The organism is Herminiimonas contaminans (genome assembly GCF_015645465.1).
Lineage (GTDB): Bacteria > Pseudomonadota > Gammaproteobacteria > Burkholderiales > Burkholderiaceae_D > Oxalicibacterium > Oxalicibacterium contaminans.
Genome location: NZ_JADOEL010000001.1, coordinates 461252 through 517726, shown reverse-complemented (window position 1 = coordinate 517726; position 56475 = coordinate 461252). Strand labels below are relative to the sequence as shown.

58 protein-coding genes and 1 tRNA gene (2 of these 59 only partly in view) are annotated in these 56475 nt (G+C 54.6%); 36 read left to right on the top strand and 23 right to left on the bottom strand.

What is annotated here, in order from left to right:
- On the top strand, positions 1-552 hold the 3' portion of the coding sequence (locus IXC47_RS02350; RefSeq protein WP_175624850.1) for a cytochrome c oxidase subunit 3. 309 nt of this gene lie to the left of the window's left edge; 552 of the gene's 861 nt are visible here — the last part of the coding sequence; its start codon lies off the left edge, out of view; the stop codon is at positions 550-552.
- A 114-nt stretch (positions 553-666) separates the two neighbouring features.
- Here the strand turns inward: IXC47_RS02350 and IXC47_RS02345 are convergent, their stop codons facing one another.
- Positions 667-867 (bottom strand): twin transmembrane helix small protein, encoded by a 201-nt coding sequence (locus IXC47_RS02345; protein WP_175624851.1) that lies wholly within the window; start codon positions 865-867, stop codon positions 667-669.
- A 77-nt stretch (positions 868-944) separates the two neighbouring features.
- On the opposite strand from IXC47_RS02345, the gene IXC47_RS02340 reads away from it, so the two are divergent.
- Genes IXC47_RS02340 through IXC47_RS02320 form a run of 5 tightly spaced genes read left to right on the top strand, consistent with a single transcriptional unit; the run spans position 945 to position 4875 of the window.
- Positions 945-1667: an SURF1 family protein gene (locus IXC47_RS02340; protein ID WP_175624852.1), complete on the top strand. Its 723-nt coding sequence runs from the start codon at positions 945-947 to the stop codon at positions 1665-1667.
- On the top strand, positions 1654-2238 hold the full coding sequence (locus IXC47_RS02335; RefSeq protein ID WP_175624853.1) for an SCO family protein: 585 nt from the start codon (positions 1654-1656) through the stop codon (positions 2236-2238). The genes IXC47_RS02340 and IXC47_RS02335 overlap by 14 nt, the downstream gene beginning before the upstream one ends.
- The gene (locus IXC47_RS02330) at positions 2231-3364 is read left to right on the top strand and encodes a COX15/CtaA family protein (protein ID WP_175624854.1); all 1134 of its coding nucleotides are present in this window, start codon (positions 2231-2233) and stop codon (positions 3362-3364) included. Before IXC47_RS02335 ends, IXC47_RS02330 begins: the two co-directional genes overlap by 8 nt.
- Before the next feature lie 28 nt (positions 3365-3392).
- Positions 3393-4277, top strand: a complete 885-nt coding sequence (gene cyoE / locus IXC47_RS02325) for a heme o synthase (RefSeq protein WP_175624855.1) — start codon at positions 3393-3395, stop codon at positions 4275-4277.
- Between the two features lie 4 nt (positions 4278-4281).
- Complete coding sequence (locus IXC47_RS02320) at positions 4282-4875, top strand: SCO family protein (RefSeq protein ID WP_175624856.1); 594 nt, start codon at positions 4282-4284, stop codon at positions 4873-4875.
- 61 nt (positions 4876-4936) lie between these two features.
- Here the strand turns inward: IXC47_RS02320 and rpoH are convergent, their stop codons facing one another.
- The 4 genes from rpoH to ftsY all read right to left on the bottom strand — a co-directional run bounded on the left by rpoH (position 4937) and on the right by ftsY (position 8841).
- On the bottom strand, positions 4937-5833 hold the full coding sequence (gene rpoH, locus IXC47_RS02315; protein ID WP_175624857.1) for an RNA polymerase sigma factor RpoH: 897 nt from the start codon (positions 5831-5833) through the stop codon (positions 4937-4939).
- A 328-nt stretch (positions 5834-6161) separates the two neighbouring features.
- Positions 6162-7088 carry a permease-like cell division protein FtsX gene (ftsX, locus tag IXC47_RS02310; RefSeq protein ID WP_175624858.1) on the bottom strand — a complete coding sequence of 309 codons (927 nt, stop codon included), beginning with the start codon at positions 7086-7088 and terminating at the stop codon, positions 6162-6164.
- Positions 7085-7768 (bottom strand): cell division ATP-binding protein FtsE, encoded by a 684-nt coding sequence (locus IXC47_RS02305; RefSeq protein WP_175624859.1) that lies wholly within the window; start codon positions 7766-7768, stop codon positions 7085-7087. The genes ftsX and IXC47_RS02305 overlap by 4 nt, the downstream gene beginning before the upstream one ends.
- An 8-nt stretch (positions 7769-7776) precedes the next feature.
- Positions 7777-8841, bottom strand: coding sequence for a signal recognition particle-docking protein FtsY (gene ftsY / locus IXC47_RS02300; protein ID WP_175624860.1), 1065 nt, complete (start codon positions 8839-8841; stop codon positions 7777-7779).
- A 91-nt stretch (positions 8842-8932) separates the two neighbouring features.
- Here ftsY and IXC47_RS02295 point away from each other — a divergent pair, with 91 nt between their 5' ends.
- The 5 genes from IXC47_RS02295 (at position 8933) to IXC47_RS02275 (ending at position 13464) form a co-directional block, all read left to right on the top strand.
- Entirely contained in the window at positions 8933-10303 is a 1371-nt protein-coding gene (locus IXC47_RS02295; RefSeq protein WP_175624861.1) for a M16 family metallopeptidase, read from the top strand.
- 38 nt (positions 10304-10341) lie between these two features.
- Entirely contained in the window at positions 10342-11655 is a 1314-nt protein-coding gene (locus IXC47_RS02290) for a M16 family metallopeptidase (RefSeq protein WP_175624862.1), read from the top strand.
- Between the two features lie 99 nt (positions 11656-11754).
- Positions 11755-12414, top strand: a complete 660-nt coding sequence (gene rsmD, locus IXC47_RS02285; protein WP_175624863.1) for a 16S rRNA (guanine(966)-N(2))-methyltransferase RsmD — start codon at positions 11755-11757, stop codon at positions 12412-12414.
- A gap of 145 nt (positions 12415-12559) precedes the next feature.
- Positions 12560-13045 carry a pantetheine-phosphate adenylyltransferase gene (gene coaD / locus IXC47_RS02280; protein WP_175624864.1) on the top strand — a complete coding sequence of 162 codons (486 nt, stop codon included), beginning with the start codon at positions 12560-12562 and terminating at the stop codon, positions 13043-13045.
- Between the two features lie 155 nt (positions 13046-13200).
- Positions 13201-13464, top strand: a complete 264-nt coding sequence (locus IXC47_RS02275; protein ID WP_195874563.1) for a YfhL family 4Fe-4S dicluster ferredoxin — start codon at positions 13201-13203, stop codon at positions 13462-13464.
- Positions 13465-13508: 44 nt separating this feature from the next.
- Here IXC47_RS02275 and IXC47_RS02270 read toward each other — a convergent pair whose 3' ends face one another.
- The 10 genes from IXC47_RS02270 to IXC47_RS02225 form a co-directional block, all read right to left on the bottom strand.
- On the bottom strand, positions 13509-14600 hold the full coding sequence (locus tag IXC47_RS02270) for a DUF484 family protein (RefSeq protein ID WP_195874562.1): 1092 nt from the start codon (positions 14598-14600) through the stop codon (positions 13509-13511).
- 102 nt (positions 14601-14702) lie between these two features.
- Complete coding sequence (locus IXC47_RS02265; protein WP_195874561.1) at positions 14703-15554, bottom strand: MOSC domain-containing protein; 852 nt, start codon at positions 15552-15554, stop codon at positions 14703-14705.
- 73 nt (positions 15555-15627) lie between these two features.
- Positions 15628-16719 (bottom strand): redox-regulated ATPase YchF, encoded by a 1092-nt coding sequence (gene ychF, locus IXC47_RS02260; protein WP_124574442.1) that lies wholly within the window; start codon positions 16717-16719, stop codon positions 15628-15630.
- A gap of 101 nt (positions 16720-16820) precedes the next feature.
- On the bottom strand, positions 16821-17408 hold the full coding sequence (gene pth, locus IXC47_RS02255; RefSeq protein WP_175624868.1) for an aminoacyl-tRNA hydrolase: 588 nt from the start codon (positions 17406-17408) through the stop codon (positions 16821-16823).
- A 151-nt stretch (positions 17409-17559) separates the two neighbouring features.
- On the bottom strand, positions 17560-18189 hold the full coding sequence (locus IXC47_RS02250; RefSeq protein ID WP_175624869.1) for a 50S ribosomal protein L25/general stress protein Ctc: 630 nt from the start codon (positions 18187-18189) through the stop codon (positions 17560-17562).
- 162 nt (positions 18190-18351) lie between these two features.
- The gene (locus IXC47_RS02245; protein WP_124574445.1) at positions 18352-19302 is read right to left on the bottom strand and encodes a ribose-phosphate pyrophosphokinase; all 951 of its coding nucleotides are present in this window, start codon (positions 19300-19302) and stop codon (positions 18352-18354) included.
- A gap of 105 nt (positions 19303-19407) precedes the next feature.
- Positions 19408-19484, bottom strand: a tRNA-Gln gene (locus IXC47_RS02240).
- 70 nt (positions 19485-19554) lie between these two features.
- Positions 19555-20424, bottom strand: a complete 870-nt coding sequence (ispE, locus tag IXC47_RS02235) for a 4-(cytidine 5'-diphospho)-2-C-methyl-D-erythritol kinase (RefSeq protein WP_195874560.1) — start codon at positions 20422-20424, stop codon at positions 19555-19557.
- Positions 20425-20445: 21 nt separating this feature from the next.
- Positions 20446-21066, bottom strand: a complete 621-nt coding sequence (gene lolB / locus IXC47_RS02230) for a lipoprotein insertase outer membrane protein LolB (RefSeq protein WP_195874559.1) — start codon at positions 21064-21066, stop codon at positions 20446-20448.
- A 202-nt stretch (positions 21067-21268) separates the two neighbouring features.
- Positions 21269-23062 carry a tetratricopeptide repeat protein gene (locus tag IXC47_RS02225; RefSeq protein ID WP_195874558.1) on the bottom strand — a complete coding sequence of 598 codons (1794 nt, stop codon included), beginning with the start codon at positions 23060-23062 and terminating at the stop codon, positions 21269-21271.
- 104 nt (positions 23063-23166) lie between these two features.
- Between IXC47_RS02225 and mutM the strand changes: the two genes are divergently transcribed.
- From mutM to mutY, 3 genes are read left to right on the top strand one after another with little or no spacing between them, the layout of a single operon-like run.
- Positions 23167-23988, top strand: coding sequence for a bifunctional DNA-formamidopyrimidine glycosylase/DNA-(apurinic or apyrimidinic site) lyase (gene mutM, locus IXC47_RS02220; RefSeq protein ID WP_195874557.1), 822 nt, complete (start codon positions 23167-23169; stop codon positions 23986-23988).
- A gap of 58 nt (positions 23989-24046) precedes the next feature.
- Complete coding sequence (locus IXC47_RS02215; protein ID WP_195874556.1) at positions 24047-25987, top strand: dynamin family protein; 1941 nt, start codon at positions 24047-24049, stop codon at positions 25985-25987.
- A gap of 6 nt (positions 25988-25993) precedes the next feature.
- Positions 25994-27148 (top strand): A/G-specific adenine glycosylase, encoded by a 1155-nt coding sequence (gene mutY, locus IXC47_RS02210; RefSeq protein ID WP_195874555.1) that lies wholly within the window; start codon positions 25994-25996, stop codon positions 27146-27148.
- A gap of 12 nt (positions 27149-27160) precedes the next feature.
- Here mutY and IXC47_RS02205 read toward each other — a convergent pair whose 3' ends face one another.
- From IXC47_RS02205 to ilvA, 6 genes are all read right to left on the bottom strand, one after another.
- Positions 27161-27787, bottom strand: coding sequence for an LON peptidase substrate-binding domain-containing protein (locus IXC47_RS02205; RefSeq protein WP_175624876.1), 627 nt, complete (start codon positions 27785-27787; stop codon positions 27161-27163).
- Between the two features lie 51 nt (positions 27788-27838).
- Positions 27839-28702, bottom strand: coding sequence for an RNase adapter RapZ (gene rapZ, locus IXC47_RS02200; RefSeq protein WP_175624877.1), 864 nt, complete (start codon positions 28700-28702; stop codon positions 27839-27841).
- A 69-nt stretch (positions 28703-28771) separates the two neighbouring features.
- Positions 28772-29713 carry an HPr(Ser) kinase/phosphatase gene (gene hprK, locus IXC47_RS02195; RefSeq protein WP_175624878.1) on the bottom strand — a complete coding sequence of 314 codons (942 nt, stop codon included), beginning with the start codon at positions 29711-29713 and terminating at the stop codon, positions 28772-28774.
- 50 nt (positions 29714-29763) lie between these two features.
- Positions 29764-30237, bottom strand: a complete 474-nt coding sequence (locus IXC47_RS02190; RefSeq protein WP_012080961.1) for a PTS sugar transporter subunit IIA — start codon at positions 30235-30237, stop codon at positions 29764-29766.
- Between the two features lie 241 nt (positions 30238-30478).
- On the bottom strand, positions 30479-31318 hold the full coding sequence (gene queF / locus IXC47_RS02185; protein WP_175624879.1) for an NADPH-dependent 7-cyano-7-deazaguanine reductase QueF: 840 nt from the start codon (positions 31316-31318) through the stop codon (positions 30479-30481).
- A 12-nt stretch (positions 31319-31330) separates the two neighbouring features.
- Positions 31331-32854 carry a threonine ammonia-lyase, biosynthetic gene (gene ilvA, locus IXC47_RS02180; RefSeq protein ID WP_175625208.1) on the bottom strand — a complete coding sequence of 508 codons (1524 nt, stop codon included), beginning with the start codon at positions 32852-32854 and terminating at the stop codon, positions 31331-31333.
- Positions 32855-33069: 215 nt separating this feature from the next.
- On the opposite strand from ilvA, the gene IXC47_RS02175 reads away from it, so the two are divergent.
- The 21 genes from IXC47_RS02175 to IXC47_RS02075 all read left to right on the top strand — a co-directional run bounded on the left by IXC47_RS02175 (position 33070) and on the right by IXC47_RS02075 (position 54840).
- Complete coding sequence (locus IXC47_RS02175) at positions 33070-33558, top strand: YqaA family protein (protein ID WP_195874554.1); 489 nt, start codon at positions 33070-33072, stop codon at positions 33556-33558.
- Between the two features lie 141 nt (positions 33559-33699).
- Entirely contained in the window at positions 33700-37698 is a 3999-nt protein-coding gene (locus IXC47_RS02170; protein ID WP_195874553.1) for a DUF3683 domain-containing protein, read from the top strand.
- A 2-nt stretch (positions 37699-37700) separates the two neighbouring features.
- Positions 37701-38129 (top strand): HIT family protein, encoded by a 429-nt coding sequence (locus tag IXC47_RS02165; RefSeq protein ID WP_195874552.1) that lies wholly within the window; start codon positions 37701-37703, stop codon positions 38127-38129.
- Positions 38130-38206: 77 nt separating this feature from the next.
- Positions 38207-38644 carry a gamma-butyrobetaine hydroxylase-like domain-containing protein gene (locus IXC47_RS02160; protein WP_175624883.1) on the top strand — a complete coding sequence of 146 codons (438 nt, stop codon included), beginning with the start codon at positions 38207-38209 and terminating at the stop codon, positions 38642-38644.
- Positions 38645-38763: 119 nt separating this feature from the next.
- Positions 38764-39498, top strand: coding sequence for a bifunctional demethylmenaquinone methyltransferase/2-methoxy-6-polyprenyl-1,4-benzoquinol methylase UbiE (gene ubiE, locus IXC47_RS02155; RefSeq protein WP_175624884.1), 735 nt, complete (start codon positions 38764-38766; stop codon positions 39496-39498).
- Between the two features lie 12 nt (positions 39499-39510).
- Entirely contained in the window at positions 39511-40434 is a 924-nt protein-coding gene (locus IXC47_RS02150; protein WP_195874551.1) for a Tim44 domain-containing protein, read from the top strand.
- 145 nt (positions 40435-40579) lie between these two features.
- Positions 40580-41170, top strand: coding sequence for a ubiquinone biosynthesis accessory factor UbiJ (locus tag IXC47_RS02145; RefSeq protein ID WP_175624886.1), 591 nt, complete (start codon positions 40580-40582; stop codon positions 41168-41170).
- A complete protein-coding gene (gene ubiB / locus IXC47_RS02140; RefSeq protein WP_195874550.1) occupies positions 41167-42732 on the top strand; it encodes a ubiquinone biosynthesis regulatory protein kinase UbiB in 1566 nt (521 codons plus the stop codon). Before IXC47_RS02145 ends, ubiB begins: the two co-directional genes overlap by 4 nt.
- Positions 42733-42763: 31 nt before the next feature.
- Positions 42764-43180: a PH domain-containing protein gene (locus IXC47_RS02135; protein ID WP_175624888.1), complete on the top strand. Its 417-nt coding sequence runs from the start codon at positions 42764-42766 to the stop codon at positions 43178-43180.
- Positions 43181-43339: 159 nt separating this feature from the next.
- Entirely contained in the window at positions 43340-44440 is a 1101-nt protein-coding gene (locus IXC47_RS02130) for an ABC transporter ATP-binding protein (protein WP_175624889.1), read from the top strand.
- Positions 44433-45356 (top strand): ABC transporter permease, encoded by a 924-nt coding sequence (locus IXC47_RS02125; RefSeq protein WP_175624890.1) that lies wholly within the window; start codon positions 44433-44435, stop codon positions 45354-45356. The genes IXC47_RS02130 and IXC47_RS02125 overlap by 8 nt, the downstream gene beginning before the upstream one ends.
- Positions 45349-46128, top strand: a complete 780-nt coding sequence (locus IXC47_RS02120; protein ID WP_175624891.1) for an ABC transporter permease — start codon at positions 45349-45351, stop codon at positions 46126-46128. Before IXC47_RS02125 ends, IXC47_RS02120 begins: the two co-directional genes overlap by 8 nt.
- Positions 46129-46158: 30 nt before the next feature.
- Positions 46159-47220, top strand: coding sequence for an ABC transporter substrate-binding protein (locus IXC47_RS02115; RefSeq protein ID WP_175624892.1), 1062 nt, complete (start codon positions 46159-46161; stop codon positions 47218-47220).
- Between the two features lie 12 nt (positions 47221-47232).
- Entirely contained in the window at positions 47233-47517 is a 285-nt protein-coding gene (locus IXC47_RS02110) for a putative quinol monooxygenase (RefSeq protein ID WP_175624893.1), read from the top strand.
- Between the two features lie 106 nt (positions 47518-47623).
- Positions 47624-47938 (top strand): FmdB family zinc ribbon protein, encoded by a 315-nt coding sequence (locus IXC47_RS02105; protein WP_175624894.1) that lies wholly within the window; start codon positions 47624-47626, stop codon positions 47936-47938.
- Between the two features lie 50 nt (positions 47939-47988).
- Complete coding sequence (locus IXC47_RS02100; protein WP_175624895.1) at positions 47989-48636, top strand: DUF502 domain-containing protein; 648 nt, start codon at positions 47989-47991, stop codon at positions 48634-48636.
- Positions 48637-48687: 51 nt separating this feature from the next.
- The gene (gene aspS / locus IXC47_RS02095) at positions 48688-50493 is read left to right on the top strand and encodes an aspartate--tRNA ligase (RefSeq protein WP_195874549.1); all 1806 of its coding nucleotides are present in this window, start codon (positions 48688-48690) and stop codon (positions 50491-50493) included.
- Between the two features lie 91 nt (positions 50494-50584).
- Positions 50585-51085 carry a dihydroneopterin triphosphate diphosphatase gene (gene nudB, locus IXC47_RS02090; RefSeq protein ID WP_195874548.1) on the top strand — a complete coding sequence of 167 codons (501 nt, stop codon included), beginning with the start codon at positions 50585-50587 and terminating at the stop codon, positions 51083-51085.
- Positions 51086-51154: 69 nt separating this feature from the next.
- Positions 51155-51949 (top strand): endonuclease/exonuclease/phosphatase family protein, encoded by a 795-nt coding sequence (locus IXC47_RS02085; RefSeq protein WP_195874547.1) that lies wholly within the window; start codon positions 51155-51157, stop codon positions 51947-51949.
- 138 nt (positions 51950-52087) lie between these two features.
- Positions 52088-53254 carry a cardiolipin synthase ClsB gene (gene clsB / locus IXC47_RS02080; protein ID WP_175624899.1) on the top strand — a complete coding sequence of 389 codons (1167 nt, stop codon included), beginning with the start codon at positions 52088-52090 and terminating at the stop codon, positions 53252-53254.
- A 191-nt stretch (positions 53255-53445) separates the two neighbouring features.
- The gene (locus IXC47_RS02075; RefSeq protein WP_195874546.1) at positions 53446-54840 is read left to right on the top strand and encodes an MFS transporter; all 1395 of its coding nucleotides are present in this window, start codon (positions 53446-53448) and stop codon (positions 54838-54840) included.
- Between the two features lie 54 nt (positions 54841-54894).
- Here the strand turns inward: IXC47_RS02075 and IXC47_RS02070 are convergent, their stop codons facing one another.
- Together IXC47_RS02070 and IXC47_RS02065 are read right to left on the bottom strand one after the other, a co-directional pair.
- Positions 54895-55629 carry an anti-sigma factor gene (locus IXC47_RS02070; protein ID WP_175624901.1) on the bottom strand — a complete coding sequence of 245 codons (735 nt, stop codon included), beginning with the start codon at positions 55627-55629 and terminating at the stop codon, positions 54895-54897.
- Complete coding sequence (locus tag IXC47_RS02065; protein WP_175624902.1) at positions 55626-56201, bottom strand: sigma-70 family RNA polymerase sigma factor; 576 nt, start codon at positions 56199-56201, stop codon at positions 55626-55628. The genes IXC47_RS02070 and IXC47_RS02065 overlap by 4 nt, the downstream gene beginning before the upstream one ends.
- A 213-nt stretch (positions 56202-56414) precedes the next feature.
- Here IXC47_RS02065 and IXC47_RS02060 point away from each other — a divergent pair, with 213 nt between their 5' ends.
- Positions 56415-56475: the 5' portion of an RNA-binding S4 domain-containing protein gene (locus IXC47_RS02060; RefSeq protein ID WP_175624903.1), read on the top strand. 320 nt of this gene lie beyond the right edge of the window; 61 of the gene's 381 nt are visible here — the first part of the coding sequence; the start codon lies at positions 56415-56417; the stop codon falls past the right edge of the window.

Genomic DNA, 56475 nt, shown 5'->3' with positions numbered 1-56475 from the left:
GCTCTGTTTTATGCCCGCAGCATCGCGATGCCATGGCTGGGCGACCTGGACAACAAAATCCTGTGGCCTGACTTCGCAGCGCACTGGGGCAATGTCGGTCCGGCTGGTACGGTAGAACCGTTCACCACCATGGGCCCATTCTGGATCCCTACCATCAATACCGCTTTGCTCCTGTTGTCCGGTGTGACGCTGACGATTTCGCATCACGCGATTCGTGAAAACCATCGCGGCAAGACAGCTTTCTGGCTGGCAGCAACTATCCTGCTGGGCGCGATCTTCATGGGCTTCCAGGTATATGAATACATCCATGCGTATACAGAACTGAACCTGAAGCTGACTTCGGGCGTGTATGGCTCGACCTTCTTCCTGCTGACTGGTTTCCACGGCTTCCACGTGACACTGGGAGCGATCATGCTGAGCGTGGTCTTGTATCGTGTACTGAAAGGTCACTTTACAGCTGACAACCATTTCGCGTTCGAAGGCGCCGCCTGGTACTGGCACTTTGTGGACGTGGTCTGGCTCGGTTTGTATGTTGTAGTCTATTGGCTGTAAGTCACGCGGGCAGTATGCGCGGGACATGAAAAAGCCGCACTTCGGTGCGGCTTTTTTGCGATTGGGGCGGCGTGTTATGCAAGAGGCAAGCGCCCTGATGGATATCTGCTTGTATTAGCGGATGCCGGTCGGCTGGATCAGGCCAAATTTGTAGGCTAGCAAGATCAGGATAAACAGCGCGACTGAAAATCCTACGCGCATCGTCAATGCCTTGACCGTGCGATTGCTTTTACCCTTGTCCCTCATCAGGAAGAACAGCGCCGAGCCCAGGCTGCCGAGGATCAGGAGGAAAGCAATGGCGACGATGATTTTCATAGCTTTAAGGGTGAGCTTGCCGGGTTCCGGAAGACTTCTTCATCCGACGCAGGTTGGTTAGATAAAGTGACATTGTAATGCGATTCACCTTTCGATTTAGGCTTGTTCCATTTGTTGCTGCAGCGATTGCGGTGGCGCTAGGTTTGTCACTGGGACAATGGCAGACCAGACGGGCGGCCGAGAAAATTGCCATTGAACAAAAGCTCAATGAACGACAAGCGGCCGCTGCCATGAAGTTCAATGAGCTTAGTGGCTCGGCATTGAATCCCGATGACATTGAGTATCACCGCCTGCTCATCAAAGGCGAGTTCCTGCGTGACTGGCCGGTTTATCTGGATAACCGCCCGCATAATGGCGTTGCCGGGTTTTACCTGTTGATGCCATTCAAGCTGGCCGGTAGCCAGTTACACGTGTTGGTCGCGCGCGGCTGGATTCCACGCAATGTGGCAGACCGCACTAAAATGCCAGCTATTGTTACGCCGAGTGGTGAGATACAGATTGAAGGTGTGGCACGACGCGATATCGGCCATGTGATGCAATTGGGTGAAATTGATCCACCGCGTCCGCAGGCGATAGTTCAGAACCTTGACGTGACAGGATTCGCTGCTGCCAGTGGTTTGCAGATGTCACCTATCGTGTTGGAGCAATTGACGGATACCAACGATGGCCTGGTGCGGGACTGGCCGGTGCCATCGACCGGAGTAGACAAACATCGCGGCTATGCATTTCAGTGGTACGGCCTGGCTGCGATGGCTTTTATATTTTTTGTTGTGACTGGAATTCGACGTGGAACCAAATAAAAACAAGGGACGCTGGAAATTATTGGCCGTGATACTGGTGTGCGCAGCACCCATCATCCTGTCTTACTTTACCTACTACGTAATCAAGCCACAAAGCCGCACCAACTACGGCACTATCCTTGATCCGCGCAACTATCCTATGCCCAAGCTGGATGCTGTGACGCTGGATAAGAAGCCAGCCAGCCTGGAGAGCTATCAGGGTAAATGGGTGATGCTGCAAGTCAGTGGTGCCGAGTGCGAAGCATCATGCGAAAAGAAATTACACGATATGCGCCAGTTGCGCCTGGCGCAGGGCAAGGAGATGGATCGCATAGAACGCGTGTGGCTGATCACCGATGACAAGCCTATCGATACCATCCTGATCCGTGAATTCGATGGCACCAATATGTTGCGCATCAAGGGTGACGTCGTGCGTGCATGGTTGCCGGTGGATGAGGGCACAGATGTGACCGATCACATCTACATGATTGATCCGCTCGGACATTTGATGATGCGTTTCCCGAAAGACGCCGATCCGAACAAGATCAAAAAAGATTTGTACAAATTGTTAAAGGCTTCCGCAATTGGTTGATTCAGGTACCTTGTTCCAACTGGGCAGCAAGGGCGTTTTTGTCGCCTTGCTGGCTTTCGTCATCGTCTGGTCGTCGAAAGATCCGGATAAATATCGCAAGCTGGTGTGGGTCACCTTATTCCTCACCTTTGATGTGATTATGTTTGGCGCTTTCACCCGCCTCACCGATTCCGGTCTCGGTTGCCCTGACTGGCCTGGTTGCTATGGCCATGCCAATCCGCTGCAAGCGATGGAGCATATACGCGCTGCCGAGGCATTGATGCCGGATGGTCCGGTCACCGTGATGAAAGCCTGGGTCGAAATGATTCACCGCTATCTGGCGATGGGCATAGGCGTGTTGATCATTGCCATCGTCGTGATTTCTTGGCGCTTTTGGTTGCAGAGCGGCCGCACGATACATAAGTTTTCCCCGCACTTCCCGGTAGCCTTGCTGATCTTCGTCTGTATTCAGGGCGCGTTCGGTGCGTGGACCGTGACGATGAAGCTGCAACCTATCATCGTGACTATCCATCTCTTGCTCGGCATGACCTTGCTTGGCATGCTGACCTGGGTCGGCGCGCGGCAGAAGGAGCATCCACCGGTGGCTGATGCTGCCTACACTTTGCGTATCCCGGCCTTGATCGCCCTGATATTGCTGACTTTCCAGATCGCTTTGGGTGGCTGGGTCAGTACTAATTACGCGGCGCTGGCTTGCAGCGATTTTCCGCTGTGCCACGGTGCGGTGATTCCGCAAATGGATTTTGATAACGGTTTTACGCTGTGGCGCAGCCTGGGCATGACGGCGGATGGTGAATACCTGCCGTTCCCGGCACTGACGGCGATCCACTGGACGCACCGCATGTTTGCTTTTGTGGTGGCGGGCTATATTGCCTGGGTTTGCTACAAGGCTTACCGGATAGAGGGTTTGCGCACGATAGCGCGCGGCGTATTGGGTGCGCTCGCTTTGCAGATCACGATAGGAATTGCCACAGTGTCATTGAAATGGCCGCTGGCGCTGGCGGTCGCGCACAATGGTTGTGCAGCGCTGCTTGTCCTCTTGCTGGTCATGTTAAACTACAAGGCTAGAATCCCCGGTACTGCCGGGGCAAATCGTGGGCTCGTACCTGGCAGAGATACGCTGAGATGAGCTCACAGGCTGCACCCAACGACTACGCATGACTACTCTGACTGCCTCTCCGAACCGTATCGCCCAGTATTGGGCCCTGACCAAGCCGCGTGTCACGCAGCTGGCAGTTTTTTGCGCCGTGATAGGCATGTTCCTGGCAACCCCCGAGTTGCCTAGCTGGAAGATAGTCGTGTCGGCAACGATAGGTATCTGGTTGCTGGCCGGTGCGGCATTTGCGATCAACTGCCTGGTGGAACGCGAAATCGATTCACGCATGGCGCGCACTGCGCGTCGTCCCATGGCACGCGGTGAAATTACCGTACTGCAAACACTGGTGTTTTCAGGTGTGATCGGCGGTGCCGGTATGTGGGTGCTGTATAACTTCGTGAATCCTTTGACGATGTGGCTGACCTTTGCCACCTTTGTTGGCTACGCAGTGATTTACACCATCATCCTGAAACCAGCGACACCGCAGAATATTGTGATCGGTGGCTTGTCCGGCGCGATGCCGCCGGCCTTGGGTTGGGCAGCGGTGGCCAATGATTTGCCTATGCAAGCCTGGATCCTGGTACTGATCATCTTCATCTGGACGCCGCCGCACTTCTGGGCGCTGGCCTTGTATCGCCGTGACGAGTATGCGAAATCGGGCTTGCCGATGTTGCCGGTCACGCATGGTACCGAGTTCACCCAATTCCATATCTGGCTGTACACCATCGCGTTGGTCGCGACCACCATGTTGCCTTTCGCGGTCGGCATGAGCGGCTTGATTTACCTGGTGTCGGTCGCCATCCTGGATATCATTTTCGTTTGGTATGCATGGCAGGTTTATCGCCATTACACCGATATGATTGCGCGCAAGATGTTCGCTTACTCGATCATCTATCTGTCCCTGCTGTTTGCGGCCTTGCTGGTCGACCACTATCTGAGATTCTGAAAACATGCGTTTCCGTTCCCTTCTGGTAATTTGTGCCGCACTATTTGCCTTGGCTGCTTGTAGCGATAAACCCAAGCAAGTTTTCAATAACACCGACCTGACTGGTCTGGGCTATGCCAAGGAATTTTCGCTGCATGACCATAACGGCAAGCTGCGTACGCTGGCTGATTTCAAAGGCAAGGCAGTCGTGGTGTTCTTTGGCTTCACGCAATGTCCGGACGTGTGCCCGACGACCATGATGGAAATGTCGAACGTGATGAAGGCGTTGGGCCCGGATGCGGATCGCGTGCAAGTCTTGTTCGTCACGGTAGATCCTGAGCGTGATACGGCGGCCTTGCTGGCGCAATACGTACCGGCTTTCGATCCGCGCTTCCTCGGCTTGCGTGGTGATCTGGCCGAGACCGAGAAGGTCGCGAAAGAATTCAAAGTGTTTTATCAAAAGGTGCCGGGCAAGACTCCAGGCAGCTATACCGTCGATCACACAGCGGGCAGCTATGTGTTTGACCCGCAAGGTCGCATCCGTTTGTTCATCCGCCACGGTCAGGGCATAGATCCTATCGTGCAGGATTTGAAGACTTTGCTGGCGGACAAGACGTAAAGACCAGACATAAAAAAAGGCGCTCCGAGGAGCGCCTTTTTTGTTTGCTGCTACTGACTGCTTAAGCGTAAGCGGCCAGCGAGCCTTTCATTTTCTTCAGTGCGACTGCTTCGATCTGACGGATACGTTCAGCCGATACGCCGAACTCATCTGCCAATTCATGCAGGGTTGCGCCCGAACCGTCATCGTTCGCCAACCAGCGCGCTTCGACGATGCGACGTGAACGCGCATCCAGTTTGCCCAATGCATTCGACAAACCTTCGGTTTGCAGACGATCAAACTGCTGCGATTCCAGCACCTTGGTCGGTTCCTGCATATCGGAGGACAGGTAAGCGATAGGCGCAAACTTGTCGTCTTCGTCATCAGTAGGCGCTTCCAGTGCGATGTCGCGTCCGGACAGACGGGTTTCCATCTCTATGACTTCTTCCCGTTTGACGTTCAGCGTTTTCGCCAGCTCGTCGACCTGGTCCGGTGTCATCGAATCCAGACCGGTTTTGTGGCTGCGCAGATTGAAGAACAATTTGCGTTGTGCCTTGGTCGTCGCGACTTTTACCAGGCGCCAGTTTTTCAGGATGTATTCATGCATTTCTGCTTTGATCCAATGCATGGAATACGAAACCAGACGTACGCCCTGATCCGGGTCGAAACGTTTCACGGCTTTCATCAAACCGATATTGCCTTCCTGAATCAAGTCTGCGTGCGGCAGGCCATAGCCCAGATAGCCGCGGGCGATCGAGACGACCAGGCGCAGATGCGAGAGCACCAGTTTTTGTGCGGCACCCAGATCGTTTTCGTCGCGCAGGCGGCGCGCCAAAGATATTTCTTCTTCGTGCGTCAGCATAGGGAGGCGATTGACCGCCGAGATGTAAGCGTCAATATTGCCCAGCGCACCAGAAAACCCCAATGCCAGCATATTGCTGTTAGGAACTAATGCGGTTGATGCAGATACTGCTTTCATGCGTTCTCCTTGCTTAAGTTTCAGTCAGAAACCACTTGTTTCTGTGAACTAGACTACTTTGAGTAGCTATATTAGCACTCTCTTGAAATGAGTGCTAATGAGCGGTTTTTATTGAAGCGATAGCCTAAACACTATTGCTTTTTTAATCATTATTGCTCTTTTCTTACAGGGATTAGAGAGGTTTCTTGCCCAGAAGTTGCGTCCCCAAGGGCGATTTTGACGAAGATTTTCATTTCTCTTGAGAAATAAAAAAGGACCTTTTCAGGTCCTTTTTTATTTGCCGTCCGGCACCGGTGATGGCACAAGTCAGTGTGTGCTCACATGGCGGTTAATGCAGTCGTGCCAAATGCCGCTGTACAGAAAGCAGTGCACCCAGCAAACCGAGGAAGGCACTGGCTGCCAGCAGGATCAGCGTAGGGACGAGATCCAGTGGTGCGAGGCGGAACTCCGACGCATAGAGGCGAGCGAAATCAGCGATAGCCGTGTTGAGCGGATTCAAGGCCAGGGCGACCGCGATCAATGCCACGCCACCGGCGATCAGACCGAGCAAGGCACCGGTGTAATAGAACGGACGGCAGATGAAGGAGTCGGTGGCACCCACCAAACGCGAGACTTCGATCTCTTCGCGCTGCGTCATGACTTGCAGGCGGATGGTATTGAAGACCACGGCAACCACTACCACGCCAAGAGTGGTGGCGAGGAAGATCAGGATCAGGCGCATGACTTGCAGCAGCGCAGCCAGGCGCTCAACCCAGGCCGAATCCATTTGCACGTATTCGACGCCATTGAGGGCTTGCAGCTTCTCGACGATGCTCTTGATTTTCTTCGCGTCGCCATCGTTCTGGAAGCCGGTCATTTTGACGACATAGGCATCCGGCAAAGGATTGGCACCCAGCGTCGAGATGGCATCGTCCAGCCCGGTTTTGTTTTTCAGCGTACTGAGTGCTTTTTCACGCGGGATGAATTCCAGTTTGACCGGATGCTTGGCTTCTTGCGCGATACGGCGAATTTCCGGTGCGATGGCAGTGGCACGTTCGCGCGAGGTATCCATTGCCATGAAGACGCTGATTTCCGGTTCGACCGCCAGTTGCTCGGAGACCGGGCGTACGTTTTCCAGCAAGGTCATACCAGCAAATGGCAATGCCAGTGCGATCGAGACTACCAATACATTCAGCAGGAAGTTGCCCGGGGTTTTGAACAAATGACGGAAGGCGTCGCCGAGTGCGAAGCCATGGTGTCTGAGCCAGCTATTCATGCAGGCTCCTGTACTGCTGTGCGACGCCAGCTTTCAATAATTCGGCCATGATCGAGATAAATCACGCGGGTTGCGGTATCGAGGAATTGTTCATCGTGGGTGGAGATCAGGCAGGTGACACCGACCGAGTGGAATGCTTTCAATGCATCCAGTACCTTGTTCGCGGCGGCGCGATCCAGGTTGGCGGTAGGTTCATCGGCCAGGATGATTTGCGGACGGTTGACGATGGCGCGGGCAATGGCGACGCGTTGCTGCTCACCACCGGACAAGGTAAGCGGCCCCGAATTGGCCATGTCGAGCAAACCGACTTTATCCAGCGCGGCGCGAGCCCGGCGTTCGGCATCTGGTCGGGACGCACCGCAGACGATCAGCGGCAACATCACATTGGCCAGCACGCTGCGATCTGCCAATAGGCGTTGCTGTTGGAAAATCAAACCGAGATTGCGACGCAGATAGGGCAGGCCGGAGGTCTTGATGCGGCTGATGTCGTGACCACTGACGATGACCGAACCTTCGGTCGGGCTTTCCATCGCCGCGATCAGTTTCAATAGGGTGGATTTGCCTGCGCCGGACGGACCAGCGAGGAAGACCAGCTCACCTTTGCCGACCGACAAACTGATGTCGGATAGCGCAGTGACGTTTTGCGTATATTTCTTCGATACCTGTTGGAATTCAATCATCGATATGTTTAGCCCAAGAGAGCTTCTACAAATTCCTGTGCATTAAATGGCTGTAAATCTTCGATCTGTTCACCGACGCCGATGAAATAAACCGGGATCGGGCGGGCGCGGGCAATTGCTGCCAGTACGCCGCCTTTTGCCGTGCCGTCGAGTTTGGTGACGACCAGGCCGGTGAGGCCGAGCGCATCGTCGAAAGCCTTGACCTGGGTCAGCGCATTTTGTCCGGTATTGCCATCGATGATGAGCAGGATTTCATGCGGTGCGGTGGCCATGCCTTTGGTGATCACGCGTTTGATTTTCTTCAGCTCTTCCATCAGGTGCAGCTGGGTAGGGAGACGGCCTGCGGTATCGACCATGACCACATTGGTGCCACGCGCCTGTGCCGAATGTACGGCGTCGAAGGCGACGGCAGCCGGATCGCCGGATTCCTGCGCGATGACGGTAACGTTATTGCGCTGGCCCCAGACCGTTAATTGTTCGCGCGCTGCGGCGCGGAAGGTGTCGCCCGCGGCCAGCAGCACAGATTGATGATGCGCCTGCATATGCTTGGCCAGCTTGCCGATGGTGGTGGTCTTGCCCGCACCGTTGACGCCAGTAATCATCATGACCAGCGGCTGGTGTTGACCCAGTACCAGTGGTTTCTGCAGCGGGGTCAGCATTTCCAGCAGCAGGGTGCGCAAGGCGGTTTTGACCTGCTCGGCTTCGGTCAGCTTGTCGGCTTTGACCTTGCGTTTGAGGGCATCCAGCAGGAATTGCGTGGCATCCACGCCAGCGTCTGATACCAGCAGCGCAGATTCCAGCTCTTCGTACAGGTCATCGTCGATCTTGGCGCCGACGAAGAGGGTAGTCAGGTTGGACGAGGTTTTGGACAGGCCGACTTTAAGGCGCGCCATCCACGATTGTTTTTGCTCGATCGGGGTGACGGCGGCAACGATTTCAGCCTGTACTTCGGCGGCTGGTGCTTCCGCTGGTGGTGCCGGGACGGGAGCGACAACTTCAGCGCTCACTGGAGCGACCGGCGCTTCCGGAGCGGGTGCAGGTTCCTGCGGTTTTTTCTTAAAGAAACTAAACATCTCGAGTGGAGTCAGAACAGCGGTCAGAGGCGCTTGCCGGTATGATGCAGGTAAGCGGATACAATCGACGTATTCTATCAGAGCGAAGGTCATGAAATTGAGTATCAGAACATTGCTGTTGGCGGCTTCCGTCGTTTTGACCCCCTTATGGGCAAATGCCGCACAAACTGAAGAGTTCACGCTGAAAAATGGCATGAAGATCATCGTCAATGAGGATCACAGGGCACCTACCGTCGCCCATATGGTCTGGTACCGGGTCGGTTCTGTCGATGAGCGCAATGGCGTGACTGGTGTTGCCCATGCACTGGAACACATGATGTTCAAAGGTACAAAGAAGCTGAAGCCGGGTGAGTTCAGCAAACGCGTGGCCCAGCTGGGTGGCCGTGAGAATGCCTTCACCAGCAAGGATTACACCGCTTATTTTCAGCAAATCGAAAAATCCAAGCTGGAAGCGGTGATGGCGCTGGAAGCGGATCGCATGGCGAACCTGGTGGTGGACAAGAATGAATTCGCCAAGGAAATCCGCGTCGTGATGGAAGAGCGCCGTCTGCGCACCGACGACCAGCCTGCCTCCAAATTGTATGAAGCCTTGTCGGCTACAACCTACGCAGTCCACCCCTACCGCAATCCCATCATCGGCTGGATGGATGATTTGCAGAATATGACAGCGCAGGATGTCAAAGCCTGGCACGACACCTGGTATGCACCGAACAATGCAACCATGGTGGTCTCCGGTGACGTCGAGCCGAAGAAGGTATTTGCTTTGGCGGAAAAATATTTTGGTTCCTATCCGGCGAAAACATTGACCCGCACCCGTCCGCAAAACGAGCCGCCGCAAGCAGGCATCAAGCGGGTGACGGTCAAGGCCCCAGCGGAAAACCCATATGTCGTACTGGCATTCAAAGTGCCTGCCTTGCGTGATATCGCAAAGGACGACGATGCCTATGCGCTGGATGTGTTGTCCGCCGTGCTTGATGGTTACGACAATGCACGCCTGAGCGCGAAGCTGGTGCGTACTGATCGTGTCGCGAATGATGTAGGCGCATCGTACTCCGGTATCGCACGTGGCCCGGTGCTGTTCATACTGGATGGCACACCGGCACAAGGCACTACTACCGAACAATTGGAAAAATTGCTGCGTGCCGAAGTTGAGCGTGTGGCCAACGAAGGTGTGTCGGAAGCTGAGTTGAAACGCGTGAAAACCCAATTGATCGCAGCGCAGATTTACAAGCGTGATTCCGTCTTCGGTCAGGCGATGGAAATCGGCGTGATGGAAATGTCCGGCTTCTCATATAAAGATACCGATCGCGTGATTGAGAAATTGCGTGCGGTGACGCCGCAGCAAGTGCAGGCAGTTGCACAGAAATACTTTGGCGATGATGCATTGACAGTGGGCACGCTGGTGCCACTGCCCGTGACCGAGAAAAAGCCAGCGGCAGCGCCTGCTGGTTTGCGTCACTAAGTATGCAAGCTATCTACTTATAGAAATCCGGAGTCTTGATGTTAAAAATTATTAGCAGCGTTGTACTGTGTGTCGCGTGCAATGCTTCATATGCCGCCTTGCAGATACAGTCGTGGACCTTGAGCAATGGTGCGCGCGTACTATTTGTTGAAAACCACACGATACCGATGCTGGATGTCAGCGTCGATTTTGATGCCGGTTCCCGTCGTGATCCGGCAGGTAAATCCGGCACTGCCGCGTTGACAAGTGCGATGCTGGCGCGTGGCGTACATGCAGCCCCGAACGGGAATGAAGCGGCGTTGAGCGAGGCGCAGATTTCCGATGCATTCGCTGACACTGCAGCGCAACGTGGTGGTCGCCTCGACGATGATCGGGCGGGTGCAACCTTGCGTACGCTTGTAACGGAACGCGAGACGGCAGTGTCCTTGCTGGCGCGGGTACTGGCTTATCCGAGCTTCCCGGAAGAAATCCTGCAACGCGACAAGGCGCGCACCATCGCTGCCATCAAGGAAAGCCTGACCAAGCCGGAAGCCATTGCCGGCAAGGCATTCAGCAAACGCTTATATGGCAATCATCCTTACGGTCAGCAACCTGACGTGGCATCGATAGATGGCATCACGCGCGACGACTTGCTGGCCTTCCATCGCCAATACTATGTCGCCAATCGCGCCGTAGTCGCCCTGATCGGTGACGTAACGCGGGCCGAGGCAGATCAGATCGCGCAGCAACTGACACAGCGTTTGCCGCAAGGTGCACCATTGCCAGCCTTGCCACCGGTAGTGATTGCGCCGGGCGAGGAGGAGCGGATTGCGCATCAGGCGAGCCAGGCGCACATCCTGATCGGCATGCCGGGCATGGCGCGACATGATCCTGATCACTTTGCGTTGACGGTTGGCAACTATGTATTGGGTGGCGGCGGCTTTGTCTCGCGCCTGATGCAACAGGTGCGCGAACAGCGTGGCCTGACATATGGCGTCAGCAGTTACTTCATTCCTATGGCGCAGCCTGGCCCGTTCCAGATTTCCCTGCAGACCAAGAAAGAGCAGGCGAACGAAGCCTTGCAAGTAGTGCGTTCTACCGTTGCCGATTACCTGCGTGACGGCCCGACGCCTGCCGAGCTGAAGGCGGCCAAAGATAATCTGATTGGTGGCTTTGCGCTGCGTATCGATAGCAACAAGAAGATATTGGAGAACATCGCCGCGATCGGCTTTTACGACTTGCCGCTCGATTACCTGGATACCTGGACCGACAAGGTCAGCAAGGTGACTGCGGCGGAAATCAAGGCTGCTTTCCAGCGTAAGATACAGTTGGATAAATTGGCAACAGTTGTAGTCGGCGCGGCCGATAAATAAGCCTCCATCAGCAAACGCACTGGCGCGCGTGGGTTGTACTCATTACAATCCACGCTGCAAATACTTTTCCGCGGCTGATGCCGTCAGCCGCTGCCCGCCATGCCCAAGAAACCTAGTTCCAAACCAGCACCTAAAAAACCTGTGCACAAGCCACGCCCGAGCATGACGCACCAGGTGCGCATCATAGGCGGTCAGTGGAAACGTACGCCCCTGCCGGTATTGGACGTAGAGGGCTTGCGCCCGACGCCGGATCGCGTGCGGGAAACAGTGTTCAACTGGATTAATCACCTGATAGACGGCGGCTGGAGTCGCATGAGGTGCCTGGATTTGTTTGCCGGCACGGGCGTACTCGGGTTTGAAGCAGCCAGTCGCGGTGCGGCACAAGTTGTCATGGTGGAAATGCATACCCCCGCGGTACGACAACTGGAAGCAAGCAAGGAAAAACTGCGTGCCGAACAGCTCAGCATAGTACGTGGCGATGCATTAATGGCAACGCAAGGCATGGCGCGCAATGCCGCCAAATTCGACCTGATCTTCCTGGATCCGCCTTACCATCAAAACTGGCTGGAAAAAATGCTGCCTGGCTGTGCGCAATTGCTGGCTAAAGACGGCATGGTTTACGTCGAATCCGAGGAATCCTTGGTCACGGATACGCCGCCAGCATGGCTGGCAGATTGGGAGATAGTGCGGGCAGATAACGCCGGCATGGTCTTTTACCATCTTTTGCAATCAAAAAAATTGCCTGAAGTTCAGGCATAATGCGCTTTCAGTTATTTGCGGTGTCCATAACGCCCTGGTGCGTTGTGTAGAAACTAGCAGCAAAACATCACTCTTTGCTACTCATCCGGCGCATGCGCCGCGTGCTTTCCGCGAGCTGAGAACCAAGCCACCCTACGGAGCCAAAATGGTTACAGCCATCTATCCTGGAACATTCGATCCACTGACGCGCGGTCATGAAGACCTGGTGCGTCGTGCTTCAGGTCTGTTCGATAAATTGATCGTCGGTGTTGCCGACAGCCGCAACAAAAAGCCTTTCTTTTCGCTCGAAGAGCGCCTGACGATTTCGAATGAAGTCCTCGGCCACTATCCGAATGTGCATGTGGAAAGTTTTTCCGGTTTGCTGAAAGATTTTGTGCGCCGTCATGATGCGCGTGTGATTGTGCGTGGTCTGCGCGCGGTCTCTGACTTTGAATATGAATTCCAGATGGCAGGCATGAATCGCTACCTGCTGCCAGACGTGGAAACCCTGTTCCTGACCCCGTCGGATCAGTATCAGTTCATCTCTGGTACGATAGTGCGTGAGATCGCCACTCTGGGCGGTGATGTGTCGAAGTTTGTTTTCCCGTCGGTCGATAAATGGCTGAAAGAGAAAATCGCGGCACAGCGTTAATCAGGAATTAAGTTTGTTATGGCTCTGCTGATTACTGATACGTTGAGCGGGAATTCGCAAGGCACTGCCTTGCGCCACTCATCGCAGCAAATGCTTGCAAGCGTTTGCTGTATTCGTCCTGATGCTTTGCATGCGCTTGTTCAGAGAGATTTACCATGGCGCTGCTAATTACGGACGAATGCATCAACTGCGACGTATGCGAGCCTGAGTGCCCGAACGACGCGATATACATGGGGCAGGAGATCTACGAGATCGATCCGACCAAATGTACTGAGTGCGTCGGCCACTTTGATGAGCCGCAATGCCAGCAGGTTTGCCCGGTCAGCTGTATTCCGTTCAATCCGGAATGGCGCGAGAGCAAGGAAAAGTTGCAGGCCAAATATGAACGTTTGCAGGCAGAACTTAAAACCGCTACCTGATAAAAGCAAAGGGACCAGATGGTCCCTTTTTTATGCCTGCTGGTTCAATCTGCACTCATGACTTTATTGCGTCCGGCTTTCTTGGCCTGATACAGCGCCAGATCGGCCTTGGCGAGCAATTGCTGGGCAACGGTGCCGCTTTCCTGTTTGTCTGCCGTATTTACACTGGCCACGCCTATCGAGACGGTGGCCTGCAGTTCTTCGCCGCTGTTGAGTACGATAGGGCGTCCGTTCACACTGGCGCGTATGCGCTCCGCTACCACCAGCGACGCATCCAGCGATGCATCTATCAACAGCACAACAAATTCCTCGCCACCGAAACGGCCGAGTGCGTCACTCAGGCGCAATTCAGCCTTGATGCGATTCGCCACCTCGCACAAGACTTCGTCACCACCCTGATGTCCGAAGTTATCGTTCACTTTCTTGAAGTGATCGAGGTCGATATACATGGCGGATAAGGCGTAACCATGCCTTTGTGTGCGACCTACTTCTTCCAGCAAGCGTCGTTCCACATAGCGCCGATTGTTGACGCCGGTTAGCGGGTCGGTCAGGCCTATGTGTTGCAGGCGCTCGTTATTGACGACGTTTTCTACGCAGATGGCGACGATGGAAGCGCGATGCTGCAAAAAATCACTCGCCATATTCGCAGTGAAGCGGGTCGGATCAAGGCTGCCGAGGCTGAGCCAGCCTATCAGCGTATTACGTCGTATCAGCGGCAGGATCGCGACGCTGGCTGGTTTCAGCACCGTATCCGGAAACAGGCGACGGTGCTGCGTAGTGTTGTATGAGCCTAAAGTAGGCCTGCGCATCGGAAGCGCGATTTCATTGGCGCCATCCTTTTCTTCGACGAAGAGCAGGTTAGGATAGTCGCTGATATCGATGCGCAAGTCGCTCAGGATGCGGCGGATTTCAGCGGCAGGATCGATCAGTGTGAGCGTGATGACATCCAGCTCCGACGCTTCGGTCAGCGTGTCAAAGACGCTGTCTATCAATTCCTGGAAGGTGTTCGCGCCTATGAACTTCAGGTCGAATTCCTGATAGCGCTGCATGATTTGCTGATTACGATGCGCCTGCTCCAGCAACAGTTTCAGCTGGGTGCGCAACTGCGAATTTTCAGTAACCAGCTTGTTAGACATCGATGTCAGGTCAGGGCGGCAGTAGGGTAGTGCTAATAAGGAGGTAGTAACAGCGTGCTGCATACTACCTTGATGCTTACTTTATAGCAATTTTTGTGCGGATCAGAAAACCGGATCGACGCTCACGTTTTGCCCGACGCGCAAGACAGTCCCTGTGCCGTTGAGCACGACCGCATTCATGCCGAAAGTGATGCTGCCATCAACCTTGGGATTGGCGCGGTAAGTGCCGAGGATATCCAGCGGATCCGGCCCGAATTCACCGGTGGCCTGATCGACCGATGGTAATGGGCAGCGTGGACAAGGTTTGACTGGTTTCAGGGCAGCACCGGCGAATTGATAAACCTCGGCCAGGTCTTCTTCAAACGGCGCGATGTCGCTGAACACCAGGTTAGGACGGAAGCGGTTCATCGGTACCGGGCTGCGGCCTTGTGCGACCAGCTTTTCATTCAGGTCTTCGAGTGAACCTGTGCCTATGACCAGCATCGGGTAACCGTCGGAGAAGAGCACTGGTACTTCGGCGTCGGCCGTCCATTTTTTGCTTGAGTAACGTGTCGCATCCGGATGAAAACGTACCAGGCGGCATTTCACACCGAGCGCATTCGAGAACCACAGAGCGGTGGTGTCATCGCAATCGTAGGCTTCGACCTGGTCATCCCAGACTTGCACGCGTATGCGTTTTTCATCTTCCGGATCAGGCAGGCCGAGCGGTACTTCCAGGCGCAGCATGCCGGGTGCACGCAGCTCCAGCGTATCGGCCTTGATGCGTGGCGCGATCAAGGCCATCTTTGGGTATTCACGCTGCGTCAGTGCATCGCCGTTTTCATCGACGATCATCCATTCACGGTCATAAATCTGTTCGCTCATCAAACCTGCTTCTGTGAGCGTTGCTTCGCGCAATGAAATACCTGCGCAGGATTTGATGGGGTAGAGATTGAGTTCGGTGAGGATAGGCATGGCGCAGGTTTTTCGTTTGTAGAGTATGCGCATCGCCCCGTATCAGGAGCGATGCCTTATCTGGATAGACCGATTAAACGTTGAACAGGAAGTTCAGCACATCGCCATCCTTGACGATGTATTCCTTGCCTTCAGCGCGCATTTTTCCAGCTTCCTTCGCACCGTTTTCACCCTTGTAGGTGATGTAGTCTTCGTAGGAAATGGTTTGTGCGCGGATGAAGCCGCGTTCGAAATCGGTGTGAATGACACCCGCAGCTTGCGGTGCGGTAGCACCGACCGGGATGGTCCAGGCGCGTACTTCCTTTACACCTGCGGTGAAGTAGCTTTGCAAGCCCAGCAGTTTGAAGCCAGCGCGGATCAGGCGATCCAAACCAGGTTCTTCCATGCCCATGTCGGCCAGGAATTCTTTTTTGTCTGCTTCATCCAGATCAGCGATTTCGGATTCGATGGCAGCGCAAATCGCGACGACTGGTGCGTTCTGCGATTTGGCATAGGCAGTCAGTGCATCCAGCAGCGGATTGTCGGTGAAGCCGGAATCCGACACGTTACCGACGTACATTGCAGGTTTGGCAGTGATCAGGCACAGCGGCTTGATCAATTCCATTTCTTCCTTATCCAGGCCCATGGCGCGTACTGGTTTGGCTTCGTCCAGGTGCGGCATGATGCGTTCCAGCAGTGCGACCAGTTTGGACGCATCTTTGTCGCCGGAGCGTGCTTTTTTGTTTTCGCGATGGATTGCTTTTTCTACGGTGCCCATGTCGGCCAGTGCCAGTTCGGTCTGGATGACTTCGATATCGTCGAGTGGATTGATTTTGCCTGCGACGTGGATCACATTGTCGTCTTCAAAGCAGCGGACGACGTTGACGATGGCATCGGTTTCGCGAATGTGCGCGAGGAATTGATTGCCCAGGCCTTCGCCTTTGGATGCGCCCGCTACCAGGCCCGCGATGTCGACGAATTCGACGGTGGCAGGGAGGATGCGTTCAGGTTTCACGATTTCAGCCAGAGCCTGCAGGCGCGGGTCAGGTACTTCAACCATGCCGACGTTAGGCTCGATGGTGCAGAACGGATAGTTCTCAGCAGGGATGCCGGCTTTCGTGAGGGCATTGAAAAGGGTGGATTTGCCGACGTTAGGCAGGCCGACGATGCCGCATTTGAGACTCATGATATGTGCTTTGCTGAGATGTGAATTAACCCGCTATTTTACCGTACCGGCACCGCTTGCCGGTATTTAAGACTTGCTGTGCCGGATGGGGTGTTGCGGACTTACTTGTTGGTATGCAGTTGCATGGTGGCGGCTTCGAATTTGCCTTCGCACAGCATGGGGATGATATCCAGGCTTTTGGCGATGGCTTCATCGATCAGCGGCTGTTCTTCCTTGCGTGGGCGGTGCAGTACGAAGTCGACCACGGCTTGCTGCAGGTTGAGGGTGCGCGGATGGCCTATGCCTATGCGCAAGCGCCAGTAATCCTGCGTTCCGAGCGCGGCGGTGATGTCTTTCAGGCCATTATGTCCGCCTGACGAGCCACCTTTTTTGAGTTTGGCGACGCCTGGTGGCAGGTCCAGTTCATCATGTGCGACCAGGACTTCATCCGGTTGGATTTTGTAGAAGCGGGCGAGCGCGCCGACTGACTGGCCGGAACGGTTCATAAAGGTCTGTGGTTCCAGCAACCAGACTTCCTGGCCAGCGATCACGGTTTTGGCGGCGAGCGCATTGTATTTGCTTACACGCGACAAAGTGCAGCGCGGCGTATTGCGCGCCAATTGATCGACCAGCCAGAAGCCGGCGTTGTGGCGAGTTTGTTCGTATTCCTGGCCGGGATTGCCGAGACCGACGATAAGACGTATAGGCATGGCGTCGTGAAAATTGGAAAACCTGATTATCGGGGATGTAGCCTGCTTGTGTCCGCTTTATTGAGTACAGGCGTGCAAAACAAGCGTAAAAAAACCCGCCACAAGGACGGGTTTTTCATTGTCCGACCTAAGCCGGACAAAAATTTACTGATTACTTCTTGTCGTCAGCTGCTGGAGCAGCTGCTGCGGCAGCAGCGTCAGCTTCTGCTTCGACTTTACCGGCTGGAACCGAAGCGGTAGCGATAGTTGGGTTGTCTTCACCACCGTGGATCACTGCAGAAACGCCTTTAGGCAGTTTGATGTCAGCGAGGTGGATCGAGTGACCAACGTCCAGCTTAGCCAGGTCGATTTCAACGAATTCTGGCAATGCGCCTGGCAAGCAGGAGACGTCCAGTTCGGTAGCAACGTGGCTGATGATGCCGCCGTGCAGTTTAACTGCTGGCGAGATTTCTGCATTGACGAAGTGCAGAGGCACTTTTACGTGGATCTTTTGTTTAGCATCGACGCGTTGGAAGTCAGCGTGCAAAACGAGTTGTTTGTATGCGTGGACTTGGAAGTCGCGCAACAGAACTTGTTCTACTTTGCCATCTACTTCCAGGTCGAGGATCGACGAGTGGAAAGCTTCTTTTTTCAATGCATGGTACAGAGCATTGTGGTCGAGCGAGATATTTACTGGTGCTGCGGTACCGCCGTAGACGATACCAGGGGTCAGGCCTGCATTGCGCTGGCGGCGGCTCGCTCCGGTCCCCAGATCTTTGCGTGCAAATGCGATTACTTTCATGATGAAACTCCAAATATGCGGGATGAAAAATCATCCTGCGGTTAAATCCCCCGCGACCAGGGGATTTTAAAAGCGGGCAGTGAACCTGCCCCAGTTTCGGATATCAGCATGAAACGCAGCGCTGACATCCTGCCTGTGTCTTGCGACACAGCTTAAACGTTCTTAGTCGGCAAACATCGACATCACGGAATCACCGGTGCTGATGCGCTTGAAGGTTTCTGCCAGCAATTCAGCGCAGGACAGCACGCGAATTTTTGGACAGGCACGAGCAGCTTCTGTCAGCGGGATGGTGTCGGTGACGACCAGTTCATCCAGCGGGGAGGTGGTGATGCGCTCAATCGCAGGACCGGACAGGACCGGGTGCGTACAGTAAGCGATAACTTTCTTCGCGCCGCGTTCTTTCAATACTTCTGCTGCCTTGGTCAGGGTGCCTGCGGTGTCGACCATGTCATCCATGATCACGCAGTTGCGGCCTTCGACTTCACCGATGATGTTCATCACTTCGGAAACGTTCGCTTTAGGGCGGCGTTTGTCGATGATGGCCAGATCGCAGTTCAGGCGTTTTGCCAGGGCGCGGGCGCGAACTACGCCACCGACGTCCGGGGAAACGACCAGCAGGTCTTCGTGATTCTTGGTAACCAGGTCACGCAACAAAATCGGGGATGCGTAAATGTTATCAACCGGAATGTCGAAGAAGCCCTGGATTTGATCAGCGTGCAGATCCATGATCAGTACGCGTTCAACGCCAGCTTCCTGCAACATATTGGCAACGACCTTGGCCGAAATCGCAACACGCGCCGAGCGTGGGCGGCGATCCTGGCGTGCATAACCGTAGTAAGGGATGGCGGCGGTGATACGGCCGGCCGATGCACGTTTCAGTGCGTCTACCATCAACATGATTTCCATCAGGTTGTCATTGGTCGGCGCGCAGGTCGATTGCAATACAAATACGTCTTTGCCGCGTACGTTCTCGTTGATTTCAACAACGATTTCGCCATCGGAAAATTTGGAAACAACAGCTTTGCCGAGCGGGAGGCCGAGTTGCTTGGCAACGCCCAAAGCCAGATCCGGATTTGCGTTACCGGTAAAAACCATTAGGTTTTCGAGTGCCATGGAAATCTCTGCTTGCAGTCGTTAGAAAGGTGGAAAGCCGCCAAAACTCGACGATGGTGTCTTGTGTTGGCGGCTTGCTTGTATGTCACTTACTCTTGAATGTAATGGCAGGGGAAGAAGGATTCGAACCTTCGAATGCTGGAATCAAAATCCAGTGCCTTAACCAACTTGGCGATTCCCCTACGCAACCTTGTGTTTGCCGTTGCATCTTCGCTATCAAAGCGGCGGATGCTGCGTCAAACTAATCTGGTGTCACGACTGCTGCAAATAAGCGAGCGGATGATGCTTGATCGCTTTGGCTTTCCAGGCTTTCCAGTGTGTCGGTACTGTTGCCAGTACTGCATCGGCTTGCTGTTCTTGCTCAAACGGGCAAAACACACAAGCGCCGGATCCTGTCATTCTTGCATCTCCGTATTGTCTCAGCCATTTGATGGCTTCGGCAACAGGTGGAAACAATTTTTCAGCCACGACTTGCAGGTCGTTTTTACCGAAGCAATCTTGAGCTCCGGAAAAGTCCGATATTTTGACGGGTTTCGTATCCCGTGTCAATTCACTTGATGAAAATATCTTCTGGGTTGGTACAGAAACTCCCGGTTCGATGACGACAAACCAGCGATCCGGCGTTTTTACCGCGACTAAAGCCTCGCCTATGCCCTCTGCAAACGCATTTTGGCCAAAGATAAAAAACGGTACATCGGCACCCAGCTGCAGGCCCAAGGCCATTAATTCTGCGCGTGTCAGGCCGACTTGCCACAAATGATTAAGCGCCAGCAGGGTAGTGGCTGCATCGGAAGAGCCGCCGCCGAGGCCGCCGCCCATGGGCAGGTTTTTTTCGATGGCGATATCGGCGCCGAAGTTTTTATTCGGATTTTTCTGTGCTGCTGCGGTTTGCAATAATTTTGCTGCGCGCACGATCAAATCGCTTTCTTCAGGTACGCCAGCGAGTTCGGTACTGCGCCTGATGTGCGCATCATCACGTGTCGCGAAGTGCAGTACGTCGCCGCGATCTATCAGCTGGAATACGCTTTGCAGCAAGTGGTAGCCATCTGCGCGTCGCCCGGTGACATGCAGAAATAAATTCAGTTTTGCCGGTGCCGGGCAATTATTAAGTGTGAGCGTCATGGAATGGTGCGTGCGATGAAATCAGGGAGTTTGCCAGCTATCGAGCACGATACGTATCGCTACCTTGCCAGCCTGCTCGGTCTGGCGTTCCAGGTCTATGCGTTTTGGGCGTTCTTGCGGCGGTGTTTGCTGATCACTTTCCCAGGTCGGGTACTGGATATGCCAGCCGTCGCGGGTGGTGACTTTATTGCGGCTTGCTGACGCGATGTATGCCTTGTTACTGCTGTCGTTGGCAAAGCCCTGCAGCCAGCTGCGCAAGCCGGAAACCGGCAATGGCCATCCCAGTGTTTGCGTTACCAGCAGATCGACATCAGCGGCGCTGCGTGGTGGCTGTCCCGACTGGATCAGCGTTGCGTTATCAGGTGTTACTTCTATTGTTGCCAGTATCTGGCCGAGCGGCGACAGGATGGCGATAGAGCTGCGATCCCGGTTTTGTTTCCAGGTGAAGCTGCCGTGTATTGCCTCATCCTTATCGTCTTTTTGATATTGCACGGACAAACGACCAGCCAGCGTAATGGCTTCCTGATACTTGCGCGCGGTGCCAGCTTGCTCACTGGTTGTTTCAGTAGGCGGTGCAATGCTGGCACAAGCGCCGAGCAAGGCGGTGGACATGATGAGGATGGCGGTCAGTTTACGCGGCATAGGCAATGATTTTGTATCTGTTGGTCAGCCTTAAGCAAGGCTGAAGCATGAGAGATGAAATGAATGATGCTGTTACTGCGCGATGAAGCAAGAAACAGCATCGATTGCAGACAGGTCCGTAGCGGCAGGGCTTGCGAACCGACAACTGTAATTAACAGTTGTAACGGACGGTTGGACAGCAAGGACTGTCCAACCGTTCACATCATAATTGAGCGCGCAGGCGTGCCAGTGTGCTTTTCAATAAATCGCTCTGTGGATCTTTCTGATTGGCATCGCGCCACAATTGTTGTGCATCGGCTTTCTGGCCTTTGACCCACAGCACCTCACCGAGGTGCACGCCGATTTCTACGTCAGGACGTATTGCGTAAGCGCGTCGCAGATAGCGTTCCGCTTCATTCAGGCGACCGAGACGGAATTGCACCCAGCCCATGCTATCCATGATGAATGGATCTTCGGGGGCTATCTTCATGGCTTTTTCTATCAACGCCAGTGCTTCCTGCAAATGGATATTGCGATCGGCAAAGGAATAGCCAAGTGCGTTGTAGGCGTGCTGATTGTCTGGTGCGAGGCGGATGATTTTGCGCAATGCGGTTTCCATTACATCCATCTTGTTGGCTTTTTCAGCCAGCATCGCATAGTCGTACAGCAGCCCGGTATCGTCCGGATAGCGTTTCAAACCATTGCTAAGTACCGTCATCGCTTCCGGTACACGATTGGCGTCGCGCAGCAATTGCGCATCGGCGACGATGACCTGGATTTGTTCGCGCTGGCCTTGTGGCTTCAGGTGGCTGAGCAAATTGCGTGCGCCATTCAGGTCGCCACCGATAGCCATTAATTGCGCGCTTCTGATTTGCGCTGCCATGTAGGCTGGGCCGGGTTCTACCTGTGCCAGCCATTTCAGTGCGGCCGGATAGTCTTTTCTATCTTCGGCAATCTGCGACATGATCAGCAAGGCTTGCACCGGATCACGGCTTTCGTCGGGGTTGTCTTCCAGTGCCTGCAGATAAGCGCCCAGATATTTTTCCGCCATGGGAATGTCATTGGTCTGCGCGCCGAGTATGCCCATCGCATACAGGATGGTCAGGTCTTTCGGGTCTTCCTTCAGCAGCACTTCGAATTGCTCACGTGCCTGATCGTATTGTTTGTCATCGATCAGGATCTTTGCGTAAGCAACGCGCACTTCGCGGGATTTCGGATTGGCTTTCAGGAAGTCGGCCAGGATTTGCAGTGCCTGGCTGCGCTCCCGTGTCGATTGCGCGACCATCAGTACTGCGAGTTCCAGGTCCGGTTTGATTTTCAATGCAATCTGCGCTTCGCTGTTGGCGCGCGCAATGTCATTCTTGATGAAGGCTGCTTGTGCCAATGCAAGGTGGGTTTCGACCAGATCCTGATATGGCGCGGTAACTTCTTCCAGCAGTGCAAATGCTGCGGCTTTATCCTTGGTGTTGGCCAGCAGGCGCTGGATTTGCAGGATTAGCAAGCCGCGTCCTTGCGGTGTGGCCTGACGCAAGCGTTCAATAAAGATAGGGCGCGCTTCTTTCAGGTTGTCGCCAAGAACAATCAGACCGAGGTAAAACTGGTTGGCTTCGTCCGAAGCCGGTGCCAGCTCATGCCACAGGCGTACCGCGGACAGCGCTTCACTTACCTGTTTGGCGTTCAGGGCAATTTCCGCCGCACGTCGTGCCAGGCGCGGATCGCGGGTTTCTTGTGCTGCAACCAGGTTGGAAACATATGCCAACTGCCAGTCGCCGCGCTGGTAGGCCAGTTCGGCGCGCAATAATTTATACAGCAACGGTGCGGTAAGCTGAACTGAAGGCAGGGATTCATCCGCTTTGCCCGTGGCTACTTTTTTGTTGCCGGCAGGTTTGGCCGTGACCGGAGTCGGGCTTTCCTGGGTTGCCGCAGCGGAGGTGTCGGGTGCCTGTGGTTGGGCCTGGGCATAGCCACCAGCCGCGAACAGGGTAGACAGCGTTACAATGACAAGGGCATTTTTCAATTGAAGTCCATGCAAATCGAGCGAGGTTTTATTCTACGCTCAACCGCCCGGCAATGCGCTACCTTGGTAGCATCGTTTAAATCATCCAGGAAATCGCAGTTCCCATGCCTGAATTACCTGAAGTCGAAGTAACGCGTCGCGGTGTAGCGCCGCATCTGGAAGGGCAAGTCGTCACGGGCGTGGCCTTGCGTCATACCGGTTTGCGCTGGCCATTTCCTGCCGCCCTGGCGCAGACCCTGGTCGGGCATACGGTACGCAGCACCGGACGCCGCGGCAAATATCTGCTGCTCAATTTTGACCATGGCACGCTGATCATCCATTTGGGCATGTCCGGACATTTGCGCATCCTGCCATCCGACGTGCCGCCGAAGAAGCATGATCATTTTGATCTGGAAACCGGCAGCCAGTTATTACGTCTGAGCGACCCTCGCCGTTTTGGTGCAGTGCTGTGGCATGCCGCGGAAGAAGGCTCGATAGAAAATCATTTACTGTTGCGTACACTGGGCGTCGAACCACTGGAAGCGGGATTCAGTGCGCAATGGCTGTACCAGCAAACGCGCAAGCGCAGCTCTGCCATCAAGCAAGTGTTGCTGGCGGGCGACATCGTCGTCGGCGTCGGGAATATCTACGCGTCCGAGAGTTTGTTCCAGGCGCGTATCAATCCGCGTACGCCTGCGCACCGTATCGGGCTGGCGCGCTATGAGCGGTTGGCGGAGGCAATACGGCAGATACTGGCTGCTGCAATAGAGCAGGGTGGCAGTACGCTGAAAGACTTTATAGGTGTTAACGGTCAGTCCGGCTACTTCCAGCAGAATTACTTTACCTATGCGCGCGCAGGCGAACCTTGCCGTATTTGCAAGACGCCGATACGCCAGATCGTGCAGGGTCAGCGTTCGACCTTTTACTGTCCAAATTGTCAAAAGTAGGCAGCGGTGCTAGTGTCGCTCTGGGATGCAGGGTTTAAACCGAATAAAAGAGGCTTACGTGAGTAATCTGGTGCAAAAGTTTCAGGAATACAGCGGCTGGCGCAATGACGTCAAACTTGCGCTGGAGCGTTATCGCGATTGCGTGAGCGCGGGTGACCTGGCTGATGCTGCCAGCGACCAGCGTTTCCTGCAAACTCTGGCGCGTCTGAACGAAGATAAATTATCGATCGCTTTTGTCGCCGAATTTTCGCGTGGCAAATCGGAATTGATCAATGCGATCTTTTTTGCCGATTATGGTCAGCGTATTTTGCCAACCTCGGCTGGTCGTACCACCATGTGTCCGACCGAACTGATGTACGACGAAACCTTTCCGCCGTCGATACGTCTGCTGCCAATAGAGACACGTGCACAAGCGCAATCAACCAGTGATTTCAAGTCGCAGAGCCAGGTATGGACGGTGCTGCCGCTCGATACTTCGTCCGCGGATGGCATGCTGGAAGCCTTCAAACAAGTCAGCCTGACCAAGCGTGTGCCGATAGAAGAAGCGACACGCTATGGTCTCTATGATGAAACCGATCTCGATATGGTCGTCGCCGTGGGTGATGATGGCATGGTCGAAATTTCACAATGGCGGCATGCCATCGTCAACTTCCCGCATCCTTTGTTGCAGCAAGGCCTGGTGATTATCGATACACCGGGTCTGAATGCGATAGGTACCGAACCTGAGCTGACGCTGAACCTGATCCCGAATGCACATGCAGTGCTATTCATATTGGCAGCTGATACCGGCGTGACCAAGAGCGATATCGACATCTGGCGCAATCACATAGGCGGTAGCGGTGCGGGGCGTCTGGTGGTGCTGAATAAGATAGACAGCATGTGGGATGAATTGCGCAGCCCGACAGAAGTCGAGCAGCAAATCCGCATGCAGCATGCCAACGTGGCGCAAACGCTGGAGTTGTCGGAGCGTCAGGTCTTCCCGGTCTCTGCGCAAAAAGGCCTGGTCGGAAAAATCAATCGCGATGCGCCGTTGCTGGCGAAGAGCCGTTTGCCAGCGCTGGAAAGCGCGCTGTCCAGTGAACTGCTGCCAGCCAAGCAAGACATTATCCGCACCCAGTTGATGGCGGAAGTAAATGAGCTGACTTCGGCCAAGCAAGCCTTGTTGTCATCGCGGGTGCGCAATGTGGTCGAACAATTGATAGAGCTCAAAAGCTTGCGTGGCAAGAATCAAACTATCCTGCAGCACATGATGAAGCGCATCGATATGGAAAAGATGGAATTCGATGGCAGCCTGTTCAAGTTGCAGGCAACGCGCTCGGTATTCGCACGCCTGTCGACAGAAGTGTTTACGCATCTCGGCATGGGTGTCCTGAAAGACAATATCAACAAGACACGCGATGCGATGGAGCGCAGCAAGTTTTCTTCCGGCTTGCGGCAGGCGGTAAAAGAATTCTTCCAGGAAGCGCTGGACAGTCTCGAAGCATCAGCCGCCAAGACCGACGAGATAGGCGAAATGATGTCCGTCATGTACCGCAAGTTTTCCACCGAACACGGTCTGGCCTTATCGACGCCTATGCCGTTTTCGCTGGATAAGTACAGCAAGGAAATCGTGATGATAGAACAGCTGTACCACAAGCAATTTGGTGCAGCTACCATCCTGACCACGCCGCAAGTCGTGCTGATGCAGAAGTTCTTTGATTCGATCGCGTCACGCGTCAAACAAAGTTTCCTGCAAGCCAATCGCGATGTCGAAGCGTGGCTGAAAGTGGTGATGGCACCGCTGGAAGCACAAATCGGTGAGCACAAGATACAACTGAAGCGGCGCAAAAAGTCGATAGAAAAAATCCATTTGGCGACCGACAGCCTGGAAGAAAAAGTGCTCGCTTTCGAACAAATGCAATTTGAGCTGGATACCCAGCGCGCCCTGTTGACGCGCCTGGAAAATGAATTGAAGACTGCGATCATGGCGCAGCTGGATTCCTATAAAGCGGCGGCCTGAATTTAGATGAAACGTGTAGTCAGTGATACCCGCAGCAAGGCAGTTCCTTCGGCTCAATCTTCCAAGGCTAATGTCGAGGCATTAGCCGACCCGTCGTTCTCTGCTGATGTGATCACTTGGCAAAAGCAGCATGGACGCCATGCCTTGCCGTGGCAAAACACGCGCGACGCGTATCGCGTCTGGCTCTCGGAAATCATGCTGCAGCAGACCCAGGTCGCCGCAGTGATTCCTTACTACTTGCGCTTCCTCGAATCTTTCCCTACCGTTGCTTCACTGGCGGCAGCGCCGTCTGAAGAAGTGATGGCGCACTGGAGCGGACTGGGCTATTACTCGCGCGCGCGTAATTTGCATAAGTGCGCGCAGACGATAGTCGCAGAGTACGGTGGCGTATTCCCCAGTGATCCGGAGTTGCTGGAGCAATTGCCCGGCATAGGTCGTTCCACTGCCGCCGCCATCTCTGCATTTTCCTACGGCACCCGCGCCGCCATCCTCGACGGCAACGTCAAACGCGTCTTTGCGCGCGTGTTTGGTGTGGAGCGCTATCCAGGTGAAAAGGCTGTCGAAAATGGATTGTGGTTGCGTGCGGTTGCTCTGTTGCCTGAGAGCGGTGTGGAAGCTTACACGCAAGGTTTGATGGATCTGGGCGCGACGCTGTGCACCCGCAATCGTCCTTCCTGCCAGCGTTGTCCGCTGGCGCACCGCTGCGTCGCTTATGCGACTGGTCGTACCAATGAACTGCCGGTGCGCAAACCTAAAAAGGCCGTACCGGAAAAACAAACGATCATGTTGCTCATCGTTGATAAGGATGAGATCTTACTGGAACAGCGCCCGGATAAGGGCATATGGGGCGGTTTGTTATCGTTGCCGGAGATTGCTGTGACGGCAGACGAGGCCGGATTCGATGCGGCGCTGGCGCAAGCGGTGGCTCGTTTCGGTGTCGCCGCCGGGCAGGAAGAGTTGCAGATGTTTACGCATGTATTCACGCATTTCAAACTGCATATAACGCCGTATCACATCGCTTTGAAGCGTCGCCTGCAGCGCGCGGGAGAGGATGCATACGGCTGGTATCCGATTGCAAGAATGGCTGATGCGCCTTTGCCTGCGCCCGTCAAAAAATTATTGCTGACGGTATTTCGCGAGCCGGATTTGCTGACGCAGTAACTGCGCTGTGCTTTAAATAATTTCGTGCTGTTGCAGGTATTGCTGGATGATGGTCAGACGGGTTTGTGCATCATCGACTTCCAGCAATTTCTGCCTGGCCTTCAGCGGTATAGGCAGGATTTCACACCAGCGATTGGCCACCCAGCCTGCATCGTCCAGATGCAAGTTTTCCGTAAACGGACTTTCAAATTCCTCGCCTATTTCGGCGCGTCCTTTGGTATTGATGTCGTGGATCACCAGCTTGAGCGTGTTGGCACAGCCCTGATGTTCCTGCGCCAAGATGCTGGGGCCGCCGTGTCCTATGATTTCTACGCGTCCTTCCAGATGCTGATCCTTGTGTACACGTGTTTCCAGGATACGGAAACGGGTGCCGCCTTCCGTACGTAGCAAGAGTACGCCGAGTTGTGGTGCATCCCAGTCGGTAATGTGCGCCATGCAGCCGACATCTTCCGGTTCCGCCGCTTCGCCGATCTCCTGTCCGGATTTGATCAAGACCACGCCGAACGGCATTTCTCGCTTCATGCAATCGCGCACCATGTCTATGTAGCGCGTTTCAAAAACCTTAAGGGGGAGTATGCCGCCCGGGAACAGCACGGTATTGAGGGGGAACAGCGGAAGCCAGTATTCGTTTGCAGGCATGAGAAATGGGTGTTCGGGGTAGAGGCTGATACCGCTTGGACAGAAATATGATCAGTCTAGTTCGCGATGCCTGAGGATGACGTGTTCGTGCGCACGGAAATGGGCGGCCAGTTGCTCCACCATATACACCGAGCGATGCTGGCCGCCGGTGCAACCGATGGCGACAGTCAGGTAGCTGCGATTATCCTTCTTGAACGCAGGCAGCCATTTTTCGACGAAGCCGCGTATATCTGCCAGCAAGGCAGTGGCATCCGGCTGTGCCTGCAAAAAGGCCTGCACCGGCGCATCACGTCCGGTTAACGGGCGTAATTGCGTGTCGTAGTGTGGATTCGGCAGCATGCGCACATCAAATACCAGGTCGGCATCCAGCGGTACACCGAATTTGAAAGCAAAAGATTCAAACAATACGGTTAGTGGCGAGTGATCACTTTCGATCAGCGCCTTGATCCAGCCGCGTAATTTATTCGCGCTCATGCCCGAGGTATCGATAACATGGCTGACTTCTTCGACACCGGACAGCATTTCGCGTTCTTCGCGTATGCATTCGGTCAGTGTGCGGCGATCTTCTGCTGCGCTGCTGCTGAAACCGCGATGCGACAGTGGGTGGCTGCGCCGGGTTTCGGAAAAACGCGCGATCAGTGAATCGGTCTTCGCCGTGAGGAACAGGACTTTGACTTCATGTCCCTGGTTTTGCAGCCATGAGATATCGGCAGGCAAGCCCATGAGCGAGCTGGCACTGCGTGCGTCCATCGCTACTGCGAGTTTGTCCGCATGCTCTTCCTGGCGCGTAGCAACCAGCGCCCGCAACAGGGTAGGCGGGAGGTTGTCGACACAGAAATAACCAGCGTCTTCGAGGGAGGTCAGTCCGACTGATTTGCCGGATCCGGAGATTCCGGTGATGAGAATAATGCGCATAGCTTGATGATACCCCAAGCACACGACTAAGGTGCCGTCGCGAAAATTCTGCTTCAGCTTGCCGAGGGATTATTCGTCGCTTTCCATCGCTTTTTGCTGGCGCACCATGAAGTCTTTCAGGGTGTCTATGCCGCGCAATTGCAGGATGGTATTGCGTACCGCTGCTTCCAGCAGCACCGCCAGATTTCGACCGGCTTCGACCGGGATCACGACTTTGCGTATCGAGAGGCCGAGGATTTCTTCGCTCTGCGATGGCAGCGGCAGGCGCTCGTAACTTTCTTCCAACGTGCTGCGACGAACCAGGTGCACGATCAGCTTCAGGCGCATTTTGCGGCGCACTGCGGTTTCACCAAAGATGGTGCGGATATCGAGCAAGCCGAGGCCGCGTACTTCCAGCAGGTTTTGCAGCAGTGGCGGACAGCGGCCTTCTATCATGTGCGGCGCGATGCGCGCGAACTCGACTGCGTCATCGGCCACCAGGCCATGATTGCGTGAAATCAGTTCCAGACCCAGTTCGCTTTTACCTAGGCCGGATTCGCCGGTGATCAGTACGCCGACACCCAGCACGTCCATGAATACACCGTGCATCGTGATGCGCTGCGCCAGCTTTTTCGACAGATACACGCGCAGGTAATCGATCACTTGCGCGGCAGGCAGCGGCGTCGAAAACAATGGAATGTTTTTATCGTCGCAAATCGCCATGATGTCGGCCGGTGTTTCCAGGCCCTGCGCAATGATGAAGGCGGGTGGCTCGCCAGCGACCAGTTCGGCGGTATGGTGGGCGCGTCCGTTATCGGACAGACGCTGGTAGTACTCGACTTCCTGATGACCGAAAACCTGGATACGACCGGGGTGGATCAGGTTCAAGTGACCCACCTGGTCTGCGGCCGAAGTCGCATCGCCGGAAATCAGGCGCTCACCACCGGGGAAGCCCGCAAACCATCCGAGTTGCAGGGTTTCACGGTTATCGTCGTAAATTTGCTGGACAGAGAGCGGTGTCGGTAGTGGCATGTTGTGGATGCTGACAGGACAGGATGCGCGCCGTGGAAAGGCGCGGCGGATTAGTTGGTGCTTTGCAGGCTAGGCTGCCAGGTAATCAGGCGTGCATGGACTGCCGCCGGATCTTCTGTGCTGGCCAGCAAATTACGGAACGCTTCATCGGAAAACATTTCTGCCAGTTCGGACAGGATTTCCAGATGCTGTTGCGTCACGTGATCCGGGATCAACAGGAAAATCAGCAGATTTACCGGCTGTCCGTCAGGCGACTCAAACGGAATCGGCTGCGCCAGGCGCACGAAAGCTGCCAATGGTGCTTTCAAACCTTTGATGCGACCGTGAGGCACGGCAACGCCATGGCCGAGGCCGGTCGAACCCAGACGTTCGCGCGCGAACAGATTGTCGGAGACGACGGAACGGGCAATGCCACAGTTGTTTTCGAAAATTAAACCTACCTGTTCGAACGTACGTTTTTTACTGGAGACATCCAGATCAAGTACTACGTTGGCAGGGGGGAGAATCTGACTTAAATGGTTCATGGTGCGACGCACAAAAAAAGGACTCTGCGAGGAATTATAGGCCTATTCGATGGCGATAGGGCCTGAATCGGGAAAGCTGGGCCGGTGCCGACCCGTCTGTTGCAGATAAGACGCACCTTTTTAATGCGACTTGCCATAGTTATTGCTGTTTTCTGATAGATCGATTAGACCACAAGCCAACTGATACGTTAAGCCCGGATGAAGCATATAAATAGCTTCATCCATGGAACTTACATCGTGCTTACTGCCTTGCGTTACGGGCGTTAGACGGCGGTTTGCCAGTGCTGAAATTGCTGCGCCACGGGTTGATGTCGAGACCGCCGCGACGGGTATAGCGTGCATAAACAGCAAGTTTTTGCGGTTTGCACTGACGCAAAATGTCCATAAAGATACGTTCTACGCATTGTTCATGGAATTCGTTGTGTTCGCGGAAACCTATCAGGTAGTGCAGCAAGCCGGCCTGATTAATCTGCGGTCCCACGTAATGGATTTGCACGCTGCCCCAGTCCGGCTGGCCGGTGACCAGGCAATTCGATTTCAGCAAATTGGACAACAGGGTTTCTTCCACTGGCGCTTCATCATGTGCGGCTTGCAGCAGCGAAGGATCCGGCGTGTAGTCGTTTACTTCTATGTCCAGTCTGTCCAGCAAGACTCCATCGAGCTCACCGATGCTGATCTTGCTGAAGTCTTCCGGCAATGTCAGTGAGATCTGTACAGGTGCACCAAAGCCTGCCGACAAATCTGCGCGCAATAACTCCAGCAAGGCGTCCGTGCCGCCCAGCTTGGTCTGGTTAAATGAATTCAGATAAAGCTTGAACGATTTCGATTCGATGATGTTAGGCGAATCGGCCGGTGCCATGATGCGTGCGATTGCCACTTGCGGCTTGCCGCGCATATTCAGCCACGACAATTCATAGGCATTCCAGATATCGACACCAAAGAAAGGCAGGTCGCCGGACAAACCCAGTTCATCGCGCTTGCCCTGGCGTGGTATCGGGAACAGTAGCGACGGATCGTACTGGGTCTGGTAAACCGATGGCTTGCCCAGCGGCGACGCGTCTGGTGTGGATGAAGTGCTCATGACGATAACTTTTTACAAAAACAATTTATACACAGGGTTGTCGGTCTCATCCCAGTGGCGATAACCGAGACCTGCAAGCGAAGTGCGGAAGGTTTTCATTTCTTTCTTCGGTACTTGCAAACCGACCAGGATGCGGCCTACATCGCCGCCCTGATTGCGGTAGTGGAACAGGCTGATATTCCAGTTTGGTGCCACGCTGTCGAGGAAGCGCATGAGTGCGCCCGGACGCTCCGGGAATTCAAAGCGATACAGGATCTCGTCCTGCGTGAGTTCGCTCTTACCGCCGACCAGATGGCGGATATGGCCTTTCGCCAATTCGTCATGCGTCAGGTCCAGTGTCTTGAAGCCATGCTTTTCAAATAGCTTGGTGATTTTCCCGGCTTCATCACGGTCCGCGATTTGCATGCCGACGAAGATGTGCGCCAGTTTGTCATCGCTGATGCGGTAGTTGAATTCAGTGACGTTACGCGGGCCGATCAGTTCGCAGAAGCGCTTGAAGCTGCCGCGTTCTTCCGGGATGGTGACGGCGAATACACCTTCGCGTGCGGTGCCGACGTCGGCCATTTCAGCGACGAAGCGCAGGCGGTCGAAATTCATATTCGCGCCGCTGGCAACCGTAACCAGGGTTTCATTCTTCAATGGCTTCTTGCTGGCGCGGGCACGTTCTATATAAGCCTTGGCACCGGCGACAGCAAGCGCGCCGGATGGCTCAAGGATGCTGCGCGTGTCCTGGAATACATCCTTGATCGCGGTGCATACTTCATTGGTATCGACCACGATGACTTCATCTACATATTGCTTCGCGAGACGGAAGGTTTCTTCACCCACCAGCTTGACCGCAGTACCGTCGGCGAACAGGCCGACATCCGGCAAAGTGATACGTCGTCCGGCTTGCAGGCTGCGCGCCATCGCATCGGAATCCGAAGTCTGTACACCTATGACTTTGATTTCCGGACGCACGGCTTTGACATAAGCGGCTACACCGGCGATCAGGCCGCCACCGCCGATAGGAACAAAAATCGCATGGATGGGGCCAGCGTGCTGGCGCAGGATTTCCATGCCGATGGTGCCTTGTCCTGCGATCACGTCCGGATCGTCAAATGGGTGGACAAAGGTCAGCTTGAGTTTCTTTTCCAGTGTCAGCGCATGCTGGTAAGCATCGGAATACGAATCGCCGAACAGCACGACTTCACCGCCACGTGCTTTAACTGCTTCCACCTTGACCGATGGAGTCGTGGTCGGCATCACAATCACGGCACGGCACCCGAGTTTGGTGGCGGACAGTGCCACGCCCTGGGCGTGATTGCCAGCCGATGCGCAAATGACGCCGCGCTTCATTTGCGCTGGTGGCAGGTGTGCCATCTTGTTGTAGGCACCGCGCAGCTTGAAGCTGAACACGCTTTGTATGTCTTCGCGTTTGAAGTAAATCTGATTGCCCACACGCTGCGACAGCGTTGGTGCCAGCTCGAGTGGGGATTCCACGGCGACATCGTAGACGCGCGCGGTTAAAACTTTCTTCAAATAGTCGGTAGTCATAGGATTCAATATCATGGGCGCGCTGTGAAAACAGGGTTAGTCTTCGTGCGGCGCAGCACATCATTATAATGGACGGCGTTTAAGAACTCATTTCACAAATATCCGTGAGATGCGTTCTAGCTATATCAGCATGCTGATATAGCTTTCTTTCACTCAATATGAATGAGCCTGCGATTTGAATCTATTGCCCTTGAATTTGCTGATACGCGTGATGCATGGTTGAGACCGCTGTCCAGTGGGTGCTAACGACGCTGGCCGCACCTGAAGTCGGCCTGCTTTCAGTCTTTCTCATCAGCTTTGTCTCTGCGACCCTGCTGCCGCTGGGCTCGGAGCCGGCCGTCTTTGCGGTCGTCAAGGCAAATGCTGCCCTGTTCTGGCCGGTTTTGCTGGTGGCCACGGCCGGGAATACCCTGGGCGGTGTGGTCAATTACTGGATGGGGCGGGGTGCGAAGCAGGTATTTGCCAAGGAAAGGGAAACCCGCTGGTTTGGCTGGTTGCAGCGTTTCGGCGCCAAAACCATGCTGCTGGCCTGGCTGCCGGGCATAGGCGACCCGCTGTGCCTGCTGGCCGGATGGCTCAAATTGCCGTTCTGGCCGTGCGTACTCTATATGGCGATAGGCAAATTCCTGCGCTACCTGACCATGACCTGGCTGCTGCTCTATATACCTGATGGTTTTTGGCATTATTTGGCGAATGTCTTTTAAAACGCCGGATTTCTCGCTTTTTACCCCTGCTCATACGGATCAGCCCATCATTTTTCCCTTTTCTGCCATGCACGTCTGTCGGGCGTGTTGCAGCGCAATCAGCTAAAATGCGTATTTAGCGTTAATTCAATTGACCCACTGATGAACGCCCCAGTACAAATACAGAACCTTCTGGCGGATGGCCCTGGCGGTGCCGTGCCTACCCGCTTGCGTGAAATTCCCTATAACTACACTTCATTTTCCGACCGCGAAATCGTGATTCGCCTGTTGGGCGAGGATGCATGGCAGCTGCTCGACGAGCTGCGCGGTGCCCGCCAGACCGGTCGTTCCGCACGGATGCTGTACGAAGTGTTGGGCGACATCTGGGTCGTGCAACGCAATCCCTATCTGCAAGACGACCTGCTGGACAATCCCAAGCGTCGCCAGGCTTTGATCGATGCCTTGCACCACCGTCTGGTTGAAGTCGAAAAGCGTCGCACTACCGACCTGGCTACCTCGACTGATGAAAATGCTGCACGTCGCGGTGCTGCGGTCGAAGCCCTGCTGAAATCGGCGCGCAAGGCAGTCACTGCCTTTGGCGAAGAATTCCGTCGTACTTACGATTTGCGCAAACGCGCGAACCGGGTGCTGGGCCGCTATACCGAAAAAGACAATATCAAGTTTGATGGCTTGTCGCGCGTCTCGCACGTGACCGACGCTACCGACTGGCGCGTTGAATATCCGTTTGTGGTGTTGACGCCTGACAGCGAAGATGAAATGGCTGGCCTGGTCAAAGCGTGTATCGAGCTCGGCCTGACCATCATCCCGCGCGGCGGCGGTACCGGTTATACCGGTGGCGCAGTACCGCTGACGCCGATGTCGGCTGTTATCAACACCGAAAAACTGGAAGCGCTGGGCGCGGTTGAAATGACCATGCTGCCAGGCGTAGACCGTGAATACGCAACTATTTATTCGGGTGCTGGCGTCGTGACCAAACGGGTTTCTGATGCGGCAGAAAAAGCCGGTTTCGTGTTTGCGGTTGATCCGACCTCGGCCGAAGCTTCGTGTATAGGCGGCAATATCGCGATGAACGCAGGCGGCAAGAAAGCCGTGCTGTGGGGTACTGCACTCGACAACCTCGCCAGCTGGCGCATGGTTGATCCTAACGGCGACTGGCTGGAAGTCACACGTCTGGAGCACAACCTCGGCAAGATCCATGATGCGCCGGTCGCCAAGTTCAAGCTGGAATGGACGCATCCGGCCGAGAAAGGCCGCGTCAACCAGCCATTCAAGACCGAGACGCTGGAAATCGCTGGCCGCACCTTCCGCAAGGAAGGGCTGGGCAAAGACGTTACCGATAAATTCCTGTCCGGTTTGCCGGGTGTGCAAAAAGAAGGTTGCGATGGCCTGATTACATCGGCGCGCTGGATTCTGCACAAGATGCCCAAGCATACGCGTACCGTGTGCCTGGAATTCTTCGGCCATTCGCGCGATGCGATTCCATCCATCGTCGAGATCAAGGATTTCCTCGATGCCGAAACCAAAAAGGGCGGCGCTATCCTGGCCGGTCTTGAGCATCTGGACGAGCGCTATCTGCGCGCAGTCGGCTATGCGACCAAATCCAAGCGCGGCATCTTGCCGAAGATGGCTTTGTTCGGCGATATCGTCGGTGACGATGAAAACGCGGTAGCGCAAGCTGCATCCGAAGTCGTACGCCTGGCGAATACCCGCGTTGGCGAAGGCTTCGTCGCAGTTAGCCCGGAAGCACGCAAAAAATTCTGGCTCGATCGTGCGCGTACCGCTGCGATCTCCAAACACACCAACGCCTTCAAAATCAATGAAGACGTCGTGATCCCGCTGGATCGCATGGGTGAATATTCGGATGGCATAGAACGCATCAACGTAGAGCTTTCGATAGGCAATAAACTGCAATTGCTGGAAGAGCTGCACACCTTCTTCACCAAGGGCAATCTGCCACTGGGCAAGAGCGATGATGCAGAAGGCGATGACATTCCAGCCGCCGAATTGCTGGAAGATCGCGTGCATCAGGCAGAGGCGCTGATCGCTGCTGCCACCGCACGCTGGACTTATATGCTGGATAACCTCGACCAACCTTTGCGTACTGCGAAGGATGAGTTGGGCGCGCTGGGTCTGGAAAAACTCTTGCCGGTATTCGAAGAGCGTTTGCAGGTGCAACCGGACGCGACCGTATTCGATGTGATCCAGGATCGCACCATACGCGTGTCGTGGAAAACAGAAATCCGTGCGCCATTGCGCCAGATTTTCAGCGGCGCATCGTTCCGCCTGATCCTGGATGAAGCTACTGCCATCCACAAACGTGTATTGCGTGGCCGCGTCTTCGTCGCGCTGCATATGCACGCAGGTGATGGCAACGTGCACACCAACATTCCGGTCAACTCCGATCACTACCAGATGCTGCAGGATGCGCACGCAGCCGTGGCGCGCATCATGGCGCTGGCACGTTCGCTGAACGGTGTGATTTCCGGTGAGCATGGTATCGGTATTACCAAACTCGAATTCCTGACCGAAGCCGAACTGTCCGATTTCCGTTCGTACAAACGACGCATAGATCCGGAAGGCCACTTCAACAAAGGCAAGCTGATGGATATGTCTGAGCTGAGCGCAGATTTGCGCAATGCTTACACTCCATCTTTCGGCTTGATGGGCCATGAATCGCTGATCATGCAACAAAGCGATATCGGTGCGATAGCCAATAGCGTCAAGGATTGCCTGCGTTGCGGTAAATGCAAACCGGTATGTGCGACGCATGTACCGCGTGCCAATTTGCTGTACTCGCCACGTAACAAGATCCTGGCGACTTCATTGCTGGTAGAAGCCTTCCTGTATGAAGAGCAGACCCGTCGCGGCATCTCGATCAAGCATTGGGAAGAGTTCGAAGACGTGGCTGATCACTGCACGGTTTGCCACAAATGCCTGACGCCTTGCCCGGTCGATATCGACTTTGGTGATGTGTCTATGAATATGCGCAACCTGCTGCGCAAGATGAACAAGAAGTCCTTCAATCCGGGTACGGCTGCGTCGATGTTCTTCCTGAATGCGACCGATCCGGCGACCATCAATGCGACGCGCCAGGTCATGATAGGTTGGGGCTACAAGGCGCAGCGCTTTGGTCATGACGTGCTGAAAAAGCTGGCGAAGAAACAGACTTCCGCGCCACGTGCGACAGTCGGCAAGCCGCCTATCAAGGAACAGGTCATCCACTTCATCAACAAGAAGATGCCGGGCAACCTGCCGAAGAAAACGGCGCGCGCCTTGCTCGATATCGAAGACGATAAAGTCGTACCTATCATCCGTGATCCCAAGACCACGACGATGGATACCGAAGCCGTGTTTTATTTCCCGGGTTGCGGTTCCGAGCGCCTGTTCTCGCAGGTAGGTCTGGCGACGCAGGCGATGTTGTGGAACGTCGGCGTGCAAACCGTGTTGCCGCCGGGTTACCTGTGCTGCGGTTATCCGCAACGTGGTTCCGGCAATTACGACAAGGCGGAAAAAATCATCACCGACAATCGCGTGCTGTTCCATCGCATGGCGAATACGTTGAATTACCTGGATATCAAAACCGTCATCGTTTCTTGCGGTACTTGCTACGATCAGTTGCAAGGCTATGAATTCGAGAAAATTTTCCCGGGTTGCCGCATCGTCGACATCCATGAATACCTGATGGAAAAAGGCGTGAAGCTGGAAGGCGTGAACGGCGTGCGTTACATGTATCACGACCCTTGCCACAGCCCGATGAAATTGCAGGATCCGTTGAAAACGGTGAACGCCTTGATCACGACGGTAGACGATCAAAAGATCGAGAAGAATGATCGCTGCTGCGGCGAGTCCGGCACGCTGGCCGTGACGCGTCCGGATATCTCGACCCAGGTGCGCTTCCGCAAGGAAGAAGAAATGACCAAGGGCGCGGATAAATTGCGCGGCGATGGTTTCACAGGTGACGTCAAAATCCTGACTTCGTGCCCGTCGTGCCTGCAAGGCTTGTCGCGTTACAACGAAGACTCGGACACCACTGCTGATTACATCGTGGTCGAAATGGCCAAGCATTTGCTCGGACCTAACTGGTTGCCTGAGTACGTCGATCGCGCCAACAACGGTGGTATCGAACGCGTGCTGGTGTAACGATGGCGGCTTGCGAGTTATGTGAAGAAGGCGGCGGGGAAGTATTGTTCCGCAATGAGCAATTGCGCATCGTGCTGGTAGACGATGCGCAGTACCCCGGCTTTTGTCGCGTGATCTGGAATGCGCACGTAGCAGAAATGACGGATCTGCAACCGGAACAACGTTCGGTTTTGATGAAGACAGTCTGCCAGGTTGAATCTGCCTTGCGTGAAGTGATGCAAGCGGAAAAAATCAATCTGGCCAGCCTCGGCAACATGGTGCCGCATCTGCACTGGCACCTGATCCCACGCTTTAGCGATGACGCGCATTTCCCGAGTCCCGTCTGGGCAGCAGTACAGCGCCAGACTGCGGACGATATACTGGCGCAGCGTCGCGCCTTGCTGCCTGCATTGCGTACGGCTATCGTTCGCAACGCAAACTGCAGCGCCTGAGTAAATATACCTACAGCACAGAACAATCAATCGGCGGTATGCTTGCCGCCTGCACTCACCCTGAACGAGAGACGATCATGGCTGGTTCCAAACAAACACCTCCTGCACCACAACCCACCGGCTTGACGGTGCGCAAACAATCGCGCGTACTGGAAATCGAATTCGATGATGGCGCGACTTTTTCGCTGCCATTTGAATTGATGCGCGTCTGGTCGCCGTCGGCCGAAGTGCGTGGTCACGGCCCGGGGCAGGAAACCCTGCAGACCGGCCAGCGCAATGTGGAAATCACCGGCGTCGAACCGGTTGGCAATTACGCGATCAAACCTTCTTTCTCCGATGGTCACGATACCGGCATCTTTTCGTGGGAGTATCTGTACCACCTCGGCACCGATAAAGATGCCCTGTGGGAAGACTATCTGCGTCGCCTCGAAGCGGCCGGGTTTACACGTGAAAGCGGACGTGACGCACCGATGAGCAAGGCAGTGACCGGCGGCTCTGGTTGCGGAAGTCATTGATTTGACTGGGTTTGTGAGCAAACTCGAGTTTGAATTTATTGTGTGATCAGCAAGTAAAAAATAATTTTTAACGTTTTCTTCACATCTCAATAACGCTTGTATAATGTAATTGGCTAGCTATGACAAATTCCACACATTTCGGTTACCAAACCGTCGCTGAAGAAGAGAAAGTCCACAAGGTCGCGGAAGTGTTTCACTCCGTTGCCGCCAAGTACGACGTGATGAATGACTTCATGTCGGCGGGCCTGCATCGTGTATGGAAGACCTTCACGATTGCACAAGCTGGTGTGCGCCCCGGTTTCAAAGTGCTGGATATTGCCGGTGGCACGGGTGACCTGGCCAAGGCGTTCGCACGCCAGGCAGGTAGCACCGGTGAAGTCTGGCTGACGGATATTAATGAGTCGATGTTGCGTGTCGGGCGCGATCGACTGTTGAATAAAGGCTTGATTACCCCAACATCCTTATGTGATGCGGAGAAATTGCCTTTCCCCGATAACTATTTTGATCGCGTCAGTGTCGCTTTCGGTTTGCGCAATATGACGCACAAGGATGTGGCGCTGGCAGAAATGCGGCGTGTATTGAAGCCCGGTGGCAAGTTGCTGGTGCTGGAGTTCTCGAAAGTATGGGAGCCATTACAAAAACCGTATGACGTGTATTCGTTTTCAGTGTTGCCGTGGTTGGGCAAGCGTATTGCAAATGATGCCGAGAGTTACCGGTATCTGGCTGAATCGATCCGCATGCATCCGGATCAGGAAACACTGAAAAAAATGATGCAGGATGCTGGGCTTGAAAGAGTCGAGTATTTTAATTTGACAGCCGGCGTGGCGGCATTGCACACCGGGATTAAACTCTAGGAGACGAGCATTATGAAGAAATTACTTTTGGCAATCGCAGTGATGGTCAGTTCGATGACCTTCATCGCTGTAGAAGCGGAAGCCAAGCGTATGGGTGGCGGCGGTTCTTTTGGTAAGCAATCGCAAAGCTTCCAGCGTCCGGCTCCGGCTCAATCTTCGTCGGCAAGCAGCGCTTCCAAACCTGCAGCAGCACCTGCTGCGGCTGGCGCAGGTGCTGCTGCAGCGGCTAAACCTAGCATGATGAAAAACATCCTCGGCGGCGCATTGCTCGGCCTGGGTCTGGGCGCACTGTTGTCGCACCTGGGTATCGGCGGCGCATTGGCCAGCATGATCAGCACCATCCTGATGGTGGCCCTGTTCGCATTCGCAGCGATGTTCATCTACCGCATGATCAAAGGCAAAAACGCTGGCAACGGCGCGCAACCTTCGTTCGCGAACGGTTACTCGGCCAAGAACAGCACACCTGATATCGGTTCGGGCCTGAATCAGAACCAGCCTTCGGCCCTGCAATCGGCAGCGCCTATGGCATCCGGTGCTGCATACGGCGCGGCTAATGATTTGCCTGCCGATTTCGATGTTGAGTCGTTCATCCGCAATGCAAAAACCTACTTCATCCGCCTGCAAGCTGCATGGGATAAAGCTGATATCAACGATATCCGTGAATTCACCACGCCGGAAATGTTTGCAGAACTGAAATTGCAATTGCAGGAACGCGGTGCAACTGCGAACGTGACGGACGTTGTGACCCTGGATGCAGAGTTCTACGGTGTAGAGACCGTTGGCAATGATTACATCGCCAGCATCAAGTTCAGCGGTCTGATCCGTGAAGCTGATTACGCTCCGACCGAGCCATTCACCGAAGCATGGAACCTGTCCAAGCCAGTTACTGGCAATGGCGGTTGGGTATTGGCTGGTATTCAGCAATTACCGCAGTAATTAACGTAACAAAAGCAGGGAATTGCGCTATCCGGTTGTCAGTCAGTTCCGACTTGCCATGTAGATAGTTAGCGACGCCACGCAGCAAACTGCTAAACTTGAAGCCGCCCGTGAATGGTTCACTGGCGGCTTTGTTTTTTTGACGATGACATCTCTTTCTCCTGCCCACATATTCCCTGCCGCGATTAACCACCTGCTTGCGCAGGAAGCGTGGGCCCGTGCCAAGTTGATGCCGCATGCCGGCAAGGTGGCAGTGCTGGACGGCGGTGTACTGGCAGTGCGCCTGAAAGTCAGCGCCGATGGCATGGTGGAGACGGCCGCAGCGGACGATATACCGACTGTGACGATACGCATGCAGCCATCCGATTTGCCGCTGATCATGCAGAATCGGGAACGTGCGTTTTCATACGTCAAAATCGAAGGCGATGCTGATTTTGCCAACACCATCTCGCAACTGAGCCAGTCCTTGCGCTGGGAAGCGGAAGATGACCTGAGCAAGGTAGTGGGCGATATTGCCGCTACCCGCATCGTGTCAGGCGTGCATACTGCTGTGAACACGGCCAAAGCGTTGCATCAGTCCGTCACAGAAAACATCGCCGAATACTTTCTGGAAGAAAATCCCCTATTAATCCGTCCGCAGGCAGTCACCGGCTTTACCGCAGAAGTGACTAAATTGCGTGATGATGTGGCACGACTCGCGAAGCGGATCGAAAAGCTGAAGGGCAGTAAGCAATGATATTGAAATTTCTTCGCGTCTTGAAAATCATCCGTGTCGCCCTGCGTTACGGACTCGATGAAATAGCCATCTCCGGCCTGGCGATTCCACGTACTGCCAAATTCATCAATCAAGTCATGTTCTGGCGCGACTTGTCCGCACCACGTGCGATCCGTTTGCGTCGCGCACTGGAAGACCTCGGTCCTATCTTCGTTAAATTCGGCCAGGTGCTGTCGACCCGTCGCGACCTGATGCCTATCGATATTGCTGATGAGCTGGCGCGCCTGCAGGATCGCGTACCGCCGTTCTCGTCCGAACTGGCAATTGCACAAATCATTAAGTCATTGGGCGCACATCCTGATGTCCTGTTTGCCGAATTTGATCCGGTGCCGGTCGCATCCGCATCCATCGCGCAAGTACACTTCGGTCGCCTGAAAAGCGGCAAGGATGTCGCTATCAAAGTCCTGCGCCCAGGCATCAAGAAATCCATCGATGAAGACGTCGCGCTCATGCACATACTGGCTGGCCTGGTAGAGCGTATGTGGGCAGACGGCAAACGCCTGAAACCTAAAGAAGTGGTCGCCGAATTCGATAAATACCTGCACGACGAACTCGACCTCATGCGCGAAGCGGCCAATGGCAGTCAGTTGCGTCGCAACTTTGCTAACTCTACTTTACTGGTCGTGCCGGAAATGTTCTGGGATTACTGCTCGACTTCGGTAATCGTGATGGAACGCATGGTTGGTATCCCGATCTCGCAGACCGACAGACTGATAGCGGCTGGTGTCGACCTGAAGGAGCTTTCTCGTGATGGCGTGGAAATTTTCTTTACGCAAGTCTTCCGCGATGGTTTCTTCCATGCCGATATGCATCCTGGAAATATCCAGGTATCGGTCGAGCCTGCGACGTTCGGCAGCTATATCGCATTGGACTTCGGCATCGTCGGTACGCTGAACGACTTCGACAAGGATTACCTGTCGCAAAACTTCCTTGCCTTCTTCCGTCGTGACTATAAGCGCGTCGCGGAAGCACATATTGAATCAGGCTGGGCCCCGAAAGACACGCGTGTCGACGAACTGGAATCGGCAGTGCGTGCATGCTGCGAACCTATTTTTGACCGGCCCTTGAGTGAGATTTCATTTGGTCAGGTCTTGCTGCGGCTGTTCCAGACTTCACGTCGTTTCAATGTCGAAGTGCAGCCGCAACTGGTGCTGTTGCAAAAGACTTTGCTCAACGTTGAGGGGCTCGGACGTCAGCTCGATCCGGAACTGGATTTGTGGAAAACCGCTAAGCCTTATCTGGAAAACTGGATGAACGAGCAAGTCGGCTGGCGCGGCCTGTGGGAAAACCTGAAAGCTGAAGCACCGCGTTACAGCAAGCTGCTGCCGCAATTGCCGCGCTTGGCGCATCAGGCTTTGACCCAGGCTTCGCAGCCGCAGCATGACAATACGGAACTGATCAGACGCTTGCTGGAAGAACAGAAGCGCACTAATCTCTTGCTCGGCGTCGCGGTCTACTTCGGTGGCGGCCTGGTTGCTGGCGGGATTTTGACGCTGGTGTTTTTTACCTTTATAGGTGGATAAAGCAGTAAAAACATATTTACAGGGGGCAGTAATGCCTACGATCTATCGTTCCAAAGTTGATGTCTGGTTGTTCGTCGTACTCGCCTTCGCCGCGCTGGCAGCCTTGTATTCGGCCGTGCAGACGATGGCCGCAGGTACCACCGGCGCTACCGGGGTGGCAGTACTGATCGCAGTAGTCGGCGTCGGCCTGCCACTGTGGCTGCTGTTTTCTACCCGCTACACTTTGCAGGCTACACATCTGTTGGCGCAAAGTGGCCCATTCAAATGGGTCGTACCTCTGGCTGATATCAAAAGCATCACGCCCAGCAACAATCCACTTTCCAGTCCGGCGCTGTCGCTGGACCGCTTGCGTATCGATTACGGTAAAGGTCGGATGTTGCTGATTTCCCCGCGCGATAAAGAGAGGTTTCTGCAGGATATCGAAGCAGCCCGTCGCGCCATCGCCTGAGTCCGGCTCCGCTGTCCAGTTGGGCTGGTTTTCCCCCGCCGAGCCGTCAGCCGCGACAGTCCTGGTTCTGATGCGCCATTTTTGAGAAATCAGGCGCGCTATTTGCTACAATTGCCCCGGTTTTTGTATCTATCCCTTGCAGCCCCGGCCCAGGACAAGATGGCGCTCCTCGAAATTCGCAATCTCATTCGTCGCTTCGGCGACAACACCGTAGTCGACAACATCAGTCTCTCGATAGAGGCGGGTGAGTTCTTTACTTTGCTCGGACCTTCGGGCTGCGGTAAGACGACACTCTTGCGCATGATCGCAGGCTTCGATGTGCCTGATGCAGGGCAAATCCTGCTGGATGGTGTCGACCTGACCGGCGTGCCGCCTGAACAGCGTCCGGTGCGTACCGTATTCCAGAACTACGCTTTGTTCCCACATATGACGGTGGGCGGCAATATTGCCTTCCCGCTGGAAATGGCAAATACCCCTAAAGCCGAGATCCAGAAAAAAGTCGAAGAAGCGCTGGAAGACGTGCGCCTCACCGGTTTCGCTGCGCGTTATCCGCATGAGCTGTCTGGCGGACAACGTCAACGGGTGTCGATTGCACGGGCACTGGTGACACATCCTAAATTGCTGTTGCTGGATGAACCCTTGTCGGCACTCGATGCACAGTTGCGCGAACAGATGCAGATTGAATTGATCAACCTGCAAAAAGAAGTCGGCATTACCTTTATCTACGTCACGCATGACCAGGCCGAAGCGCTGGCTTTGTCGCACCGGATTGCGGTGATGAATAAAGGCCAGGTCGAGCAGCTGGATGAACCTACCCGTATTTATAGCTACCCGCGCAGCCGCTTCGTGGCTGACTTTATCGGTACCTGTAATCTGTTTGATGGTGTCGTGACCAGGATCAATGGCGACATGATGTGGCTGGATGTGCCGGGCATGGGTGAGGTTAAGGCCTTTACCTCGCCAGGCGTGACAGTTGGCAGCAAAGGGACGATAGCCCTGCGCCCCGAAAAGACGCAGGTCAGCGCCGAAATAGTGCGGGGCGTGGCGGACGAGAACCACTTTGATGGTTACGTCAAAGAGTTGCTGTATATGGGTGGCGTGACTGTCTACATCGTCGAAACTGAAGGCGGCGTGCGCATAGAAACCATGCTGGCGAATTCGGCCATCGGTCGTCCGCGCTTCTTTGAAGTCGGCGATGCGGTGGACGTAGCCTGGCGTGTCGATGCCGGGCATTTCCTGCCGGAAGTGGACCATGTCTGACGCAGTGGTTACACCTGCAAGCAGCAAGCCGGTGAGCGGCAAGGGTGGTCTGGCGCGCTGGTTGATCAGCGGGCCGCCGCTGCTGTACCTGATTTTCTTCTTTGCGGTGCCGACACTGATCATGGTGTTTGCATCGTTCCGCTTCCCTGGCGATTACGGTGGCCTGGCGCCACTGTTCGATGCAGGCGGCGCACTCAATCTGACACTGGAAAACTTTGAGCCGTTCTTCACCAGTTTTATCTATACCTGGGTTTTCCTGAAGTCGTTTTTATATGCGATCGTGACCACGCTGGCTTGTCTGGTGATGGCGTATCCGGTCGCGCTGCTGATTGCGCGCAGCCCGCAAAAATGGCGCAACCTGCTGATCTTGCTGGTCATCCTGCCGTTCTGGAGTAACTTCCTGATCCGCATTTATGCGTGGATGATTTTGTTGGGTCCGCAATCACTGATCACGCGTGGCCTGAACGCGGTGCTGGACGTATTTGGTTTCGAGCCTGTGACACTGCTGTATAGCGGCTTCGCTGTGATCGTCGGCCTGGTGTATGTGCATTTGCCGTTTATGGTCTTGCCGCTGTATGCGAATCTGGAGAAGCACGATCCGGCCTTGCTGGATGCGGCGCAAGACCTGGGTGCAGGCAAGTGGCAGATCTTCTGGCGCGTGACTTTCCCGCTTTCCTTGCCGGGTGTGTATGCCGGTGCGGCGCTGGTGTTTATTCCTGCGCTGGGTATCTTTGCGGTGTCCGACATTCTGGGTGGTACCGGCGGCCTGATGATAGGTAATGTCATCAAGCAGCAATTCCTCGAGTCGCGCGACTGGCCCTTCGGCAGCGTGCTGTCCATCATGCTGACACTGGCAGCGTTGGCAGCGGCTGGCCTGGCCGCATTGCTGGCACGCCCACGGAGGAAGCATGCATAAGACGCGTCCTCATTCGATAGGGCTGACCCTGGCGGTGGTGTTGGTCTATGCTTTCCTGTACGTACCGCTGGCGATCGTGGTGGTCTATTCGTTTAACGATTCGCGCCTGAATGCGGAGTGGGTCGGATTTACGCTGGACTGGTATCGCACCCTGTTTGCCAATAAGGAGATGCTGCAGGCAGCAGGCAACTCGCTGATCATTGCGCTGGTTTCCAGTCTGGTATCGACCGCCTTGGGCACGATGGCGGGTTTTGCGCTGCATCGTTACAAGAGTCGTGTATTGCAGGTGCTGGTGCTGACGCCGATCGCGATACCTGAAATCCTGGTTGGTGTGTCCTTGCTGATTTTCTTCGTCATGCTGAATCTGACACTGGGTATGTTGTCGGTGACGCTGGCGCATATTGCTTTCAGCATGGGCTTTGTCGCCATCGTCGTGCGTTCGCGCCTGAGTGGTATGGATGAGAGCCTGACCGAAGCGGCGCGCGATTGTGGTGCGACGCCGTTGCAGGCCTTCCGCCGTGTGACTTTGCCATTGATCATGCCGGGTGTGCTGGCGGGGGCGTTGATGGCCTTCACGCTGTCTATCGACGATTTTGTGATTACCTTCTTTACCGCGGGTGCGAATACCTCGACCTTGCCACTGCAAATCTATTCGATGATCAAGATCGCAGTGACGCCGGAAGTGAATGCGGTTTCCACCCTGTTGATGGCTTTGACCTTGTTCCTGATCGTGATTGCTTCCAAGTTGTCGCCGAGCGCATTCCGCTCCTGATTCTGCTCCTGATTTTTACCCGGGACCGCCATGAAAAAAATAGTCACGACCCTGCTGCTTGCTCTCGTTGCCATATCAGCACAGGCGCAAGGCAAGCTCCATCTGTATAACTGGAACAATTACATCTCGGATGAGACGGTACGCCGTTTTGAAACGGCGTGTAAATGCCAGCTGGTGCAAAGCTACTATGGCGACAATGAAGAGATGCTGGCGAAGCTGGCGGCCGGTGCCAAGGGCTATGACCTCATCGTGCCGACCGGTAATGCGCTGCAGTCGCTGATTCGTCAGGGGGCATTGCAGCCGCTGGACAAGAGCAAGCTGCCGAATCTCAAGAACCTCAATCCGCAATACCTGAATACCGAATTCGACAAAGGTAACCAGTACTCGGTGCCTTATGCGTACACCATCACCATGCTCGGTTATAACGAGCAGAAGATGAAAGAGCTGGGTATCAAGGTGGATAGCTGGGCGGCGATTTTTGATCCTGCCATCCTGGCCAAGATCAAGGGCAAGGTCACCGTGCTTGATTCAGCCAATGAATTGATGGCGGCAGCATTGAAATACCTCGGTTATTCCATCAATGACACCGATGAAAAGCATTGGGAAGAAGCCAAGAACATGATCCTGAAAGCCAAGCCGTATTGGGCGGCCTTCAATGGCACCAGCTATATCAAAGGTTTGACGGTAGGGGATATCTGGCTGGTGCACGGTTATTCCAGTGACATCTTCCAGGCGGACCTGGATGCGCAGAGTGCCGGACGTAAATTCCGTATCCGCCACGCCTTGCCGAAGGAAGGTGCAGCGATGTCGCTCGATAGCCTGGTGATCCCTAAAGATGCGCCGCGGCCTGACCTCGCTCATCTATTCATCAATCTGGTACTGGACGGCAAAAATTCGGCGGAATTGACCAATATGCTGGGTACCGGCAATCCGAACAAGGCCGCGCTGCCGTTCATCAATCCGGAAATTGCCGGGAACCGGGAAATCTTCCCCGACAAGGCTGAAAGCGCCAAGCTGGAAATGCTGAAAGATTTGAATAGCAAACAACGTCGTGCGCTCAATCGTGTCTGGACAGAAATCCGTGTCCGCTAAATTGCTGCCAACATGCTGAAAGTCATCGCGCAGGATTTCATCCGGCCGGAACATATAGAGACGGTGCGTCCGTGGTACGAAGAATTGGTCGCCAAAACACGTCTTGAAAAAGATTGTATTTCCTACCATCTATACACCGATCAAAAGGATCCCGGCCATTTTGTCTTCATAGAAGAGTGGCCAGATCGACAAGCTTTGGATGCCCATTGCCAGACTGAACACTTCCGTCGCCTGGTTCCATTGATCGATGCCTGCCAGCGCCAGCCCGGAACTTTCCTGCTGATGGATGCTTTTTAGGCTGAAGTGAGGCCAGTGGCGGCACTTGAGTTACAAGTCCCCGGTAAAACGGGGCAGAAAACCTTTATAATTCAGGGTTTTGGATGATTTTTGCGGGAATTTTTTCATGCCGATTTATGCGTATCGCTGCGAAGCGTGTGGTTTTGCCAAAGATGTATTGCAAAAGATATCTGATCCAGTGCTGACCGATTGCCCGACTTGCGGCAAGGCGACCTTCAAAAAGCAACTGACTGCGGCTGGTTTCCAGCTCAAGGGTACCGGCTGGTATGTAACGGATTTCCGTGGTGGCCAGGGTGGTACGACTGCGCCTGCGGTTTCGTCTACAGCGGCGGATGCCCCCAAGGCGGATAGTGCAGCAACACCAGCAGCCCCGGCTGCAGCACCTGCGGCAAGTGCCGCAACAGGCAGTTCGGAGTCCTGATAATTTCGGCGTGCCGCATCGCAGCGGCAGCTTACTTACGGTAGAAAATCATGCGTAAATATTTTGTTACCGGTTTATTGATCCTGGTTCCGCTCGCAATTACTTTGTGGGTGTTGAACCTGATCGTTGGTACGATGGATCAGTCGCTGCTCTTGCTGCCTGCGCGCTGGCGGCCGGAAGCCCTGTTTGGTTTTGCGATACCTGGCCTCGGTACGATACTGACCTTGCTGGTCATCTTCCTGACCGGTCTCGCGACCCGTAACTTCATCGGTAATCGTGTTGTCGCCTTGTGGGAATCCATCCTGCATCGCATCCCTGTATTCAACACGATTTACTCCAGCGTCAAACAAGTCTCGGATACGCTGTTTTCTTCGTCCGGTAATGCATTCCGCAAAGCGCTGTTGATCGAGTACCCGCGCAAGGGAGCCTGGACCATCGCGTTCCTGACCGGTGCGCCGGGTGGTGACGTGCGTAATCATCTGGTGGGCGACTATGTCAGCGTATATGTGCCGACCACGCCTAACCCGACTTCGGGTTTCTTCCTGATGATTCCGCGCGCAGATACGGTAGAACTCGATATGAGTGTCGATGAAGCGTTGAAATACATCGTCTCCATGGGCGTCGTGACGCCGGAGCACCAGGAAAAGAAACTCATCGTTGATCCGAATCAAACGCAAGCGAACGATACACCACAATAATTAACGATCGCGTACTACAGCGATTGCATCACCTGAAACTGGAAATTCACTATGTCTATGCGAACTCATTACTGCGGCCTTACCTCTGAAGCGCTGCTCGACCAAACCGTCAGCCTGTGCGGCTGGGTACATCGTCGTCGTGACCACGGCGGCGTGATCTTCATCGACTTGCGCGATCGGGAAGGTCTGGTGCAGGTGGTATGCGATCCTGATCGCGTCGATGTCTTCAAGGCAGCAGAAGCGGTCCGTAATGAATTCTGCCTGCGCATCACCGGCGTAGTACGCAGCCGTCCTGAAGGTACCAGCAACGCCAACCTGACTTCAGGCAAGATCGAAGTACTGGCGCACGAACTGGAAGTATTGAACGCGTCGGTTACGCCACCGTTCCAGCTGGACGACGACAACCTGTCGGAAACCACACGCCTGACGCATCGCGTGCTGGACCTGCGTCGCCCGCAAATGCAAAACAACCTGCGCCTGCGTTACAAGGTCACGATGGAAGTGCGTAAATTCCTCGACGCACAAGGCTTTATCGACATCGAAACACCGATGCTGACCAAGTCGACTCCGGAAGGCGCACGCGATTACCTGGTGCCATCCCGTGTTAACGCTGGTCACTTCTTCGCGTTGCCGCAATCGCCGCAGTTGTTCAAACAATTGCTGATGGTTGCCAACTTCGACCGTTACTATCAAATCACCAAATGCTTCCGCGATGAAGATTTGCGTGCTGATCGCCAGCCAGAATTTACCCAGATCGATTGCGAAACATCGTTCATGAATGAACAGGAAATCCGTGACCTGTTTGAAAACATGATCCGTCTGGTCTTCAAAAACGCACTCAACGTCGACCTGCCTAACCCATTCCCGGTCATGGATTACGCCACCGCGATGGGCCTGTATGGTTCCGATAAACCGGACATGCGCGTCAAGCTGGCATTCACCGACCTGACCGACATCATGAAAGATGTTGAATTCAAAGTGTTCTCCGGTGCAGCCAATATGGAAGGCGGCCGCGTAGTCGGTCTGCGCGTTCCAGGCGGCGGCGCGATGCCGCGTTCCGAGATCGATGCTTACACCCAATTCGTTGCGATCTACGGCGCGAAAGGCCTGGCTTACATCAAGGTCAATGAAAAAGCGAAAGGCCGTGACGGTCTGCAATCGCCTATCGTCAAAAATATCCACGACGAAGCATTGGCAAAAATCATCGAAGTAACTGGCGCACAAGACGGCGATCTGATTTTCTTCGGCGCTGACAAAGCTAAAGTGGTCAACGATGCGATTGGCGCATTGCGTGTCAAAGTCGGTCACAGCGATTTCGGCAAGAAGAGCGGTTTGTTCGACGACGAATGGCGTCCATTGTGGGTGGTCGATTTCCCGATGTTCGAGTTCGACGAAGAAAACCAACGCTGGTCGGCGACCCATCATCCGTTCACCGCGCCAAAAGATGGTCACGAAGATTTGATGGAAACCGATCCGGGCAAATGTATCGCGAAAGCCTACGATATGGTCCTCAACGGTTGGGAACTGGGCGGCGGTTCGGTCCGTATCCACCGTGCTGACGTACAAAGCAAAGTATTCCGTGCATTGAAGATCGGTGCAGAAGAAGCGCAATTGAAATTCGGCTTCCTGCTGGATGCATTGCAATACGGTGCGCCACCGCATGGTGGTCTGGCATTTGGCCTGGATCGTATCGTCACCATGATGACCGGTGCAGAATCGATCCGTGACGTGATCGCTTTCCCGAAAACCCAGCGTGCGCAATGTTTGTTGACACAAGCGCCGTCGGAAGTGGACGAGAAGCAATTGCGCGAATTGCACATCCGTCTGCGCAATGTGGAACCTGCAGTCAAAGCGTAATCACGTTTTTACGGCATAATAAAAAGGCGCGGGATTCCGCGCCTTTTTTGCATCTTTTTATCCTTCTTCGTTTGCCGTCTGGTGATCTGTAATGACTGCGCAATACAAAATTCCCGAATCAGTACTGGTCGTCATCCATACCGCCGAGATGGAAGTCTTGCTTATAGAGCGCGCTGACCGCCCGGGATTCTGGCAATCGGTGACTGGTTCCAAGGATGTTGAGAACGAACTCTTGCTGGAAACCGCTGTCAGAGAAGTGGCAGAGGAAACCGGTATTGTTGTACAGAATTTATCGACGCCGGTGCCCGCAGCATCGGAGTTTTCAGCTGTTGCCCTGGAAAATCTACAAGACTGGCAACTTTCCAACGTTTATGAAATCTATCCTGTGTGGCGTCATCGCTATGCACCAGGTGTGACTCAAAATACCGAGCATGTATTCGGTTTGCTGGTGCCGCGTGAGATACCGATAGTGCTGGCACCGCGCGAGCATCTGAATTTTATTTGGTTGCCGCATCGGGAGGCTGCTGACAGGTGTTTCTCTTCGTCGAATGCCGAAGCGATATTGCAACTTCCCACGCACATGAAGATTTGAAGCGGATATATTTTCATCTGATGGATTTTGGTTTTTAACTTACGTTTAAGACTTAGGCCATACAACAGCATGCAATTACGTATCACGACGTACAACATACACAAGGGCGTCTCCTCCTTCGGCAGTCGCCCGCGCATACACGCACTCAAGCAAGCAATTAATTCGATGAAGTCCGACGTGTTATTCCTGCAGGAAGTGCAGGGGCGGCATGATTTGCACGCCCTCAAACACGCGACTGATTGGCCCGAGTTATCGCAGCAGGATTTTCTCGCTGGCGATTCGCATGAATGTGCGTATGGCATGAATGCAGTTTATGACCACGGTCATCATGGTAATGCGCTGTTGAGCTGCTATCCCATCCTGTCGTCGCGCAATCAAAACATCTCCGATCATCGCTATGAGTCACGTGGCATCCTGCACTGCGTCGTGCGGGCGCCGGAAGCCGAAGTACATTGCTTCGTGATTCACCTGGGTTTGTTTGCCGGTAGCCGTAAGCGCCAAACGGAAGCATTGATAGAAGCGGTGACCAACTCGGCCAAGCCGGGTGAGCCCCTCATCATCGCCGGTGACTTCAATGACTGGAGTAATGACCTGAGCGAAGAGTTGCGTGCGCGCCTCGGTGTGAACGAGGTCTATGATGAAAACCTCGTCAAACGCGGCTTTGGTACCTATATCCGGCAACTGGCCGGGCGCGGTCCCAAGATACAGCCAGCACGTACTTTCCCGGCCGCCATGCCCTTTTTAAGGCTGGACCGGATTTATGTACGCGGTTTCAAAGTAGAATCAGCGGAAGTCTTGCATGGAGCGATCTGGTCCAAGCTGTCTGATCACGCACCTTTGGTTGCTACCCTGCGCCTGAAATAGCATCTGGTTGGCCGCCGACAGAGCGGCGGCGCATGCGGTTATGCGCTTATAAAACAGCTGGCAAGGGACGGCCTGTGTATTCCTGCCTTACTTTAGTCAGCATTCCGACTCACCATTCATTGCAAGGCATTCCTGCTTATGCGTTCAGTCAGTTTCACCGGCAATAACGACATCCAGCTCCTGCATTGTGGCGGTGAATACTTTCCTGCATTGATCCAGGCCTTTGACAATGCGACGCAGGAAATCTATCTTGAGACGTATATCTTTGCTGATGATGTCACGGCGAATCTGATCAAGGAAGCCTTGATACGTGCTGCGCAACGCGGCGTGATAGTGAATGTGCTGACCGACTGGCTGGGTACCGGCAACAAGGAATCGGCCTTGTTGCATCGGGAATTCCAGAAGCATGGTGTCGAGCATCGCAGCTTTAATCCACTCTTCATACGCGGCATCGCCCGCATGCATCGCAAGGTGTGCGTGGTTGATCGTATCGAAGCCTTTCTTGGCGGCCTGAATATCGTCGATGACATGCATGACGATGGTGACGTGCATATAGCCTTGCCTGCACCGCGCTGGGATTTTGCCGTGCGCGTGACTGGGCCGCTGGTAGCGACCATCCATTGGGAAGTGGCTGTGCATTGGGCGCGCCTGGGTAGCCTGAGCTGGCGCACGCGCTGGGCGACGTTCAGGGAGCTGCGCCAGAATAAACCGAGTGATGCGCGCGAGCCCATGGTGGCGGGGCTGGTGATGCGCGATAACTTGCGGCATAGGCGCACGATACAAACCGCCTACCTGAAGGCACTCGGTAGCGCGCGCCACACTGCCTTGCTGGCCAATCCTTATTTTGCACCCGGGCGCCGCTTGCGCAACGGCCTGGCGCAGGCGGCGCGGCGCGGAGTCGATGTGACCTTGTTGCTGGGCATAGGTCACTATCGTTTCCAGGATGTGGTGGCGCGTTCCTTTTATCGCGGCTTGCTGAAGGCAGGCGTCAAGATAGTTGAATATCGCAAGACCCATTTGCATGGCAAGGTCGCCGTGATTGATGACACCTGGGCCACCGTTGGTTCCAGTAATTGCGATGGCTTCAGCCTGTTCCTGAACCAGGAAGCGAATGTGGTGGTGCTCGATACCGAGTTCGCGCAAAAACTGCGGGCACAAATAGAGCAGGGTATCGCCGATGGCGTGGTGATGAACTGGGAAGAGTACGCCAACATCCCGCTCTACAAACGCATCTTTTATCGCTTCTCCTACTTCATCTATAAAAACATGATGCGTGTCATGACCTGGGGTAAGTCTAACGAGTAGTGATCGCTTGTCACCATCATCACTTCGGAAGACTGCCGTCTATAGATAGTAGATTTCAGGCCCTCGCCGACGTACATTTCAAAATAGATTTAAACTACGCTCTGTAACGTGGCGCTGATATACATTGGATATATGATCAATGTAGTCGGCGCCACTATTCTTTAGACTGCCGATTAATGGGTTAGAGCGATATGTCCACGCAGAGTAGTGCAACAGCGCAGCAGGGGATGACAGAACAGGACGGCTTGCCGGAGCACGAGCGGCGTTGGGCCATCGTTTCAGTCGCGATCGGTGTCGGCATGGCTTCGCTGGACACGGCGATTGCAAATACCGCCTTACCGGCTATGGCCTTGCAGTTGAACGCGACTCCCGCTGATTCGGTCTGGATCGTGAATATTTACCAGCTGGCGATGGTGGCAACCCTGTTACCGTTTGCTGCGCTGGGAGAGATACTCGGTTATCGCCGCATTGCGATTTTTGGCTTGTTGCTCTTTACCGCTGCTTCGCTGGCTTGTGCCTATGCCTGGTCGCTGCCGACGCTGGTGATTGCGCGTTTCTTTCAGGGTGTCGGAGCCAGCGCCATCATGGGTGTGAATACTGCCTTGCTGCGCTCCATCTATCCGGCGCGCATGCTGGGGCGCGGCCTGGGTACCAATGCACTGGTGGTGGCAGTGGCCTTTGCGGTCGGCCCGACCACCGCTTCGCTGATCCTGTCGGTGTGGTCATGGCCCTGGCTGTTCGCGGTCAATGTGCCGCTGGGGTTGTTTGCCTACTTCCTGGCGCGCAAGGTCTTGCCGCATACCCGTCGTGCCACGCATAAATTCGATGCGTTGACTGCCATCTATAACGCCGGTGCTTTCGGTTTGCTCATCCTCGCCATCGGTGAAGGCGCGCATCTCAGCGATGCCAAAACTGTGGCGCTGGAATTATTCGGCGCGCTGGTTTTCTTCATCCTTCTGTTACGCCGACAAAAAGGGCATGCTGCGCCTATGTTGCCGGTGGATTTGTTTCGCCGTCCGCTCTTCACTTTGTCTGCGTTGACGGCTGTCTGCACGTTTGCGACGCAAAGCCTGGCCTTTGTTTCACTGCCGTTTTACTTTGAATCCGTGCTTGGTCGTTCGGCGATAGAAACCGGCTTCCTGATTACGCCGTGGGCCGTATTGGTCGGCATCATGGCGCCGATAGCAGGACGCCTGAGTGATCACTATCCGCCAGGTTTGCTGGGTGGTATCGGTTTGTCGGTGCTGTCGGCGGGCATGGTGTCGCTGATATTGATGTCGCCTGATGTGTCCGTGTTCGGCATTTGCTGGCGCATGGCGATATGCGGCATAGGCTTCGGCTTTTTCCAGGCACCTAATTTGCGCGCCATCATGAGTAGCGCACCACCGGAGCGTGGCGGCAGTGCCAGCGGTGTGGTCGCGACTTCGCGCTTGCTGGGACAGGCATCCGGCGCAGCCCTGGTCGCCTTCTGTTTCATCATCTCGACGCAACACGGTGAAACGCTGGCACTGGCTCTGGGCGCAGTGTTTGCAGCGATCGCCAGTATTGCGAGCTTCATGCGTTTGTTTGTGCAGCAACCCAAATAAAAAAGCGGGTCTCATTCCGAGGCCCGCTTTTTTTATATCACTAAGCTGTCTGACTTAGATGTGCAGCCATGCGCCTTTGAAGACGATAGGTCCGGTCGGACCATTCGGATTCGGTGAGCCACCTTTCGGTTCCAGCGTGACGGCCAACAAAGGAATCGAGTCAGGCGTAGATCCCGCAGGCATAGGCAAGGTCACCGTACCATCGGCGGCGATCAGGCCGAGTGAACGTGGCGCACCGTCTTTCGGTACGGCCCACAATTCCAGACTCTTGTCTTCAGCCACAGCCTGGCGTGTCACCACCTTGATGACCATTTTGTGATTATGCGCATCGCCGGTTACCAGTGCGATAGGTTGCGCCTGTTCGTTGGTCAGTGTGGCCACAAACATAGGTGCTGGCGGCACGGCGACTTCCGGTTGACGTGTCAGCAGGATGGCGATCAGCACAGTAGCCAAAGCAGTCGAGGTCATGCCCAGGCCACGCCAGAAACTCAGGTCTTCGCGCAGGCCTAGCCAGAAGGATTTACGGCTTTGCTGTTCCGCTTTCTTCAAGCCTATCTGTTTCGAAATGGCGCGCCATACTTCCGGCGACGGTTGCTCCGGCGTTGCGAACTCGGACATTGGGTTCAATCTGTCCTGCCATTCGCTGATCGCAAAACGGAGTGCTGCATCATCTTCCAGCCACGATTCCAGGCGTCGACGTGCGCCTCCCTTGAGGGTGCCGAGTGCGTATTCGGCGGCCAGCATTTCCCTTAAGGTTGCATTTTGTCGGACGTTTTGCCGTATGGTCATACGCCCTCCAGTTTAGTCAGGCACAGGCGCAGCTTTTCCAGCCCGCGTCGTACCCAGGTTTTGACGGTGCCTATCGGCAGTGCCAATTGTTCGGCGACTTCGCTATGCGAGAGGTCATGGTAAAAAGCCAGTGCTATGGCTTGCCGGTGCAGGCTTTCCAGCTTGGCAAAGCAGCGTGCCAAAGCCTTGGATTCGTCCGAGATCTGCAATGCTTCGATCGGGGTCGGATCTACACTTTCCAATGCGTCCATGACTTCCTTGTCAAAGTGATCGGCATCGATTTCCACTGCGCCATCGATTCGGCGCAAGGTATCGAATGCCTTGTTACGCACTATGGTGGTCATCCAGGTCATCGGAGCAGCCAGACCAGCTTGGTAGCTGGCTGCGTTGTTCCAGATGCTGACAAAACTTTCCTGTAAGACTTCTTCCGCCAGTTCGCGCTTAACTAATATACGTAGCGCGAAGCCAAACAGTTTCGAAGAAGTTGCATCGTAGAGTTGGCGGAAGGCGTCGCCATCCTTGCGGGCGGTGGCGGCGAGCCAGGTTTTGAGTTGGCGGGTATCAGTTGTCAATTTTCAGTCCGTTTCGAAGTAGGTCGGCGTAAGTGCTTGATTGATAACATTGCTGTACCGTATTTTTTATTCTTGCAATGCGCAGGTTACCTCATGCTACACACAAAAAATATGCTTTTTTTAACAATCTGCGCCGTCCATTGAGGCTCGCGCCACTTCTTTTTCATAGCTGGCTACAATGGGGTTTTACTGACAAACGAGTACGGAAGCACGATGGCGACTGAGAATGTGCGTTTGGATAAGTGGTTATGGGCGGCCCGGTTCTTCAAAACCC

Bases quoted from the DNA above. Each gene is read 5' to 3' on its own strand.
- IXC47_RS02345 (WP_175624851.1), bottom strand. From the start codon at position 867: ATGAAAATCATCGTCGCCATTGCTTTCCTCCTGATCCTCGGCAGCCTG.
- IXC47_RS02340 (WP_175624852.1), top strand. From the start codon at position 945: ATGCGATTCACCTTTCGATTTAGGCTTGTTCCATTTGTTGCTGCAGCG.
- cyoE (WP_175624855.1), top strand. From the start codon at position 3,393: ATGACTACTCTGACTGCCTCTCCGAACCGTATCGCCCAGTATTGGGCC.
- IXC47_RS02320 (WP_175624856.1), top strand. From the start codon at position 4,282: ATGCGTTTCCGTTCCCTTCTGGTAATTTGTGCCGCACTATTTGCCTTG.
- rpoH (WP_175624857.1), bottom strand. From the start codon at position 5,833: ATGAAAGCAGTATCTGCATCAACCGCATTAGTTCCTAACAGCAATATG.
- ftsX (WP_175624858.1), bottom strand. From the start codon at position 7,088: ATGAATAGCTGGCTCAGACACCATGGCTTCGCACTCGGCGACGCCTTC.
- IXC47_RS02305 (WP_175624859.1), bottom strand. From the start codon at position 7,768: ATGATTGAATTCCAACAGGTATCGAAGAAATATACGCAAAACGTCACT.
- ftsY (WP_175624860.1), bottom strand. From the start codon at position 8,841: ATGTTTAGTTTCTTTAAGAAAAAACCGCAGGAACCTGCACCCGCTCCG.
- IXC47_RS02295 (WP_175624861.1), top strand. From the start codon at position 8,933: ATGAAATTGAGTATCAGAACATTGCTGTTGGCGGCTTCCGTCGTTTTG.
- IXC47_RS02290 (WP_175624862.1), top strand. From the start codon at position 10,342: ATGTTAAAAATTATTAGCAGCGTTGTACTGTGTGTCGCGTGCAATGCT.
- rsmD (WP_175624863.1), top strand. From the start codon at position 11,755: ATGCCCAAGAAACCTAGTTCCAAACCAGCACCTAAAAAACCTGTGCAC.
- coaD (WP_175624864.1), top strand. From the start codon at position 12,560: ATGGTTACAGCCATCTATCCTGGAACATTCGATCCACTGACGCGCGGT.
- IXC47_RS02275 (WP_195874563.1), top strand. From the start codon at position 13,201: ATGGCGCTGCTAATTACGGACGAATGCATCAACTGCGACGTATGCGAG.
- IXC47_RS02270 (WP_195874562.1), bottom strand. From the start codon at position 14,600: ATGTCTAACAAGCTGGTTACTGAAAATTCGCAGTTGCGCACCCAGCTG.
- IXC47_RS02265 (WP_195874561.1), bottom strand. From the start codon at position 15,554: ATGCCTATCCTCACCGAACTCAATCTCTACCCCATCAAATCCTGCGCA.
- ychF (WP_124574442.1), bottom strand. From the start codon at position 16,719: ATGAGTCTCAAATGCGGCATCGTCGGCCTGCCTAACGTCGGCAAATCC.
- pth (WP_175624868.1), bottom strand. From the start codon at position 17,408: ATGCCTATACGTCTTATCGTCGGTCTCGGCAATCCCGGCCAGGAATAC.
- IXC47_RS02250 (WP_175624869.1), bottom strand. From the start codon at position 18,189: ATGAAAGTAATCGCATTTGCACGCAAAGATCTGGGGACCGGAGCGAGC.
- IXC47_RS02245 (WP_124574445.1), bottom strand. From the start codon at position 19,302: ATGGCACTCGAAAACCTAATGGTTTTTACCGGTAACGCAAATCCGGAT.
- ispE (WP_195874560.1), bottom strand. From the start codon at position 20,424: ATGACGCTCACACTTAATAATTGCCCGGCACCGGCAAAACTGAATTTA.
- lolB (WP_195874559.1), bottom strand. From the start codon at position 21,066: ATGCCGCGTAAACTGACCGCCATCCTCATCATGTCCACCGCCTTGCTC.
- mutM (WP_195874557.1), top strand. From the start codon at position 23,167: ATGCCTGAATTACCTGAAGTCGAAGTAACGCGTCGCGGTGTAGCGCCG.
- mutY (WP_195874555.1), top strand. From the start codon at position 25,994: ATGAAACGTGTAGTCAGTGATACCCGCAGCAAGGCAGTTCCTTCGGCT.
- IXC47_RS02205 (WP_175624876.1), bottom strand. From the start codon at position 27,787: ATGCCTGCAAACGAATACTGGCTTCCGCTGTTCCCCCTCAATACCGTG.
- rapZ (WP_175624877.1), bottom strand. From the start codon at position 28,702: ATGCGCATTATTCTCATCACCGGAATCTCCGGATCCGGCAAATCAGTC.
- hprK (WP_175624878.1), bottom strand. From the start codon at position 29,713: ATGCCACTACCGACACCGCTCTCTGTCCAGCAAATTTACGACGATAAC.
- IXC47_RS02190 (WP_012080961.1), bottom strand. From the start codon at position 30,237: ATGAACCATTTAAGTCAGATTCTCCCCCCTGCCAACGTAGTACTTGAT.
- queF (WP_175624879.1), bottom strand. From the start codon at position 31,318: ATGAGCACTTCATCCACACCAGACGCGTCGCCGCTGGGCAAGCCATCG.
- ilvA (WP_175625208.1), bottom strand. From the start codon at position 32,854: ATGACTACCGACTATTTGAAGAAAGTTTTAACCGCGCGCGTCTACGAT.
- IXC47_RS02175 (WP_195874554.1), top strand. From the start codon at position 33,070: ATGGTTGAGACCGCTGTCCAGTGGGTGCTAACGACGCTGGCCGCACCT.
- IXC47_RS02170 (WP_195874553.1), top strand. From the start codon at position 33,700: ATGAACGCCCCAGTACAAATACAGAACCTTCTGGCGGATGGCCCTGGC.
- IXC47_RS02165 (WP_195874552.1), top strand. From the start codon at position 37,701: ATGGCGGCTTGCGAGTTATGTGAAGAAGGCGGCGGGGAAGTATTGTTC.
- IXC47_RS02160 (WP_175624883.1), top strand. From the start codon at position 38,207: ATGGCTGGTTCCAAACAAACACCTCCTGCACCACAACCCACCGGCTTG.
- ubiE (WP_175624884.1), top strand. From the start codon at position 38,764: ATGACAAATTCCACACATTTCGGTTACCAAACCGTCGCTGAAGAAGAG.
- IXC47_RS02150 (WP_195874551.1), top strand. From the start codon at position 39,511: ATGAAGAAATTACTTTTGGCAATCGCAGTGATGGTCAGTTCGATGACC.
- IXC47_RS02145 (WP_175624886.1), top strand. From the start codon at position 40,580: ATGACATCTCTTTCTCCTGCCCACATATTCCCTGCCGCGATTAACCAC.
- ubiB (WP_195874550.1), top strand. From the start codon at position 41,167: ATGATATTGAAATTTCTTCGCGTCTTGAAAATCATCCGTGTCGCCCTG.
- IXC47_RS02135 (WP_175624888.1), top strand. From the start codon at position 42,764: ATGCCTACGATCTATCGTTCCAAAGTTGATGTCTGGTTGTTCGTCGTA.
- IXC47_RS02130 (WP_175624889.1), top strand. From the start codon at position 43,340: ATGGCGCTCCTCGAAATTCGCAATCTCATTCGTCGCTTCGGCGACAAC.
- IXC47_RS02125 (WP_175624890.1), top strand. From the start codon at position 44,433: ATGTCTGACGCAGTGGTTACACCTGCAAGCAGCAAGCCGGTGAGCGGC.
- IXC47_RS02120 (WP_175624891.1), top strand. From the start codon at position 45,349: ATGCATAAGACGCGTCCTCATTCGATAGGGCTGACCCTGGCGGTGGTG.
- IXC47_RS02115 (WP_175624892.1), top strand. From the start codon at position 46,159: ATGAAAAAAATAGTCACGACCCTGCTGCTTGCTCTCGTTGCCATATCA.
- IXC47_RS02110 (WP_175624893.1), top strand. From the start codon at position 47,233: ATGCTGAAAGTCATCGCGCAGGATTTCATCCGGCCGGAACATATAGAG.
- IXC47_RS02105 (WP_175624894.1), top strand. From the start codon at position 47,624: ATGCCGATTTATGCGTATCGCTGCGAAGCGTGTGGTTTTGCCAAAGAT.
- IXC47_RS02100 (WP_175624895.1), top strand. From the start codon at position 47,989: ATGCGTAAATATTTTGTTACCGGTTTATTGATCCTGGTTCCGCTCGCA.
- aspS (WP_195874549.1), top strand. From the start codon at position 48,688: ATGTCTATGCGAACTCATTACTGCGGCCTTACCTCTGAAGCGCTGCTC.
- nudB (WP_195874548.1), top strand. From the start codon at position 50,585: ATGACTGCGCAATACAAAATTCCCGAATCAGTACTGGTCGTCATCCAT.
- IXC47_RS02085 (WP_195874547.1), top strand. From the start codon at position 51,155: ATGCAATTACGTATCACGACGTACAACATACACAAGGGCGTCTCCTCC.
- clsB (WP_175624899.1), top strand. From the start codon at position 52,088: ATGCGTTCAGTCAGTTTCACCGGCAATAACGACATCCAGCTCCTGCAT.
- IXC47_RS02075 (WP_195874546.1), top strand. From the start codon at position 53,446: ATGTCCACGCAGAGTAGTGCAACAGCGCAGCAGGGGATGACAGAACAG.
- IXC47_RS02070 (WP_175624901.1), bottom strand. From the start codon at position 55,629: ATGACCATACGGCAAAACGTCCGACAAAATGCAACCTTAAGGGAAATG.